The sequence below is a fragment of the Pararoseomonas sp. SCSIO 73927 genome (assembly GCF_037040815.1).
In the GTDB taxonomy this organism is placed as follows: domain Bacteria; phylum Pseudomonadota; class Alphaproteobacteria; order Acetobacterales; family Acetobacteraceae; genus Roseomonas.
The window spans coordinates 271,027-328,304 of the sequence record NZ_CP146232.1 but is presented as its reverse complement, the minus strand read 5'-3'; the positions used below and the strand labels follow the sequence as shown (position 1 = coordinate 328,304).

General features: G+C 72.0%; 48 protein-coding genes and 2 tRNA genes (2 of these 50 only partly in view). 21 read left to right on the top strand and 29 right to left on the bottom strand.

All coding sequences use genetic code 11. The features are described 5' to 3' along the window. From tssC to tssA, 3 genes are all read right to left on the bottom strand, one after another. Window positions 1-1,205, bottom strand: partial view of a type VI secretion system contractile sheath large subunit gene (tssC, locus tag VQH23_RS01725; RefSeq protein ID WP_338663887.1) — the 5' portion only. The gene continues 286 nt to the left of window position 1, outside the view; only the first 1,205 of its 1,491 coding nucleotides appear in the window; its start codon is at window positions 1,203-1,205; the stop codon falls past the left edge of the window. 3 nt (window positions 1,206-1,208) lie between these two features. Next, on the bottom strand, window positions 1,209-1,718 hold the full coding sequence (gene tssB, locus VQH23_RS01720) for a type VI secretion system contractile sheath small subunit (protein ID WP_338663886.1): 510 nt from the start codon (window positions 1,716-1,718) through the stop codon (window positions 1,209-1,211). A gap of 176 nt (window positions 1,719-1,894) precedes the next feature. Then, entirely contained in the window at window positions 1,895-3,022 is a 1,128-nt protein-coding gene (gene tssA, locus VQH23_RS01715; protein WP_338663885.1) for a type VI secretion system protein TssA, read from the bottom strand. A 77-nt stretch (window positions 3,023-3,099) separates the two neighbouring features. On the opposite strand from tssA, the gene tssH reads away from it, so the two are divergent. The 6 genes from tssH to VQH23_RS01685 all read left to right on the top strand — a co-directional run bounded on the left by tssH (window position 3,100) and on the right by VQH23_RS01685 (window position 14,667). Next, entirely contained in the window at window positions 3,100-5,739 is a 2,640-nt protein-coding gene (gene tssH, locus VQH23_RS01710; RefSeq protein WP_338663884.1) for a type VI secretion system ATPase TssH, read from the top strand. A 48-nt stretch (window positions 5,740-5,787) separates the two neighbouring features. Continuing rightward, the gene (locus tag VQH23_RS01705; RefSeq protein ID WP_338663883.1) at window positions 5,788-6,264 is read left to right on the top strand and encodes a type VI secretion system tube protein Hcp; all 477 of its coding nucleotides are present in this window, start codon (window positions 5,788-5,790) and stop codon (window positions 6,262-6,264) included. 272 nt (window positions 6,265-6,536) lie between these two features. Next, window positions 6,537-8,570 carry a type VI secretion system tip protein TssI/VgrG gene (locus VQH23_RS01700; protein ID WP_338663882.1) on the top strand — a complete coding sequence of 678 codons (2,034 nt, stop codon included), beginning with the start codon at window positions 6,537-6,539 and terminating at the stop codon, window positions 8,568-8,570. An 11-nt stretch (window positions 8,571-8,581) separates the two neighbouring features. Then, window positions 8,582-10,102: a hypothetical protein gene (locus VQH23_RS01695; RefSeq protein WP_338663881.1), complete on the top strand. Its 1,521-nt coding sequence runs from the start codon at window positions 8,582-8,584 to the stop codon at window positions 10,100-10,102. After that, window positions 10,099-14,127, top strand: coding sequence for an RHS repeat-associated core domain-containing protein (locus VQH23_RS01690; protein WP_338663880.1), 4,029 nt, complete (start codon window positions 10,099-10,101; stop codon window positions 14,125-14,127). Before VQH23_RS01695 ends, VQH23_RS01690 begins: the two co-directional genes overlap by 4 nt. A gap of 18 nt (window positions 14,128-14,145) precedes the next feature. After that, window positions 14,146-14,667, top strand: coding sequence for a hypothetical protein (locus tag VQH23_RS01685; protein WP_338663879.1), 522 nt, complete (start codon window positions 14,146-14,148; stop codon window positions 14,665-14,667). A 43-nt stretch (window positions 14,668-14,710) separates the two neighbouring features. Here the strand turns inward: VQH23_RS01685 and VQH23_RS01680 are convergent, their stop codons facing one another. Then, window positions 14,711-15,601: a LysR substrate-binding domain-containing protein gene (locus VQH23_RS01680; protein WP_338663878.1), complete on the bottom strand. Its 891-nt coding sequence runs from the start codon at window positions 15,599-15,601 to the stop codon at window positions 14,711-14,713. Between the two features lie 133 nt (window positions 15,602-15,734). On the opposite strand from VQH23_RS01680, the gene VQH23_RS01675 reads away from it, so the two are divergent. Both VQH23_RS01675 and VQH23_RS01670 read left to right on the top strand, forming a co-directional pair. Next, window positions 15,735-16,919, top strand: coding sequence for an acyl-CoA dehydrogenase family protein (locus VQH23_RS01675; protein ID WP_338663877.1), 1,185 nt, complete (start codon window positions 15,735-15,737; stop codon window positions 16,917-16,919). A 3-nt stretch (window positions 16,920-16,922) separates the two neighbouring features. Next, window positions 16,923-18,995: an acetate--CoA ligase family protein gene (locus VQH23_RS01670; protein WP_338663876.1), complete on the top strand. Its 2,073-nt coding sequence runs from the start codon at window positions 16,923-16,925 to the stop codon at window positions 18,993-18,995. Between the two features lie 33 nt (window positions 18,996-19,028). Here VQH23_RS01670 and VQH23_RS01665 read toward each other — a convergent pair whose 3' ends face one another. The 10 genes from VQH23_RS01665 to dcd all read right to left on the bottom strand — a co-directional run bounded on the left by VQH23_RS01665 (window position 19,029) and on the right by dcd (window position 27,121). Next, window positions 19,029-20,402, bottom strand: coding sequence for an MmgE/PrpD family protein (locus VQH23_RS01665; protein ID WP_338663875.1), 1,374 nt, complete (start codon window positions 20,400-20,402; stop codon window positions 19,029-19,031). Window positions 20,403-20,645: 243 nt separating this feature from the next. Beyond that, a tRNA-Phe gene (locus VQH23_RS01660) sits at window positions 20,646-20,721 on the bottom strand. 79 nt (window positions 20,722-20,800) lie between these two features. Next, complete coding sequence (gene yacG, locus VQH23_RS01655; RefSeq protein ID WP_338663874.1) at window positions 20,801-20,971, bottom strand: DNA gyrase inhibitor YacG; 171 nt, start codon at window positions 20,969-20,971, stop codon at window positions 20,801-20,803. Next, entirely contained in the window at window positions 20,961-22,091 is a 1,131-nt protein-coding gene (locus VQH23_RS01650) for a ribonuclease E/G (RefSeq protein ID WP_338663873.1), read from the bottom strand. The genes yacG and VQH23_RS01650 overlap by 11 nt, the downstream gene beginning before the upstream one ends. A gap of 15 nt (window positions 22,092-22,106) precedes the next feature. Then, window positions 22,107-22,736, bottom strand: a complete 630-nt coding sequence (locus VQH23_RS01645) for a nucleoside triphosphate pyrophosphatase (RefSeq protein WP_338663872.1) — start codon at window positions 22,734-22,736, stop codon at window positions 22,107-22,109. 11 nt (window positions 22,737-22,747) lie between these two features. Further along, window positions 22,748-22,966, bottom strand: a complete 219-nt coding sequence (gene infA, locus VQH23_RS01640) for a translation initiation factor IF-1 (protein WP_007003972.1) — start codon at window positions 22,964-22,966, stop codon at window positions 22,748-22,750. Between the two features lie 265 nt (window positions 22,967-23,231). Next, a complete protein-coding gene (gene hisD / locus VQH23_RS01635; protein ID WP_338663871.1) occupies window positions 23,232-24,524 on the bottom strand; it encodes a histidinol dehydrogenase in 1,293 nt (430 codons plus the stop codon). Beyond that, entirely contained in the window at window positions 24,521-25,231 is a 711-nt protein-coding gene (gene hisG / locus VQH23_RS01630; protein WP_338663870.1) for an ATP phosphoribosyltransferase, read from the bottom strand. Before hisG ends, hisD begins: the two co-directional genes overlap by 4 nt. A 49-nt stretch (window positions 25,232-25,280) precedes the next feature. Further along, window positions 25,281-26,555: a UDP-N-acetylglucosamine 1-carboxyvinyltransferase gene (gene murA, locus VQH23_RS01625; protein ID WP_338663869.1), complete on the bottom strand. Its 1,275-nt coding sequence runs from the start codon at window positions 26,553-26,555 to the stop codon at window positions 25,281-25,283. A gap of 11 nt (window positions 26,556-26,566) precedes the next feature. After that, window positions 26,567-27,121: a dCTP deaminase gene (gene dcd / locus VQH23_RS01620; protein ID WP_338663868.1), complete on the bottom strand. Its 555-nt coding sequence runs from the start codon at window positions 27,119-27,121 to the stop codon at window positions 26,567-26,569. A gap of 405 nt (window positions 27,122-27,526) precedes the next feature. Here dcd and VQH23_RS01615 point away from each other — a divergent pair. Together VQH23_RS01615 and VQH23_RS01610 are read left to right on the top strand one after the other, a co-directional pair. Then, window positions 27,527-27,601 (top strand) — tRNA-Thr (locus VQH23_RS01615). A 645-nt stretch (window positions 27,602-28,246) separates the two neighbouring features. After that, complete coding sequence (locus VQH23_RS01610) at window positions 28,247-28,426, top strand: hypothetical protein (RefSeq protein WP_338663867.1); 180 nt, start codon at window positions 28,247-28,249, stop codon at window positions 28,424-28,426. A gap of 316 nt (window positions 28,427-28,742) precedes the next feature. On the opposite strand, the gene VQH23_RS01605 is transcribed toward VQH23_RS01610, so the two are convergent. Next, the gene (locus VQH23_RS01605) at window positions 28,743-28,892 is read right to left on the bottom strand and encodes a hypothetical protein (protein WP_338663866.1); all 150 of its coding nucleotides are present in this window, start codon (window positions 28,890-28,892) and stop codon (window positions 28,743-28,745) included. A 356-nt stretch (window positions 28,893-29,248) separates the two neighbouring features. On the opposite strand from VQH23_RS01605, the gene VQH23_RS01600 reads away from it, so the two are divergent. The 3 genes from VQH23_RS01600 (at window position 29,249) to VQH23_RS01590 (ending at window position 34,384) form a co-directional block, all read left to right on the top strand. Then, window positions 29,249-29,488 (top strand): hypothetical protein, encoded by a 240-nt coding sequence (locus VQH23_RS01600; protein WP_338663865.1) that lies wholly within the window; start codon window positions 29,249-29,251, stop codon window positions 29,486-29,488. Window positions 29,489-29,621: 133 nt separating this feature from the next. Next, window positions 29,622-31,190, top strand: coding sequence for a DNA polymerase Y family protein (locus tag VQH23_RS01595; RefSeq protein ID WP_338663864.1), 1,569 nt, complete (start codon window positions 29,622-29,624; stop codon window positions 31,188-31,190). Further along, complete coding sequence (locus tag VQH23_RS01590) at window positions 31,187-34,384, top strand: error-prone DNA polymerase (RefSeq protein WP_338663863.1); 3,198 nt, start codon at window positions 31,187-31,189, stop codon at window positions 34,382-34,384. The genes VQH23_RS01595 and VQH23_RS01590 overlap by 4 nt, the downstream gene beginning before the upstream one ends. Here the strand turns inward: VQH23_RS01590 and VQH23_RS01585 are convergent. From VQH23_RS01585 to VQH23_RS01560, 6 genes are all read right to left on the bottom strand, one after another. Continuing rightward, entirely contained in the window at window positions 34,381-36,006 is a 1,626-nt protein-coding gene (locus VQH23_RS01585) for a Na/Pi symporter (RefSeq protein WP_338663862.1), read from the bottom strand. The genes VQH23_RS01590 and VQH23_RS01585 overlap by 4 nt on opposite strands. A gap of 147 nt (window positions 36,007-36,153) precedes the next feature. After that, window positions 36,154-36,528, bottom strand: coding sequence for a hypothetical protein (locus VQH23_RS01580; protein ID WP_338663861.1), 375 nt, complete (start codon window positions 36,526-36,528; stop codon window positions 36,154-36,156). Between the two features lie 148 nt (window positions 36,529-36,676). Continuing rightward, entirely contained in the window at window positions 36,677-36,904 is a 228-nt protein-coding gene (locus tag VQH23_RS01575) for a hypothetical protein (protein WP_338663860.1), read from the bottom strand. Between the two features lie 10 nt (window positions 36,905-36,914). Next, window positions 36,915-38,069 (bottom strand): hypothetical protein, encoded by a 1,155-nt coding sequence (locus VQH23_RS01570; RefSeq protein WP_338663859.1) that lies wholly within the window; start codon window positions 38,067-38,069, stop codon window positions 36,915-36,917. Then, window positions 38,069-40,477, bottom strand: coding sequence for a glycosyl hydrolase family 28-related protein (locus tag VQH23_RS01565; protein ID WP_338663858.1), 2,409 nt, complete (start codon window positions 40,475-40,477; stop codon window positions 38,069-38,071). The genes VQH23_RS01570 and VQH23_RS01565 overlap by 1 nt, the downstream gene beginning before the upstream one ends. Before the next feature lie 97 nt (window positions 40,478-40,574). Further along, a complete protein-coding gene (locus VQH23_RS01560; RefSeq protein ID WP_338663857.1) occupies window positions 40,575-41,228 on the bottom strand; it encodes a hypothetical protein in 654 nt (217 codons plus the stop codon). Between the two features lie 227 nt (window positions 41,229-41,455). Here VQH23_RS01560 and VQH23_RS01555 point away from each other — a divergent pair, with 227 nt between their 5' ends. The 7 genes from VQH23_RS01555 (at window position 41,456) to VQH23_RS01525 (ending at window position 48,859) form a co-directional block, all read left to right on the top strand. Further along, window positions 41,456-42,556 carry an extracellular solute-binding protein gene (locus VQH23_RS01555; protein ID WP_338663856.1) on the top strand — a complete coding sequence of 367 codons (1,101 nt, stop codon included), beginning with the start codon at window positions 41,456-41,458 and terminating at the stop codon, window positions 42,554-42,556. Further along, window positions 42,553-43,602, top strand: coding sequence for an ABC transporter ATP-binding protein (locus VQH23_RS01550; RefSeq protein ID WP_338663855.1), 1,050 nt, complete (start codon window positions 42,553-42,555; stop codon window positions 43,600-43,602). Before VQH23_RS01555 ends, VQH23_RS01550 begins: the two co-directional genes overlap by 4 nt. Continuing rightward, entirely contained in the window at window positions 43,599-44,435 is an 837-nt protein-coding gene (locus tag VQH23_RS01545) for an ABC transporter permease (protein ID WP_338663854.1), read from the top strand. Before VQH23_RS01550 ends, VQH23_RS01545 begins: the two co-directional genes overlap by 4 nt. Further along, on the top strand, window positions 44,432-45,220 hold the full coding sequence (locus VQH23_RS01540) for an ABC transporter permease subunit (protein ID WP_338663853.1): 789 nt from the start codon (window positions 44,432-44,434) through the stop codon (window positions 45,218-45,220). Before VQH23_RS01545 ends, VQH23_RS01540 begins: the two co-directional genes overlap by 4 nt. An 80-nt stretch (window positions 45,221-45,300) precedes the next feature. After that, complete coding sequence (locus VQH23_RS01535) at window positions 45,301-46,503, top strand: pyridoxal phosphate-dependent aminotransferase (RefSeq protein WP_338663852.1); 1,203 nt, start codon at window positions 45,301-45,303, stop codon at window positions 46,501-46,503. 152 nt (window positions 46,504-46,655) lie between these two features. Beyond that, window positions 46,656-47,861, top strand: coding sequence for a pyridoxal phosphate-dependent aminotransferase (locus tag VQH23_RS01530; RefSeq protein WP_338663851.1), 1,206 nt, complete (start codon window positions 46,656-46,658; stop codon window positions 47,859-47,861). Beyond that, a complete protein-coding gene (locus VQH23_RS01525) occupies window positions 47,858-48,859 on the top strand; it encodes a GNAT family N-acetyltransferase (protein WP_338663850.1) in 1,002 nt (333 codons plus the stop codon). The genes VQH23_RS01530 and VQH23_RS01525 overlap by 4 nt, the downstream gene beginning before the upstream one ends. A 38-nt stretch (window positions 48,860-48,897) precedes the next feature. Here the strand turns inward: VQH23_RS01525 and VQH23_RS01520 are convergent, their stop codons facing one another. Genes VQH23_RS01520 through VQH23_RS01490 form a run of 7 tightly spaced genes read right to left on the bottom strand, consistent with a single transcriptional unit; the run spans window position 48,898 to window position 54,991 of the window. Then, a complete protein-coding gene (locus tag VQH23_RS01520; RefSeq protein ID WP_338663849.1) occupies window positions 48,898-49,278 on the bottom strand; it encodes a VOC family protein in 381 nt (126 codons plus the stop codon). A gap of 10 nt (window positions 49,279-49,288) precedes the next feature. Then, on the bottom strand, window positions 49,289-49,417 hold the full coding sequence (locus VQH23_RS01515) for a hypothetical protein (RefSeq protein WP_338663848.1): 129 nt from the start codon (window positions 49,415-49,417) through the stop codon (window positions 49,289-49,291). Then, window positions 49,417-50,484, bottom strand: a complete 1,068-nt coding sequence (locus VQH23_RS01510; protein ID WP_338663847.1) for an ABC transporter ATP-binding protein — start codon at window positions 50,482-50,484, stop codon at window positions 49,417-49,419. The genes VQH23_RS01515 and VQH23_RS01510 overlap by 1 nt, the downstream gene beginning before the upstream one ends. Next, a complete protein-coding gene (locus tag VQH23_RS01505; RefSeq protein ID WP_338663846.1) occupies window positions 50,481-51,488 on the bottom strand; it encodes an ABC transporter ATP-binding protein in 1,008 nt (335 codons plus the stop codon). The genes VQH23_RS01510 and VQH23_RS01505 overlap by 4 nt, the downstream gene beginning before the upstream one ends. 2 nt (window positions 51,489-51,490) lie before the next feature. Continuing rightward, window positions 51,491-52,414, bottom strand: coding sequence for an ABC transporter permease (locus tag VQH23_RS01500; RefSeq protein WP_338663845.1), 924 nt, complete (start codon window positions 52,412-52,414; stop codon window positions 51,491-51,493). Then, a complete protein-coding gene (locus VQH23_RS01495; RefSeq protein ID WP_338663844.1) occupies window positions 52,414-53,385 on the bottom strand; it encodes an ABC transporter permease in 972 nt (323 codons plus the stop codon). The genes VQH23_RS01500 and VQH23_RS01495 overlap by 1 nt, the downstream gene beginning before the upstream one ends. Window positions 53,386-53,407: 22 nt before the next feature. Further along, window positions 53,408-54,991: an ABC transporter substrate-binding protein gene (locus tag VQH23_RS01490; protein WP_338663843.1), complete on the bottom strand. Its 1,584-nt coding sequence runs from the start codon at window positions 54,989-54,991 to the stop codon at window positions 53,408-53,410. 108 nt (window positions 54,992-55,099) lie between these two features. Between VQH23_RS01490 and VQH23_RS01485 the strand changes: the two genes are divergently transcribed. Further along, on the top strand, window positions 55,100-56,716 hold the full coding sequence (locus VQH23_RS01485) for an ABC transporter substrate-binding protein (RefSeq protein WP_338663842.1): 1,617 nt from the start codon (window positions 55,100-55,102) through the stop codon (window positions 56,714-56,716). Between the two features lie 274 nt (window positions 56,717-56,990). Here the strand turns inward: VQH23_RS01485 and VQH23_RS01480 are convergent, their stop codons facing one another. Continuing rightward, window positions 56,991-57,278 carry the 3' portion of an Lrp/AsnC family transcriptional regulator gene (locus VQH23_RS01480; protein WP_338663841.1) on the bottom strand. The gene runs 177 nt beyond the window's last position, so only the last 288 of its 465 coding nucleotides appear in the window; its start codon lies beyond the right edge, outside the window; it ends in the stop codon at window positions 56,991-56,993.

Sequence of the window (57,278 nt, the reverse complement as noted above, 5' to 3'; positions counted from 1 at the left end):
GCGAAGCGGCTGGTGGCCATCATGTAGGGCAGGCGGGCGGAGATGGCCGCGTTCGCCGTCGCGTCCGGCCTGTCGTACTTCTTCGGCTTCTGGGCGGACTGCGCCCCGAAGAACACTGCGTAATCCGTGTTCTTGTAGTGGCAGAGCGGCAGGAAGCCGAGATTCGACAGCTCGAACTCGCGGCGGTCGGTGATGCCGATCTCCGTCGGGCACTTCGTGTCCGCGTCGCCGTCGTCCGAGGTGAAGACGTGGGCGGGCAGGTTCTGCACCTTGCCCCCGCCCTCCGCGCCGCGAATGGCGGTGCAGAAGCCGTACTGGGCGAAGGCATCCGTCAGCCGCGCGCCCATGACGTAGGCGGCGTTGGACCAGCAGTAGTCGTTGTGGCCCATGGCGCGGGCGGTGCCCGCCTCGTCCGTCGGGGCCTCCTCGTAGTTGAACTCCTCGATCGGCTTCGTCGCGGCGCCGTAGGGCAGGCGCGCGATGACGCGGGGCATGACGAGGTTGACGAAGCGGGAGTCCTCGCTCTCGCGGAAGGAGCGCCACTTGGCGTATTCCGGTCCCTCGAAGATCTTGGCCAGGTCGCGCGGCTTGGAGAGCTCGGTCCAGTCCTTGAAGCCGAACATCCCGGAGCCGACGCCGGAGATGAAGGGCGCGAAGGCGCCGGCGGCGACGTTGGACATCAGCCGCAGCGTCTCGACATCATCCGGGTGGGAGGTCCACTCGTAGTCGCCGATGAGGGCGCCGTAGGGCTCGCCGCCCGGCGTGCCGAATTCGTTCTCGTAGATCTTCTTGAAGAGCTGGCTCTGGTCGAATTCCACCGCCTTCGTCAGGTCGCGGGTCAGGTCGCGCTTGCTGGCGTTCAGCACCCGCAGCTTCAGCCCCGTCCCCGTCTCGGAGTTCTGCACGAGGTAGTGCAGCCCGCGCCAGGAGCCCTCCAGCTTCAGGAACTTCGGGTCGTGCATCACCGCGTTCAGCTGGGCGGAGAGCTTGCGGTCGATCGCCGCGATCGCCTGGTCGAAGGTGCGGGTGAGGTTCTTGTCAAAGGTGATCGTGCCGGAGAGCGCCTGCTCGACCATGGTCTTCACCAGGTCCTGGGCGCGGTCGGGCTCGGTCTGACGCGTGTTCACCAGGATCTGGTCGAGGAGGCCGGTGCCCTCCTCGGTGGTGACGGAGGCGCCGGAGGGGGAGGACGAGGTCTCGGACATGGATCAGCCCTCCTTCTTCTCGAGGCCGAGCTCGCCCGAGAGCGACTTCAGCTCGTCGTCCGAGCGCAGCACCTTCTCCAGCAGGGTCTCCAGCTCCTCGGAGCGGTCCACCTTGCTCATCAGGTCGCGCAGCTTGGACCGCGTCTCCATCAGCGCGGCCAGCGCCGGGACCTGGGCGGCCACGCGGGCCGGCTCGAAATCCTCGATGCTGTTGAACTTCAGGTTCACGGCCATCTGCGTGCCGTCGCCCGCCAGGGTGTTGTCCACCTTCAGGTTCAGGCCCGGGTTCATCGTCGCCATGACGTCGTTGAAGTTGTCGCGGTCGATCTGCGTGAACTTGCGCTCGCTCATCGGCTTCAGCGGCGCCGTCGGGTCGCCGGAGAAGTCGCCCATCACGCCCACGACGAAGGGAAGCTCGCGCACGATCTGCGCGTCCCCGGTCTCCACCTCGTAGGTGATATGGACGCGCGGCTTGCGGACGCGGTTCAGCTTGTCGTGGATGCTTCCGCTCATGGGAAGGGTTCCCTCAGGCATGGCCGCGTGGTCGCGGCGGGTGGGATGCTCGCGCGGAACGCCGAGGGTGTGACGAACCCGAGTCGGACGCCTTGGCTCCCCGGCGGAAGGCTATTGGCTGTCCGGGCGCAACGTCAACCTCATTGCGGAGCCGGCAGGACGGGGGGCGCCATGCCTTACTCCTCCGGCGCCGGCGGGCGGATGCCGAGCGCGGTGATGAGCGCGTCGCGCGTCGTCTGGTCCGGCAGCACCTCGGCGAGCAGCTCCGGCCAAGTCATCCGCGCGCGGCGCACGGCGTCGTCGAGCGTGTAGGAGAGGGGGGAGTGCGGTTCCGTCTTGCGAAACCAGGCCGCGATCTCGCCGAGCTGGCGCAGCGCCTGCTCCCGCCCGGCGATCGCCACCGCCGCCGCGCCGGCGGCACTGACGCCGGGGGAGGAGCCCTCGGGCGCACCTGCCGCCGCCGGCACGAAGCCGGGGCCGGCGGAGGCCGCCTCCGCCGCGCCATCCGCCGGGCCGAACCGATCGCAAATCTCAAGTATTTGATTCAGCAGGTCGCGGACCCGGCTGGTGGAGGGGCTGTCGGCGCCGGCCCGCGCGTCCAGCGCGTTGCCCATCGCGGTCCAGCTCTCCGTGGCGTCCGCCACCTCGGCGCGCAGGGCGGACCAGTGCGCGGGCCCGACGAGGCGCGCCTCCCTCTCCACCTCCTCGAAGGGCAGCACGCCGGCCTCGATCCGGGCGGCGCGGCGCTCGGAATCGGCGATGCCGGCGAGCTCGATCGTCGCCACGTAGCGCCACAGGCCGAAGGCGGACCCGTCCGGCCGATGGTACAGCACGGTCTTGCGCAGCGGTTGCATGAGGGTGCCGTCTACCCCCTGGCCCGCCAGCCCGGCGAGCGGCGCGACGCGGGTCTCGATTCCGTCCTCGTCCGGCATGGGGAAGAGGTCGTCCCAGTACCGCTCGACGAGCCCGGTGATCACCGCCGCGCCGGTGGCGAGCCCGCGCAACCCGCCCGTCCGCACCATGGCCTCCGTCATCCAGGCCGCGACCTCGAGGTCCTTCGCGCCGGTGGTCAGGGCACGCAGCGAAAGCCCCTGCACCGTGCGCCACTGCGGCGCCGTCACCTCGTCCGCCTCCGCGGACTCGGCCTGCCGCTCGGCGTCGCGCGCCTCGGCGCGCGCGTCGCGGAGCTGGAAGTACACGGAGCTCGGCGAGTAATCCTCCCGCAGGTCCGTTCCGGCAGGCGCATCGTCGCTCACCGGGGCCAGCACCGCGTCGAGGTCGAGGTCGTCGATCAGCTGCGCCAAGCCGGGGCTCCGTGGGATGCTTTACGCGGCCGTTGTAGCACCGTAAGGTTCGCCCCGGAACGCCGGGACATGACGCATTGGCCTCGATCGACCTCAAGCCGCTGATCGGCCGGCTGAACGAGACATGCCGCCGCGCCCTGGAAGGGGCCGCGGGCATGACCTTGTCCCGTAGCCACTACAATGTCGAGATCGAGCACGTCCTCCTCGGCCTCGTGGACCGGGCCGACACGGATATTGCCGCGATCCTCCGCCACTGGGAGATCGAGGTCTCCCGGCTCCTCGCCGACCTGAACCGCTCCCTCGACCGCATGAAGACGGGCAATGCCCGCGCGCCCTCGCTCTCGCCCGAGATCGTGGAGATGGTGAAGCAGGGCTGGCTGCTCGCATCGGTTGAGCAGGGTGCGAGCCGCGTCCGTTCCGGTCATCTCCTCTGGGCGCTGCTCGCGGATGAATCGCTCTCCCGCCGCGCGCGGGAGGCCTCCGGGCAGTTCGCGCGCATCCAGCCGGACCTTCTGAAGCGCGACTACGCCGCCGTCTGCGCCAGCACGGCGGAGGCCGCCCAGGCCACGGGCGGGGCCGCGGGGTCCGAGGCCGCGGCGGGCGGGAGCGACGCGCCGCGCCCCGGCGGCTCCGCCGCGCTCGACCAGTTCACCATCGACCTCACCGCCCAGGCGAAGGCGGGGAAGATCGACCCCATTCTCGGGCGCGACTTCGAAATCCGGCAGATGGTCGATATCCTGACCCGCCGGCGGCAGAACAACCCGATCCTCACCGGCGAGGCCGGCGTGGGCAAGACGGCGGTCGTCGAGGGGCTGGCCCTCCGGATCGCGGCCGGCGACGTGCCGCCCGCCCTGCGCGACGTGACGCTGCGCACGCTCGACCTCGGGCTGCTGCAGGCCGGCGCGGGGGTGAAGGGCGAGTTCGAGAACCGCCTGAAGTCCGTGATCGAGGAGACGAAGGCGAGCGCCAAGCCCATCATCCTCTTCATCGACGAGGCGCACACGCTGATCGGCGCGGGCGGCGCCGCGGGGCAGAACGACGCAGCGAACCTGCTGAAGCCGGCGCTGGCGCGCGGCGAGCTGCGGACGATCGCGGCCACCACCTGGGCCGAGTACAAGAAGTACTTCGAGAAGGACGCGGCGCTGACCCGGCGCTTCCAGACCGTGAAGGTCGAGGAGCCGACCGAGGCGGTGGCGGTGAGCATGATCCGCGGCCTCGTCGGCACGCTGGAGAAACACCACGGCATCCGCATCTTCGACGAGGCGGTGAGCGCGGCGGTGAAGCTCTCCGCCCGCTACATCCCGGCGCGGCAGCTGCCGGACAAGGCGGTGAGCCTCATCGACACGGCCTGCGCGCGGGTGGCGATGAGCCAGAACGCCGTCCCCGCTTCCGTGGAGGACCGCCGCCGGCGGATCGAGCTCATCGACACGGAGCTGGCGATCGTCGCGCGGGAGATGTCCTCCGGCCACGACCACGCGGCGCGCGAGGCCGAGCTGAAGGCCGAGCAGGACGCCGTGACGGCGGAGCTGGCGGATCTGGAGACCCGCTGGGACGAGGAGAAGCGCCTCGTCGCCTCCGCCTCCGAGATCCGGGCACGGATCGAGGCGGCGCCGGCCGGCACCGATACCGGGGCGGACCGCGCCGCGCTGGCCGAGGCGAACGCGCAGGTGCGGGCCCTGCAGGGCGAGAAGCCCCTGATCTTCCCCGCCGTGGACGCGCAGGCGGTGGCCGAGATCGTGGAGAGCTGGACCGGCATCCCCGCCGGCCGCATGCAGTCCGACGAGATCCGCACCGTGCTGAACATGCGCGAGGCGATGGAGCGCCGCGTGGTCGGCCAGAGCCACGCGCTGGAGGCGGTGTCCGAGGCGATCCGCACCAGCCGCGCGGGGCTGACGGACCCGCGCAAGCCGATCGGCGTCTTCCTGATGGTCGGCACCTCGGGCGTCGGCAAGACCGAGACCGCGCTGACCCTGGCCGACCTGCTCTACGGCGGCGAGCAGAACATGACGGTCATCAACATGACCGAGTTCAAGGAAGAGCATAAGGTCAGCCTCCTCATGGGCAGCCCGCCCGGCTACGTGGGCTACGGCGAGGGCGGGATCCTGACCGAGGCGGTGCGCCGCCGCCCCTACAGCGTCGTTCTCTTGGACGAGATGGAGAAGGCCCATCCGGGCGTCCAGGACGTGTTCTTCCAGGTCTTCGACAAGGGGAACATGAAGGACGGCGAGGGCCGGGACATCGACTTCAAGAACACCGTCATCATCATGACGAGCAACGCCGGCACGGACCTGATCGCGAAGCTCTTCGCCGATCCCGAGACGGCGCCGGACGCCGCCGGCCTGGCGGAGGCGCTGCGCCCGGAGCTGGCGAAGTTCTTCAAGCCGGCCTTCCTCGGGCGCGTGACGATCGTGCCCTACTTTCCGCTGCCGGACGCCATCATCCGCCAGATCGTGGCGATGCAGCTGGGCCGGATCCGCCGGCGGGTGCATGACAGCTACCGCGCGAGCTTCGAGTGGGATCCCGCGCTGGTGGAGACGATCGCGGCGCGCTGCACGGAGAGCTCCTCCGGCGCGCGCAACGTGGAGAACATCTTGTCCCGTACCCTCCTGCCGGAGCTGTCAGCCGAGGTGCTGACGCGGCTGGCGGAGGGCAAGCAGGTCGGCGCGGTTCATGTTGGGCTGAAGCCGGACGGGAGCTTCGCTTACGCGGTGAGCTGAAGTCCCGAAGGCGCGAGGGCTCGCGCAGAACAAGGAAAGGAGTGCAGCGTGGCTATCTACATGAAGTTCGGTAACGTCAACGGCCAGGTGACGACCGAGGGTTTCAAGCAGTGGATTGAGCTGAGCTCGATGCAGCTCGGCGTTGGCCGCGGGGTCAGCAGCGGGGCCGGCGGCCAGACGCGCGAGGCCTCCAACCCCTCCATCAGCGAGGTCAGCGTCACCAAGATGTTCGACGCCTCCTCGGCCGGCCTGTTCGAGGACGGCGTCGCCGGGTCCTTCGACACGAAGGTGCAGATCAAGTTCACCACCACGACGAAGACCAAGGTCGACACCTACCTGACCTACGACCTCACGGATTGCGGCGTGTCCGGCTACAGCATCTCCTCCGGCGGCGACAACCCGACGGAAAGCATCTCGCTCAACTTCACGAAGATCATGATCTCGCCCTCCCCGCTCGACATCAAGGGCGTGCCGCAGTCCGGGTCCAAGGTGACCTACGACCTTATCAAGATGACCAAGAGCTGATCGCACGAGGACATCTTGCGGCCCCGGCCCCTCGCGGCCGGGGCGGATGGTGCCTGCCCCGCCGCAACGGTGCCGCGGTGGGGCGGCCGCCCTGCCGGAAGCCGGTTTGGGCGAGGGAATGGGCCGGGGCTGGCGGCGAAATCGGGTCGTGACAGGCCGCGGCGGGCCTGCTTGATTGGGACGGCCTGGATCTTGGCTGCCCTATCGCTGCGGAACGCGACGGCAGAGGGTGCGTGAAGCGGTCCGGACCGGCTTCGATTGGGGATGCGGACATGTCGCAGGCGAGCGCTGGACGCTACTCTGACGTCAGCCAGAACGGGCGGCTCATCACGATCGAGACGCCGCTCGGCGAGGACAAGTTCGTCCTCACCTCGATCAGCGGCGAGGAGGCCATCTCGGAGCTGTTCCGCTTCGACCTGGAGCTGCTCTCCTCCGACCACGCCATCTCGCCCGAGGACATCGTCGGCCACGACGTCACGCTCTGGATCCGGCGCGAGGACGGGGAGAGGCGGCCGGTGCGCGGCATCGTCTCCCGTTTCTCCGCCGGGGGCATGAACATCCGGGGCATGCGCCTCTACCGGGCCCGCATCGTCCCCTGGCTGTGGCTGCTGACCCAGACCTCGGATTGCCGGATCTTCCAGGACCTGAACGTGCCGGACATCGTCCGGCGGGTCCTCTCCGACCACGGCTTCTCGGATTACGAGATGAACGTCAACGCCGCGGACTATCCCAAGCTCGAGTTCTGCGTGCAGTACCGCGAGAGCACCTTCGACTTCCTCTCCCGGCTGATGGAGGAGGTGGGGATCTTCTACTTCTTCCGCCACGAGGCGGGGCGGCACGTCATGGTCGTGGCCGACGTCAACACGGCGTTCCGCCCCCTGCCGGAGGCCGAGGTGGATTTTTCCGAGGACGGGCGCGCGGGGCAGATCTCCGCCTGGGACCACTTCTACGCGCTGCACCCCGGGAAATGGGCGCAGAACGACTTCAACTTCCTCTCCCCCGCCACGGACCTGAAGGCGGAGGAGCCCTCCACCACCAAGGTCGCGCATGCCCGGGAGCTCGAGCGCTACGACTATCCCGGGCGCTACTCGGACCTGTCCTACGGCCGGATGCTGACCCGGCGCCGCGTGGAGGCGGAGGAGGCGGGCTACCACACGGCCTTCGGGGCCGGGAAATGCGCGAGCTTCGCCCCGGGCGGGCGCTTCAAGATCGGGGCGAACTTCACCGCGGGCGAGACGAGCCAGGCCTTCGTGGTCCGCCGCATCCGGCACGAGGCGCGGGAGGGCAGCTACTTCGCCGGCGACAGCGCGACGACGAGCTACAACAACACCTTCGAGGCCTTCCTGGCGAGCGCCACCTTCCGCCCGCCCCGCGCGACGCGGCGGCCGGTGGTGCAGGGGCCGCAGACCGCCACCGTGGTCGGCCCGCCGGGCGAGGAGATCCACACGGACGAGCACGGCCGCGTGCGCGTGCGCTTCCACTGGGACCGTTACGCGAAGGGCGACGACCGGGACAGCTGCTGGGTGCGCGTCTCCCAGAACTCGGCGGGCAAGGGCTGGGGCGGCATGTTCATGCCCCATGTCGGGCACGAGGTGGTCGTCTCCTTCCTGGAGGGGGACCCGGACCGCCCGCTGATCACCGGCCGCGTCTACAACGGCAAGAACGGCAACTCCGTCGGCATGCCCGCGAACAAGACGCAGAGCGCCATCCGCGACCACTCTGGCAACGAGATGGTGCTGGAGGGCAAGAAGGGCTCCGAGGACATCCGCATCCACGCCGTGAAGGACATGCACACGCTCGTCGACAACAACGCCGACCTGCACGTGAAGGTGAAGCTGACGGAGAAAGTGGATGGCGGCCAGGAGGTGACGGTCTCGCAGGGCTACAAGGAGACGATCACCGAGGGCGCGACGAGCACGATCACGGGCGGTCTCAAGAGCACCGTGAACGGCCCGTGGGAGGACACAATCAACGGCAAGCTGACGGAGAAGATCACGGGCGGCGAGGACCGCACCGTGTCCAGCGGCCGCAAGCTCACCGTCGATGGCGGGCTGACGGAGACCGTGACGGGCAAGCACGAGACGACCGTGACCGGCGAGATCAAGCAGAGCGCCAGCGCGACCACGGACATCCACTCCACCGGCGCGGCGACCTTCACCTCGGATGCCAGCATCAAGCTCGCGGTCGCCGGGTCGGTCATCGAGATCACGCCCTCTGCCATCACCATCAGCTCCGGCCCGTCCACGGTGAAGCTGGACGCCTCCGGGGTGTCGGTGAGCGGGGTGAAGATCTCGCTGAACGGCTGAGGGGCAGCGCCATGGCCCTCAACCCGGTGGAGCGGCGCCTTCTCGACCTCCGAGCGCTGTGGGAAGGGTTCACCGGCAACCCGGCAAGCCGCCTGCTGGTCTGGGAGGCGCCGGGCGCCGCGCTCCGCCTCGTCGAATGCTTCTTCGAGGCCCAGAAGCACGAGGCGGAGTACACCACCCGCGATCTCTGCATCGTCCTCAAGGCGCCCTTCGAGCACTCCATCGGCTACTCCCGCGCGCTGAAGGCCGCGCTGGCCGGGATCTATGCCGCGAGCGCGGAGGAGCTGGCGAGGGAGGGCATCGGGGCGGACTGGGCCTTCGACCCCGCTGCCCTGCCGGACTCCGCCTGGGGCTTCGTCCAGGCCCTGCGCTCCTTCGGGGCGCGGCATCACCAGCATATCGGCCACCTCGCCGCCGTGCTGATGCCGGCCGAGGTCTCGGACGACGAAGCCTTCGCCGGCTGGCTCCGCCGCGCCCTGGCGGCGGAGATGCCGGAGCGGCTTCGCCTCGTCGTCACGGATCCGGTGGAGCAGCCGCGGTTGCGGGCGCTGGCCGGTGCGGATGCCCCGCGCATCCTGCACCTCTCGCCTGACATCGACATGATGGCCCTGGCGCAGGAGACCTTCGCGCAGGAGGTGACGGTCGGGCCCGCCGGCCTGTTCCGCAACCTGCTCATGGCCCTCGTCGCCCTGGTGGAGAAGGCGCCCGCCGCCGTGGTGCGCGCCAAGGCGGCCGACGCCTTCGACTTCGCCAGGCGCCAGGGCTGGGACGACCAGCAGGTCGCGGTCGCCGTGCTGGTCGCCGGCGCCCAGCTGAAGGAGGGCCGCTTCGACGAGGCAATCCGCACCTACCGCGTGGCCGACGAGGCCGCCGCGCGGGCGGTGGGAGCCGGCCATCCCGCCGGGCAGAAGCTGCTGATCCAGGCCCGGTTCGGCGAGGCGGGCGCGCAGCTCGCCGCCGCCCGCCCGGCCGAGGCCGCGCGCTGCTACGACGCGGCGGCGGAGATCGCGCTCCGCATTCCCGACCTTCTCCTGGCCGTGGAGGCGATGCGGATGGGCGCCTTCTGCCACGCGCGCCAGCAGGACGCGGCGGGGGCGCTGGAGCGGGGCCGCCGGGCGCTGGCCACGGGCGGGCGCCTGCGCGCCGAGGTGCGGGGAATGACGACCCTGCCGGTCGCGGCGAGCGACATGCTGCGGGTGATCGACGCGCCGCGGATGACGGCGCTGGAGGCGATCGGGGCCGAGGCGGCCGCGCGCGCCGACGCGGTGCTGGAAGCGGCGGAGGCCCGCGCCGCAGCGCTGGAGCGGACGGTCGGGCCGGAGCCCTTCGATACCGTCGAGAGGGAGATCGAGGCCGGCCGCGCCGCCTCCCGCGTCGAGGCGGAGGCACGGCTCAAGGCCCTGGTGGCGGGCGGGACGGAGCCGTTCCGCCAGGCTTTCGCCGCGGGGCGGGCGCTGCTCGGCCCGGCCTGGCCGCTCGGAGCGGCTCTCGGGGCGTCCCCTGGGGCCTCCCCTGGGGAAGGCACGCCATGATCCCCGTCGCGAAGCACGGCGACCCGCAGATCGGGGTGGACATCCACCTCTGCGTGGTGCCGCCCTCGCCCTCCCCGGTGCCGCTGCCGACGCCGCACACCTCCATCGTCTTCGACCCGATGGACTACGTGCCCTTCTTCGGGGCGACCGTGACGGTCTGCGGCATGAAGCGCGCCGTCGCCGGCACGGCAGGGCAGGCCATCCATATCCCGCCTGGCTTTCCCTTCGCGCCGAAGCTGCCGGACAAGGACGACGAGATCTTCATGGGCAGCGCCACCGTGGTGGCGGACGGCGATCCCCTGTCCTTCCTCGGCGTGCCCGTGCTCGCCTGCCAGGTCGCGGGCATGCCCAGCCCGCCGCGCCCGAAGCGCAAGGGCGGGCCGCGGGTGATGACGCTGCCTACGGTCACCAACCTGGCGATTCCAACGAACGTCTTCGTCGGAGGCCCGCCGACCATCTCGCTCATGGGGATGCTCTTCAAGCTGGGCTTCGCCGGGCTGGGCAAGCTCGGCAAGACGAAGTTCGCGCAGGGGCTGGCGGAGCGGTTCCGGGACTGGCGCAAGGCGAAGTTCGGCCACCTCAACCCCGGCTTCCTGAAGTGCAGCATCCTGCGCGCCGAGCCGGTGAACATCGTGACCGGCGCCGTGACGGTGGAGCAGCTGGACTTCGAGCTGCCCGGCCTCATCCCCATCCGCTGGACCCGGCGCTACGCCTCCGACAACCCGCGCCGGGGCGTGCTTGGCCATGGCTGGGAGTGCCCGGCCGATGCGCGGCTGGAGCACGACCGGGAGAGCGGCGTCACCCTGTTCCGCCACCCCGAGGGCGGCATCGCCGTCTTCCCTTCCCTGCCCGCCGCCGAGGGCGAGGAGGCGGCGGTGCTGGAGCTGATGGACGGCGCGGAGCTCTCCGATCACGGGGCGGAGTTCCGCGTCCGCACGAAGGAGGACCGGGTCTACGGCTTCCCCAAGACCCTCCGGCGCGACGCGGCGGACGGGGAGCGGGAGTACCCGCTGGGGTGGATCGGGGACCTCTGCGGTAATTCCCTGATCTACGAGCGTTCGGCAGCCGGCCGGCTGGTGGCGATCCGTGAGAGCGCCGGGCGCGTGATCCGGGTGGAGGGCGAGGAGGGCGGTCCCGTCGAGCGGGTGGCGCTGGAGGTGCCGGAGAGCGGGTTCCGGCACGTCTACGCCGCTTACGAGCAGGACGCGGCGGGCGACCTCGTGGCCGTGCGCGACGCGCTGGGGAGCCCCTACCGTTTCGCCTACGAGGCGCACCGCATGCTCCGGCACACCGACCGGAACGGGCTCTCCTTCCACTACGAGTACGACAGCTCGGGCCGGGAGCCGCGCGTGGTGCGGAGCTGGGGCGATGGCGGGCTCTACGCCTACAGCTTCGCCTACCTGGACGCGGTGAACGAGAGGCGGATCACGGATTCCCTCGGGCACGTCTCGCTCGTCACGCTGGACGGGCGCGGGCTGCCGATCCGCGAGCTCGACGCGCTCGGGGGCGTGACGATCTACGAGTACGACGAGGCCGGGCGCACCACGGCGGTGGTGGACCAGGACGGGCACCGGACGGAGTACGCTTTCGACGAGAGGGGCAACCTGACGAAGCTGACGCGGGCGGACGGCACCGCCGTCAACGCGGCGTACCAGTCCCTCGGCAAGCTCGTCTCCATCTCCGAGCCGGGCGGCGCCACCTGGGCTCAGACATGGGACCATCAGGGGCGCGTCGCCACGCGGCGGTCGCCGATGGGGCGCGTGGAGGAGTTCCGTCACGACTCCCGTGGCCTGCTCGTTGGAGCGGGGGTGCCGGCAGGGCCGCAGCGCCGCCTCGCGCATGACAGCTTCGGCAACCTCGTCCTGGCTGTCGATGAGAGCGGTGCGACCTGGCACCACAAGTACGATCCCCTCGGAAACCTGGTCGAGAGCGTGGACCCGATCGGGCGCCGCACCCTGCTCAGCCGGGACCGGAAAGGGCAGCTCAAGGGCATGCGCTTCGCCTCGGGGCACGCGATTCGCTACGCACATGACCCGGAGGGCAATGTCACATCAAGCGTCGACCAGCTCGGCGCGACGACTCACATCGAGTACTTCGGGCAGGGAGAGATCGCCCTCGAGGTCCGGGCGGATGGCAGCCGGATCCATTACCTCTACGACACGGAGGAGCGGCTCGTTGCCGTCGTCAACGCCCACGGCCGGAAGCAGACGCTCGAGCGCGATGCGCTCGGCCGCGTGGTGAGGGAGACGGACTACTGGGGCGGGACGACAGTCTACACCTACAGCGCCGCCGGCCGCCCCCTCGAGACGGTGAATCCGGATGGTCGCTGGCTGAAGTACGAGCTGGACGGCGTCGGGCGGCTTCTCCGGAGGACGCAGCAGGATCCCGATGGCGGCGGCCGCCTCTTTGAGGAGATGTTCGAGTACGACGCGAGCGACAGGATTGTCGCGTGCGAAAACCCCCACATTCGCATCGAGCGGAACTACGACCTCGAGGGGCGCTTGCTGGAGGAGCGCCAGGGCGAGGCGCTGACGGTCGGCTACGCCTGGAACGAGGCCGGGAACCGGGCGACGCGCCGGATCACCCGCGGTGGCAAGTCCGCCCGCGTCGATCGCGAGCTGGAATACGCCTACGACGCCGCTGGACGCGTGACCGGCCTCAGCGCCCGCTCCCAGCCGCCGATCCGGATCGAGCGTGATCCTGCCGGGCGGATCACGCGGGAGTGGATGGAGGGGCTGACCCAGAGCAGCACCTACAGCCCGGACGACCGCCTCCTACAACGTCGCTCCCAGGCCAAGGAAGGAAGCCTGACGGTCCGGTACCGCTACGACGAAGTCGGTAATCTGCTGGAGCGAGATGAGGGCCGGGGCCTCGTGGATCGCTTCACCTACAACGCCGTCGAGCAGGTGACCGGCCATACCGGCCGCCACGGTGGCTCCGCCGTGATCTGGAACGACCCGGCGGAAGGAAGACTGAGGACGGAGATCCGGCTCTCGGCCACGCCAGAGGAGGGGGGCGGAACGCAACCCTGGACGCGCACCGGCAGCTACGAGGGAACGGATTACCGGTTCGGGGTGGCCGGCACCCTCGTGAGCCGCGCGACCGGGGATGACCGCATCGCGTTCCGGTGGGACGCCGATCACCGCCTGACGGAGAGCTGCCGCGCCGGCCTCGCGACCCGGTACCAGTACGATCCACTGGGCCGCCGAATCGCGAAGATCACCGGCGGCCGCACCACCCGGTTCGCCTGGGACGGGGATGTCCTGGCCGCCGAGTGGACGGAGGGTGAGGGCAGCGGAGATCTCACGGAATGGATCCAGCAGCCGGGTGACCCTGAGCCGGTGGCGATGCTGCCCGGCGATGACGGGAGCGCTCGGCTCCGTCTTTTCCAGACCGACCCCAACGGCGCGCCCATCCGGCTCCTCGATATGGAAGGGAGGGTCGAGTGGTCGGCCCGTTACGGTCCGCTCGGCTTTGCGGATCAGCAGGGCAGCCTCCTCAATCCCATCCGCCTGCAAGGGCAGTACGAGGACGAAGAGACCGGGCTGCACTACAACCGGAACCGCTACTTCGATCCGCATATAGGCGCCTTCATCTCCCAGGACCCGATTGGCCTGCTGGGCGGGGAGAACCGGTACCGCTACGCGCCGAACATCTGGAGCTACATTGATCCGCTCGGCCTTCGGTGCGACCCCAAGAAGGCGACGCACATCACCTACGTCGGCGTCGACGCTCTCACGGGAAAACCCTACATCGGGTATGCCTCCATGCCAGGGAAGCAGATCGGCGAAGATGTGCTGAACTATCGGTACAGTTCCGGCTTCGACCGCTTCGCGGAGCCACCGACCGTCGTGTTCGAAGGCTTCGGGCAGAAGGCCAAGGAGACGGCGAGAGGGCTCGAGCAAAGGTTCTTCGAGCAGGCCGGAGGGCTTGGCTCGACCGCGAACAGGCAGAATCCGGTCGGTGCTCGTAACGCAAACAGGACCAAGTATCTCAACGCGGCCGATAAGTGGCTGTCGGGATAACAGCTACAAGAGGCTCGGATGGCAGACCTTCCCTGGATCAAGGATACGCTCGTCAGCCTGAAGCTGAGGGACGACTTGTTTTCTGTCGCCCAGTTCATGGACAGCCCGGTCCTGTGCTGCTTTCGCAAGAGCCGCCAGCAACCGCAGTGGGAGGGCCTCGAGCTGTCCCGCGAGGACGTGCTCTTCCAAGTCTTCGTCGGTTCCGTGGTGTTGGAGAAGCTCGTCCATGCCGTCATCCCGCCCTCGGTGGCGAAACCCGTGCCCGGGCTGGAGACACAGCGCCGCTGGATCAAGCCGAAGCTGCACTTCGGCGGCAGCTATCCCTTCAAGGGCGGCGATCTGGTCGAGGTCGATTTCGTGAACAAGATCGGGTCCGCGAGCGCTCCGGTGATCAAGGCGAACCTGCAGCCCTCTGATCCGCTGGTTGGAGAGCACGAGTTCTCCAGCGTCTGGGGCGCCGACCACCTGCGGGACCGGCTATCCCACGTCTTCGACACCGGGGCGGATCTCGACCCGCTCAAGGCAAAGATTTTTCCCTGAGGCCCTTCGGGTCCCTACACGGCGCTGCGTGCTAGGGGCGGGCTCAGCCCGCCACCCCCGCCTCCTCGCCAAGCCAATCAAGGAAGGCCTGCGCCTTCCGGTCCGGCGGCCGGTCCGCCGGCCACACGGCGTGGTAGGCCAGGGCCCGCCGCACCGGCAGGCCGAAGAGCGGGACCAGCAGGCCCGCCCGCACGTCCTGCTCCAGCAGCGCCATCTGCCCGATCGCCACGCCCAGCCCCTCCGCCGCCGCCTGATAGGTCAGGACGGAGCTGGTGAACTCCATCCCCTCCCGCAGCAGCTCCGGGCGCCCGATCCCGGCCAGCCAGTCCCGCCAGTCGGTGCGCCGGTAGCGGGAGACGAGCATGCGGTGCCCCGGCAGGTCGCCGGGCCCGCGCAGCGGCGGCCCGCCCTCCAGCAGGCGGGGGCTGCACACGGGCTGCAGCACGTCCGGCAGCAGCGGCCGCGCCTCCAGGCCGGGCCAGCGCCCGTCGCCGAGCTGGATGGCCAGGTCCACCGGGTCGCGCCGGAAATCGGTCGGCGCGACGGCATGGCTCAGCCGCACGGCGATCCCGGGATGGGCCGCCTCGAAGCGGTGCAGGCGGGGAAGGAGCCACTTCGCCGCGAAGGTGCTGTAGACCCGCAGGCGCAGCGGCGCCCCCCGCGCCTCCCGCCGCACCCGCTCCGCCGCCGCCGCGATCTGCTCGAAGGCGGGCCCCAGCTCCTCCTGCAGGACCCGCCCCTCGGGCGTCAGCGCGGAGCCGTGCCGCTCACGCTGGAAGAGCCGCACGCCGAGATAGCCCTCCAGCACAGCCACTTGGCGGCTCACGGCGGCCTGGGAGACGCCGAGCACCTCCGCCGCCCGGGTGAAGCTGCCCAGCCGGGCGGCCACGGTGAAGGCGTGCAGCGGATTGAAGGGCGGCACCGTCGCGGCCATCCGGGCCTCCCTCATCCCTCGCCACAGGCATAACAAAGCATCATGCCACCATAAAGAGCGGTCCGCTCCCGGGCGCCGCGTTTCCCGGGCAGCATGCGCAGCGACGAACGGCACCCCGGGCGGAGAGGCGCGCATGGATTTCAACCTGACCGAGGACCAGCGCATCTTCGCCGCCTCCGTGCGCCGCTTCGCCGAGGAGAACCTCGCGGCCGGCGCCCTGAAGCGCGCGCACACGCCGGGCTTTCCTTACGACGTGGCGGAGATGATGGCGGGCCAGGGCCTGCTCGGCATCACCATCCCCGAGCGGGATGGCGGGCAGGGCGGCACGCTGATGGACGCCGTGCTGGCGATCGAGGGGGTGGCGGCGGTCTGCCCCCGCAGCGCGGACGTGGTCCAGGCCGGCAATTTCGGCCCGATCCGCACCTTCGCCGAGTACGCGACGCCGGAGCAGAAGGCGCGATGGCTGCCCGACCTGCTGGCCGGGCGGAACGCCATCTCCTTGGGAATGAGTGAGCCGGAGGCGGGGTCTGCCGCGACGGAGCTGCGGACGACGGCGCGCCTCGACGGCGACCACTACGTCGTCAACGGCTCCAAGGTCTTCGGCACCCACAGCGCGGAGGCCTCGCTCTATCTCATCTACCTGCGCTTCGGGCCGGGGATCGATGGCATCGGGTCGGTCCTGATCGAGCGCGGCACGCCGGGCTTCACCGTCGGCCAGCCCTCGCTCTTCCTGAACGGCGAGGAGTGGAGCGCGCTCTACTTCGAGGAGTGCCGCGTGCCGAAGGAGAACCTTCTCCTCGGCCCCGGTGGCTTCAAAAAGCAGATCGCTGCCTTCAACGCGGAGCGGGTGGGCAACACGGCGCGCTCCCTCGCCGTCGGCCGCTACGCCTTCGAGCGCGCGAAGGAGCACGCCGAGACGCGCCGCCAGTTCGGCCGCACCCTGTCCGAGTTCCAGGGCATCCAGTGGAAATTCGCGGAGATGGCGCTGAGGCTGGAGGCGGCGCAGCTCCTGCTCTACCGCGCGGCGGTGAACGCGGATCGCGGCCTGCCCTCGCCCTACGAGACGACCCTCGCCAAGCTCGCCTGCAACGAGGCGGGGTTTCACGCGGCGAACGAGGCCATCCAGATCATGGGCGGCACCGGCTTCTCCGAGGAATCGCTCGTGGAGTACTGCATGCGGCGCTGCCGCGGCTGGATGATCGCGGGCGGCTCGATCGAGATGATGAAGAACCGGCTGGCCGAGGAGGTCTTCGGCCGCCGCTTCTCCCAGCGCCCGCCGAAGCCTGCCAATCCGGACGAGCCGCGGGCGGCGGAATAGGCCGTGCGCGCCGCCCCCGCCGCCCTGCTCTCGCCGCGCAGCATCGCCGTCGTCGGCGCCTCGGACGACGTGACGAAGACCGCCTCCCGCCCGCTCCGCTTCCTGCGCGCGGGCGGCTTCGGCGGCGCGGTCTATCCCGTCGCCCGGCGCGGGACTGTGATGGGCGAGCGGGCCTTCCCCACCCTCTCGGCCCTGCCCGAGTGCCCCGACCACGCCTTTGTCCTGCTGCCGACCGAGGGCGCCATGGCGGCGGTCGCGGAGTGCGCCCGCCTGGGCATCCCCGCCGTGACGGTGCTGGCCGGCGGCTTCTCGGAAGCCGGACCGGAGGGCGCGGCGCGGGAGGAGGCGCTGCGAGAGAGCCTGCGCGGCACGGGCACGCGCCTGCTCGGGCCCAACAGCATCGGCCTGGTGAACCTGCACCACCGCATGGTGCTGACCGCCAACGCCGCCTTCGCGGAGCCCGACCTGCCGGTCGGCGGCGCCTTCGTCGCGTCCCAGAGCGGCAGCATGATCGGCGCCATCCTCTCCCGCGGGCGGGGGCGCGGGCTCGGCTTCGCGGGGCTCGTCTCCGTGGGGGCGGAAGTCGATCTCGACCTCGGCTCCATTCTCGCGGCCACGCTCGACGACCCGAAGGTCACCTCCTACCTCCTCTTCCTCGAGACGCTCCGGGGCGCGGGCGCCCTGCGGGACTTCGCGCGGGGCGCGGCGGGGCGCGGCAAGCCCGTGGTCGCCTACAAGCTCGGCCGCAGCGCGGAGGCGGCGGAGCTCGCCGTCTCCCACACGGGTGCCCTCGCCGGTGAGGACGACGTGGCGGACGCCTTCCTGCGGGATTGCGGGATCGCGCGCGTCGATACGCTGGAAGGCCTGCTGGAAGCCCCCGCCCTCCTGCGCCGCATCCCCATCCGCGGGCCGGGCGCGCGCCGCCCCGTGGTGGGCGTGGTGACGACCACGGGCGGCGGCGCGGCCATGGTGGTGGACGGGCTGGGCGTGCGCGGAATCTCGGTGGAGGCGCCGGGCGAGGCCACGCGCGCGCGGCTGACGGCGGCCGGCATCGACCCCGGCCATGGCCGCATCCTCGACCTCACGCTGGCCGGGGTGCGGCCGGAGGTGATGGGGCCGGCGCTGGACGCGCTGCTCGCCGCGCCGGAATACGACCTGGTCGTGGCCGTCGCCGGCTCCTCCTCGCGCTTCCAGCCGGAACTGGCGGTGCAGCCGGTGGTGGAGGCCGCGAAGGACCGGGCGCACCTCGCCTCCTTCTGCGTGCCGGAGGCGCCGCAGGCCCTTGCCATGCTGGCCGAGGCCGGCGTGCCCGCCTTCCGCACGCCGGAGGCCTGCGCCGACGCGATCGCCGCCGCCTTCGCCCGGCGCCAGCCCCGGCCGGCGGTCCCCGCGCCCGCTCGGACGGGTGGCGAGGGGCGGATGCTGGACGAGGCCGAGGCCTACGAGATCCTGGCCGGACTCGGCGTGCCGCACGCGCCCTGCGTGGCGCTGCCGGCCGACGGGGCGGGGCGGGAAGAGCTGCCCTTCCCTTATCCCGTCGCGGTGAAGGTCCTGCACCCCGACATCCTCCACAAGTCGGACATCGGCGGCGTCGTGCTAGGCGTCGGGTCCGACGACGCGCTGGCGGAGGCGGCCGCCCGGATCGTGCGGAGCGTCGCCGCGCACCGCCCGGCGCTCGGTGCGGACCGGGTGCTGGTGCAGGCGATGACGCGGCCGCTCGGCGAGGTGCTGCTGGGCTATCGCCGCGACCCGCAGGTGGGGCCGGTGGTCCTCCTCGCCGCCGGCGGCGTGCTGACGGAGATCCTCCGCGACCGCAGCGTGCGCCTGGCGCCGGTGGACCATGAGGGCGCGCGGGAGATGATCGCGGAGGTGCGGGCCTTGCGCGCGCTGGAAGGGTATCGCGGCCGGCCGCGCGGCGACATGCGGGCGCTGGCCGACGCCATCGTCGCCCTCTCCGGCCTCGCCGGGCGCGGCGACGTCGCGGAGTGCGAGATCAACCCGCTGATGGTGCTGGAGGAAGGGCGCGGCGTCCTCGCCGTGGACGCCGTGATCCGCCTGGGCGGGGACGGGTTCTGAACCGGGCCCGGCAGCGCGCGCCGCGCCGGGGCCTCAGCCCGCCCGACGCTCGGGCAGGCCGCCCGTCGCCAGCGGAACCGGCCCTGGAAGCGCATCGCCCTGCAGCAACGCCCGCTCCAGCCGCGCCGCCGCCGCGTCCCCGATGGCCGGGCCGGCGAGCTCGCGGAACTTCGCGGTCAGCTCCGCATCGCTGAGCGGCGCGTCCGGGTCGCCCTTTCGGGTCGGCTGATAGCGTTCCAGCACCGTGCCGTCCCGCAAGGTGACCGCGACGCGCGCGCTCCGCCGCCGGGGATAGGCGTCCGCCATGTCCGGATCGATCGCCACGGTCACCTTCGCCATGTCGGCCCGGATCGCCGGGTCTGCCATACTCTCCGGCGCGAAGGCCGCCAGCCGCACGCCGCCGAGGTGCAGCAGGGCGGAGACGCAGTACTGCACGGAGAAGCGCGCATCGGCCACCGTGCGCGGGTCCGGCCGGTCGCACAGGGTCTTGGTCTGGGTGTAGCCGGCCACGCGCACGGCAGCGACGTCGCCGGGGCCGAAGCCGTGCTCGTCCCGCAGGGCCTGCACGGCGTCCAGCGCCGGGAAGATGTGGCCGCAGCAGCCATGGTTCTTGAAGGTGATGCGGGTGATGGCCGGCGGCCCGCCCAGCCCCTCCAGCGCCGCCTCCCAGCGGCCGGTGCTCTCGCTGGTGGCGGCGGCGAAGCCGGTGGGGGCGTGCAGCACCTCCAGCGTGCCGGTCATCCCGCGGGCGGCCGCCATGGCGGCCAGGGCGCCGGCCTCGGCCGCGTGTCCGGCGTGGAGCGGCTTGCTCATCCCCTCGCCCTGGATCGCCCCCTGCAGGCCGGCGGCCATGGTGGCGGCGGTGGCCAGGGCGTGCGCCGTCCGCTCCTCGTCCAGGCCGAGCAGGACCGAGACGGCGGCGGCGGCCCCGAAGGTCCCGACCGTGGCCGTGGTGTGCCAGTACCGGTAGTGGCTGGGCTGCACGGCCATGCCGATCCGGCAACCGACCTCGTAGCCCGCGATGATCGCCCGCAGCAGCTCCGCCATGGAGGCGCGGTGCACCTGCGCCGCCGCCAGCGCCGCCGGGATAGTGGGGCAGGCCGGGTGGTAGCCGGCGTCGCGGTAGATGTCGTCGAACTCCACCAGGTGGCCGGCGGTGCCGTTCACCAGGGCCGCGTGGCGCAGCGGCACCATCGTGCCGTCCACGTAGCTCACCGCGCGGCCGGCGGCGCCTTCCGCTGCGAGCGCCTCGGCCAGCAGCGTCGCGGGTGGCTGGGTGCAGCCGGGCAGGAGGGAGGCGAACCAGTCGAGCAGGGCGCGGCGGGCATGCGCCTCCACCCCGGCCTCGATCGGGCGGCCGCGCCAGCCGGCCGCGTGGCCGGCCAGCCGCAGGAGCGGGTTTTCCATGGCGTTCTTCTCCCCGGTCTTCCGCAGTCCTGCGACAGAGGCTCCGGCAGGTCAAACGCGGTCATCGGAGTATGAGACACCGGGACGGCCGGCGCTCGGCACCGGACCGGCGCGGCTTCGCGCCACTGTCGGGCGGCGCAGGGTGGAGTGCTTGTCCAGCCACGAGCGCGCCCGGCCACGAGCATGCCCCGCCACGGAGGGCCGACAGGTGGCTCAGTGAGCGGCGGATCGACCGGAGGTGAATGGTGCCCAGAGCCGGAATCGAACCAGCGACACTGCGATTTTCAGTCGCATGCTCTACCAACTGAGCTATCTGGGCCCAGACAAGGCGGCTTGCGCCGCCGGTCGAGGAGGCGCGGAATAGACGATGAGTCCGCCCCTGTCCAGGGCATTCCCGCTCATTCCGCGTCGCGATCTTCCGGCGTCTCCGGCTCGCCCGGCACGGCATAGGTCCCCCCCAGCCAGCGCCCGAGATCCACGGCCCGGCAGCGCGGGGAGCAGAAAGGGCGCGTCGCGGGCTGGGAGGGGCGGCCGCAGATCGGGCAAGCGGGGGATGGGTTAGCCGGCACCGGGTCGCACCTCCTCGATCGCCTCCTCACCCGGCATCAGCGCCGGGTCGGGGTGAAGGGAGATGGGGTGGGCCGCTGCGGAGGCGAAGGCCTCCAGCGCGCCGGGCTCACCCCGCAACGCCTGGACCACGCGGGGGTGGGCCCGCAGGCCCAGGGCAGCGCCGGGGCGCGCGGCCGCCTCCCGCGCCGCGCGCCGCAGCGCGGCCAGGCCGAGAGTGAGCGGCGCCCGCGGGAAGCCCAGCACCTCGTGCAGGGGCGGGTGGACCCGTGTGCGGACCATCTCCATCAGCCCCAGCCCCGTCAGCCCCACCACGCGCAGCAGCGGGTCCGCGCCCGCGGCGGTTTTCAGGGCCGGCAGCAGCGCGGCGCGGGACTTCGCGGTCCCGCCCGCCAGGTCCAGCAGGATGGGTCCGGCCAGGTGGCGAAGGCGGATCTGCCGGGCAGCTTCCGCCAGGGCGGCGGCGTTCACCGCGCGGTGGGCGCCGGAATCGCGGCCCGCGGCGGCGCCGGTGTCCACGTCCAGCGCCGTCAGCGCCGGGGTGGGGTGGATCAGCAGCCGCCCGCCGCCGGGCAGCGGCACCTCGGGCGAGGCGAGGCGGTCGAACTCCGCCTCCACCGCCTCGTCGAAGGCCGGGCGGGACTGCGGCCGCACCCGCGCGGGCTCCAGCACGCCGCGCAGGCGGGCGGCCTCGGAGGGGGTGTCGCAGATCAGAGGGGCCGCCGGATGCGCGGCGGCCAGCCGCAGCGCGGCATCCGGCCCACGCCGCAGCAGGCGCAGCGGGCCGCTACGGGGCAGGTCCGCGGGAAGCCCGGTGGCGGAGAGCCGCGGCCCCTTGCCGCCCTGCGGGGCGCGGGTGACGCGCAGGGGAAGGATGTCGCCCTCCGAAACCCGTTCGCCGCCCCCGGCGTCGGGCAGGAAGCCGCTCTCCCCGCCCTCCAGCGCCACGAAGACGCCGGAGAGGGCGGGCACGCGGGCGGTGACGCGGCAGAGATGCAGGTCGCCCACCCCGTCCGGATGGGCCGGGCGCTCGGTGAAGGCCGCCTCCAGCCGCCCGTCCCGCCACAGCGCCACCCGGCGCTCTCCGGGGGAGGTGGCGACGAGGATGCCGGGCTCAGCCATGCGGGAGCGCAGCCATCAGGGGCGCAGCCATCCCACGCCGCGCAGCAGCTGGGCGGTCTCGAAGAGCGGCAGGCCAACCACGTTGGAATGGCTGCCGGACAGGAAGCGCACGAAAACTTCCGCCCGCTGGTGGATGGCGTAGCCGCCCGCCTTGCCCTCCCACTCGCCGGAGGCGACGTAGCCCTCCATCTGCGCGTCCGTCAGGCGCTGGAAGGCGAGGGTGGTCTCCACCAGCCGCGTCCGCACCACGCCATCGGGGGTGACGAGCGCGACGCCCGTGGTCACGCGGTGGCGGCGGCCGGAGAGGAACTCGAGGAAGCGCCGGGCCTCCGCGGCATCCTCCGGCTTGCCGAGGATACGGCGCCCCACCCCCACCACCGTGTCGGCGGCCAGCACCAGCGCGCCAGGGCTGCGGGCCGCCACGGCCTCCGCCTTCGCGCGGGAGAGGCGGCCGGCGAGGCCGCGCGGCAGCTCGGCCTTGCGGGGTGTCTCGTCGATGTCGGCCGGGTCCACGCGGTCGGGCACGATGCCCAGCCGCGCCAGAAGGTCCAGGCGGCGCGGGCTGGCGCTCGCGAGGACGAGGGGCGGGCGCGGGGCATCGCCCGCCGGCGCCAGGGCGGCTTCCGGCAGAGGATCCGAAGGCACTGGGAAAGGCCTTACTTAAAGCGGAAGGTGATCCGGCCCTTCGTCAGGTCGTAGGGCGTCATCTCCACGTTCACGCGGTCCCCGGCCAGCACGCGGATGCGGTTCTTGCGCATCTTCCCGCTGGTGTGGGCCAGAACCATATGCTCGTTGTCCAGCTTCACGCGGAACATGGCGTTGGGCAGCAGCTCCACCACCTGGCCGCTGAACTCGATCATGTCTTCCTTCGACATGCGTATCCTTTTTCGTCGCGGGGCATGGGGGCGGGGGCGCCGCAGCCCCGCGATGGGTTGGGGCGGCGCCGGATCATCGGGCGGCGCGGCTGCGCGTCCGGCCCGGCACGCGAACAGGCGCGGACCCGCATCCGGGCCGCGCAATGTGTGGGCTGAGCGTGCGGAACATGATGCCCCGCGCCGCCAGGGTCAAGGAAAGGGACCATCTCCCGTTGGAATGAGGGCCCCACGATGCGCGGGAGCCTCACCCGAGGAAGCGCCGGGGTCAGAGCCCGATGCGCTCCGCGATGCTGCGGGCATGCGCGTCCAGCCCCTCCGCCCGGGCCAGCGCGACGGCGGCGGGGCCGGTGGCGCGCAGCCCCTGCTCCTCGGCCGCGATCCAGGTGGTGCGCTTGAGAAAGTCGAAGACCGAGAGGCCGGAGGCGAAGCGCGCCGTGCGCCCGGTGGGCAGAACGTGGTTCGGCCCGGCCACGTAGTCGCCCAGCGCCTCCGGGCACCAGGGCCCGAGGAAGGCGGCACCGGCGTGGCGGATGCGGGCGAAGAGGGCGGCGGGCTCCGCCGTCATGATCTGGAGATGCTCCGGCGCCAGCCGGTCCACCAGCGCCGCGCCCTCGGCCCAGTCCCGCACCAGGACCACCGCGCCGTGGCGGCGCCAGGATTCGCCGGCGATCGCGGCGCGGGGCAGCGTGGCCAGCGCCGCCTCCACCGCGCCGGGCACGGCATCGGCGAGTTCGAGGCTGTCCGTGATCAGGATGGACTGCGCCGCCTCGTCGTGCTCGGCCTGCGCCATCAGGTCCATGGCCACCCGCGCGGGGTCCTGGGCGCCGTCGGCCAGCACCACGACCTCGGAAGGGCCGGCGATGGAGTCGATGCCGACCCGGCCGAAGACCTGCCGCTTGGCCTCCGCGACATAGGCGTTGCCGGGGCCCGTGATCTTGTCCACGGGCGCGATGCTGGCTGTGCCCCAGGCCAGCGCCGCCACGGCCTGGGCGCCACCGATACGCCACACCTCCGTCACCCCCGCGCGGGCGCAGGCGGCGAGGACCAGCGGGTTGATCTCCCCGTCCGGCGTCGGCACGGCCACGGCCACGCGCGGCACCCCCGCCACGCGGGCGGGAATGGCGTTCATCAGCACGGAGGAGGGGTAGGCCGCCTTGCCGCCGGGCACGTAGAGCCCCGCCGCGTCCACGGCGCCCCAGCGCATGCCCAGCGTCAGCCCGGCCGGGTCCGGCACGGTCACGTCCGCCGGCATCTGGGCGCGGTGGAAGGTCTCGATCCGGGTGGCGGCCGTGTTCAGCGCGGCCATCAGGCCGGGTTCGATGGAGGCGGTCGCGGTCGCGATCTCCGCCGCCGTCACCCGCAGGGCGGCCGCGTCCTTCGGTGCCCAGCGGTCGAAGCGGGCGGTCAGCTCCAGCAGGGCGGCGTCGCCCTCGGCGCGCACGCGGGCGATGATCTCCGCCACGACCCCGTCCACCCGGGCGGTGGTGTCGCGGGCGGTGTCCAGCAGCGCGTCGAAATCGGCGGGGAAGCCGGGATCGCGCGTGTCGAGTCTCTTCATGATGCGGTCAGGGCTTCCCGGAAGCGCGCCAGCCAGGCGCCGATCCGCTCCGGCTCCGTCTTCAGCGCCGTGCGGTTGACGATGAGGCGGGAGGTGACCCCGGCGATCACCTCGCGCTCGACCAGCCCGTTGGCCTTCAGGGTGGAGCCGGTCTGCACGAGGTCCACGATGAGGCGGGCGAGGCCGAGGGAGGGAGCCAGCTCCATCGCCCCGTTCAGGTGCACCACCTCTGCCTGCACGCCGCGGGCGGCGAAGTGGCGGCGGGCGATGCCGGGATACTTGGTCGCCACCGTCACGCGGGACCAGCGATCCGCCTCATCCATGAACGGGTCGTCGGCCGGGCCGGCGACGCTCACGCGGCAGCGGCCGATGCCGAGGTCCAGCGGGGCGTAGATCTCTGGGTAGTCGAACTCCATCAGCACGTCGGCGCCGCAGACGCCGATTTGCGCCCCGCCATGGGCGACGAAGGTCGCCACGTCGAAGGGCCGCACGCGCACCACGTCCAGCCCGGGATGGTTGGTGGGGAAGCGGAGGTGGCGGCTGTCCTCGTCGTGGAAGTCGCCACCGGGGACCAGCCCGGCGCGGGCGAGGAGGGGCTGCACCTCCTTGAGGATGCGGCCCTTGGGGAGCGCCAGGATCAGGTCGGTGGTCCCGGCAGCGCGGGGGCGGAGGCCGGGAAGGGAGGGGGAGGTGATCGGCAGGTCCATGGGGGAAGTTAGCACCGCTCGCGCGGCGGCCTAATGAAGGATTCTTGAGTTATCCGGGAATGCGCTCGATGTCCGCGCCCACCGCGGCCAGCTTCGCCTCCAGCCGCTCATAGCCCCGGTCCAGGTGATAGACGCGGTTGACGATCGTCTCGCCCCCCGCGGCTAGCCCGGCCAGGATGAGGGAGACGGAGGCGCGCAGGTCGGTCGCCATCACGGGCGCGCCGGAGAGGCGGGAGACACCGCGGACGATGGCGGAGCGGCCCTGAACGTTGATGCGGGCGCCCATGCGGTTCATCTCCGGCACGTGCATGAAGCGGTTCTCGAAGATCGTCTCCGTGATCATGGAGGCGCCCTCCGAGACCGCCATCACGGCCATGAACTGGGCCTGCATGTCGGTCGCGAAGCCGGGGAAGGGTTCCGTCATCACGTCTACGCCCCGCAGGCCGGAGGTGCGGCGGACCATCACGCCGCCGGCCGAGCCGTTAGGCGGCACCTCCTCCAGCTCCACCCCGGCCTCCCGCAGCACGCGGGCGACGGAGCCGAGATGCTCCATCCGCGCGCCCTGCAGCAGCACCTCGCCCCCCGTGACGCCGACGGCGCAGGCGAAGGAGCCGGCCTCGATCCGGTCGGGCACGATGGCGTGGGTGGCGCCGTGCAGGGTCTTCACGCCCTCCACCCGCAGCCGGTCCGTGCCGATGCCCTCGATCTTCGCGCCCATGGCGACGAGGCAGTGGGCGAGGTCGTCGATCTCCGGCTCGCGGGCCGCGTTCACCAGCTCCGTCATGCCGTCGGCCAGGGTGGCCGCCATCAGCAGGTTCTCGGTGGCGCCGACGGAGACCTGGGGGAAGTAGATCTTGGCGCCCTTCAGGCCGCCGGGGGCGCGGGCGGTCATGTAGCCGGCATCCAGCTCGATGCCCGCGCCCATCTGCTCCAGCCCCTTGAGGTGGAGGTCCACCGGGCGCGTGCCGATGGCGCAGCCGCCGGGCAGCGAGACCTTCGCCTCCCCGTAGCGGGCCACGAGCGGGCCGAGGACGAGGACGGAGGCCCGCATCTTCCGCACGAGGTCGTAGGGGGCGACGAGGTTGGTGGCCGCCCCTGCGAGCGTCATGGTGCGGGCCTTGGTGTCGTGCTCCGCCTTCAGCCCGTGCTGCTCCAGCAGCCCGGCCATGGTGCGGGTGTCGTCCAGCGCCGGCGCGTTGGTGAGCACCAGGGGGCCATCGGTGAGGAGGGCGGCGGCCATCAGCGGCAGGGCGGCGTTCTTGGCGCCACCGACGGGGATGGTGCCCTTGAGCGGCCGGCCGCCGCGAAGACGGATGCGGTCCATGGTCTTTCCCCTTACAGCCGTGGCAGAGCCACGCCGCGCTGGCGCATGTATTTCCCGGCCCGGTCCGCATAGGACACGTCCGGCGCCCCCTCTCCCTTCAGGAAGAGGAACTGGCAGATCCCCTCATTCGCGTAGATCCGGGCGGGCAGGGGGGTGGTGTTGCTGATCTCGATCGTCACCTGCCCCTCCCACTCCGGCTCCAGCGGGGTGACGTTCACGATCAGGCCGCAGCGGGCGTAGGTGGACTTCCCGAGGCAGATCACCAGCACGTCCCTGGGGATCCGGAAGTACTCCACCGTGTGGGTCAGCACGAAGGAGTTGGGGGGGACGATGCAGGTCTCCCCCGTGCGGGTGACGAAGCCCGCATCCGAGAACTCCTTCGGATCGACGATCGCGTTGTCCACGTTGGTGAAGATCTTGAACTCGGCGGCGGCCCGGGCATCGTAGCCGTAGGAGGAGAGGCCGTAGGAGATCACGCCCTGGCGGCGCTGGGCCTCCACGAAGGGCTCGATCATGCCGTGCTCCGCCGCCATGCGGCGGATCCAGTGGTCGGGCATGATGGGCATGGCGGGGTCCTTGGGCCACCGCCGATCGGGGCGGGCGGGGATCGGGCAGGGGTGGCGGGCGGGATAGCCCCTGGGCCGCGGGGCGGCAACCGGGGGCTACTCTCCCTCCGGAGGCGGGGCCCGGGGTGGGGAGGGCGGCTGCGCCCTCTCGCGCGACTGGGCCTTGCGGCGCTTCAGGTTCTCCCGCAACGCGGCTGCCAGTCGGCGCTCGCGCTCCGACGGCTCGGGGCGGGGCGGGGGAGCATGCGGCTCGGGCGGGTCGGCGCTCTCGTTCTGATCCATGGGCGGGAGCCAATCGGCCTGGGCCTTGCGGCGTCAAGGCCGGGCCGGCACGTCAAGGGTTGCACGGGGCGGACGCAGCGGCTAGGTAGCGCCTCGCCCGCGGGCCCCGGCCCGGTCCGGCACGCTGCCGTAGCTCAGTGGTAGAGCACTCCCTTGGTAAGGGAGAGGTCGAGAGTTCAATCCTCTCTGGCAGCACCATCCTAAGTATCTGCTTCGGTAGAGCTTTTCACCAAAGCAGCAGCTTGTGCGCCCCCTGCTACAAGGGGATGGCACAATGCGGTGCTTCTGCCAGCCCGCGCGAAGCCCGGTCCCTAGACCTTGAACCTGGAACGCCCGACGGATGTTGCACCCGAACCGCGGGGCATTCCTTGCCAACGCGGGCTGAAGCGGAGGCCTGGGCGGAGAGCTTGTCGGAAGCCTCTCCCAGAAGACGTGCCGTGAGAGGGCAGAAACAGGAGTAGGCGCGCCGGCCGGCCCTCCGGCGCGCGTTGCGCAAGGGAGCCTCTCGGCAACCACCGTGCCGGGCCGCAGTTGGAACGGCTTCAGTTCCGGAGGGTACCGACTTGCCGATTGCGCGCATCGCGAAGGCGCTTTTCCAGGGCGCAATCAGGCGCCAGAAGTACCGGGCCCTGGGGGCAGTCGGCCTGCGGGGCTGGAAGCTGGATCTTTTCCGTGCCGTGCGGGGCATGATGAACAGCCGCGGGCGTGGCCCCGGGCCTGATCGGTTGCGAGGCCGGCGGGACACCTTCTGAGTGTCGCCAAACCGGCGTTACCGCAGAGAAGCACGGAACAAGCACACTGACCCGCCCTCTGACCTTTTCCCTGGCCCTTCTCGCCGGCTCCATGGCGGCCTGCACCGCGCCACCTCCGGACACCGCCGGGAAGTACCCTGACGAGCTCTACGCGGACGATGTCCGGGCCTCGGTGGACGCGATCGCGGCGGGCATGGAGAGGGCGCGGCGCGATCTGGCGCGCCGGGCACTCATGCGGATGATCAGGGAGAGGGAACGGGATCCGGGATAGGCGGCGCTTGATCGTGAGGTGGTGCCGGCCTGTCCCGTCCGGCGCGCGGCTTCTCGGCAGCCTCTGGGGTGTTCTGGCCTGGAGGGGCGCAGCCGGCCGCACTGGCCATGGTGCGTCCGCAGCGCCGGGTCAGGTCCATCCCTACCCAGCCGCGCTCGCCCGTTGGAACCCGATCACGGCCTCTTCGGGCACGCGTGCCCCTGGCCGGGCGGGGCGGACCAGATCGCCGGCGGGCCGCTTCTCCCGGGGTTGATGATCCGGGAGAGAGCGGTCCGCCATCGGCGGGCGAGCGGTCGGGCCGGGGCTGCGCCCGGGATCAGTTGCCGTCCGGGAAGGGCGCCCCCCAGGAAAGGGAGGAGGTCGGCGCGGCCGGCCCACGGTCCTGTTCGGCGTGAAGCAGCGCCAGAAGCTCCGTCAGCACGTCGTCGACTTGGCCCAGGCTGTAGGCTCTGGCATGATCAGCCAACTCACTAATTGCGGACAGTACGCCATCCCCGGGCCGCCTCGGTCCCAGGGGCACCGTTGGCCGGATCGGGATGGAGGAACTCCTCTCGCTCATGTCAGCTTCCATGATCTACGTCAGGGCAGCGGCCGTGATCCGCAGCCAGAGGAAAGGATAAGTCGGTCCGCTCCGGAAAGGGAGAGGAAACAGGACAGAACTCGCGGTTCCGAAGCAGCACCGGCCGCAGGTTTTTACATCCGGGTCTCACCATGTTGTGGTGGAGCCCGCGGAAGTCCTGCTAGGTTGCTGCTGCGTTGCAACCAGGACACGCATTGCGTGAGAGGAGAGCGCGCTTGGAACCATTGTCGTCCCTTCAGCCCTTGGAAGCTTCCGAGGATGCGCTGGAGAATGCCGTAACCGAGGCGTTGGACCGGATCCTCTCCCGCATGCCGGCAGAGCTTCGTGCGGACGCGCTCCGCTCCCTCCGGACGGAGCTGGAGCGCTGCCTGGCCGAGGCCCCGATCAGCGGTGCCCCGATGGACGCCATTCGCATGCGCGCCCGCTTCTCGGCCGCCATGGCCGCTTTCGGCTCAGACCGGATTACCCCTAACCAACGCTGACCGACCAAGCCGCGCGGGAGCCGTAAGGCCGCTCTTGCCAGCTTGGGCGTTGGCGAGAACATTTGGGGAACATGATCCCCGATTCGGTGTTCCCCGCCCTGAGCCGGTGCCTTGCCTCCCCCAGGAAGTGCGGATGAGGCGCCGCGCCTGCCAGCCCCCGCGAATCCGACTGGCCGTGCCCGCCGGAGAGGCTGCTCCCGAGGTGGACGAGGCGCAGGGCCCGCAGCCCGGGCCCCGCATCCTGGCGCTGCACCTGCCCGACCTGTCCACGGAGGTGCTGCGGGCTCCCGGCCCGCTTCTCGCTTGGCGTATGGAGGGCAACCGCAGGCTGGTGGTCGCGGCGGACCCGGCGGCGCGGGCGCTGGGCGTGCTGCCCGGCCAGGCGCTGGGGGATGCCCAGGCCCTGGCGCCGACCGTGGCCGCCCATCCCGAGGCGCCGGATGCCGCGGCGGCGCGCCTCCTGGAACTGGCTCTCTGGGCCCTGCGAATCGCCCCGCTGGTCGCGCCGGACCCGCCGGACGGGGTCCTGGTGAACATCGCCGGCATCGAGGCCCTGAGCGGCGGCGAGGCGCGGACGATGCGCCGGGCGGTGGCGGGCCTGGCCCGGCTGGGCCACACCGCCCGGGCCGCCGTGGCGGGCACGGCCGCGGCCGCCATGGCCCTGGCCCGCGGCGGGCAGGAAGTGGCTGTTCCCGCGGGCCTGGAGGCGGCGGCCCTGGCCGACCTGCCGCTTCACCACCTGCGGCTGGAGGTGGGAACGATCGTCGGGCTGCGGCGCCTGGGCCTGCACCGGATCGGCGACGTGCTGGCCCAGCCCCGCGCGCCCCTGGCCCGCCGGTTCGGGGCGGACCTCTCCCTGGCCCTGGCCCGCGCCACCGGCGCCGCGGCGGAGCCCTTCCGCAGCATCCGCCCCCCGCCGGAACGCCAGGTCGCCCTGGAGTTCGAGGAGCCCCTCATCACCCGCGCGGCCATCGACCACGCCGTGGAGCACCTGCTGGTCCGGCTCTGCGCGGGGCTGGCGGAGGAGGGGCGGGGACTGCGCCGCCTGGTCCTGCGTGCCCATCGCGCCGATGGCGGCGTGCAGGAGCAGGCGATCGGCACGGGAACCGCCAGCCGTGACCCGGCCCATCTCCTCCGCCTCCTCGCGCCGAGACTTGAGCGGCTGGAACCGGGCTTCGGATTCGACGGCATCGCCCTGATGGCGGAGGCAACGGAACCCCTGGCCGCTGCCCAGTCCGGTCTGCAGGGGGCCGGCCTGGATGGTGGGGACGCGGAGGCCGCCCTGGCCGCGCTGCTGGACCGCGTGGCCCAGCGCCTGCCCGCCTGGCGCCTGCGCCCGCGTGAGAGCCATTGGCCGGAGCGGGCGGTGGAGCGGGTGAACCCCCTGGCCGCCGTGGCCCCGCCGCAGAACTGGTCCGCCCGCCCGCGCCCCCTGCGCCTGCTGCGGCGGCCGGAGAGGCTGGAGGCGGTGGCCGTGCTGCCGGACGACCCGCCCTTCCGGATCCGCTGGCGCGGGGAATGGGTGGCCGTGCGCGCGGCGGAGGGGCCGGAGCGGCTGGAGGCGGAGTGGTGGCGGGACCGGCCGGACCGCCCCGTGCGGGACTACTATCAGCTGGAGGTGCCGGACGGCCGCCGCCTCTGGGTCTGCCGCGCCGGCGGGCCGGGCTCGGCGCGCTGGTTCCTGCACGGCCTGCTGCCGTGAGCGGCTTCGCCGAGCTCGGCGCCACGTCCAACTTCACCTTCCTGGAGGGCGCATCGCACCCCTGGGAGATGGCGGCTGCGGCGAAGGTGCTGGGGCACGCGGCGATCGGGATCGCGGACCGCAACTCCTTCGCCGGGCTGGTGCGCGGCTTCGCGGCGGCGCGGGAGGCCGGGATTCGCTTCGTGCCGGGCTGCCGCGTGGCGCTGGAGGACGGGGCGGAATACCTCGTCTGGCCCACGGACGCCGCCGCTTATGCCCGGCTCGCCTCGATTCTCTCCGCCGCCCGGATGCCTGCGGATGACGGCCGGCCGACGCGGGAGGCGCTGATCGCGGCCGCCGAGGGACAGGTGATGGCCGCCATCCCGCCCGACGAGCCGGAGGAGGCCTTCGCGCACCGCCTGCGTCGCGATGCGGAGGCGATGCGCCTCCGCCTCGCCCTGCCGCTCTTCCTCGCCGCGCACCACCGCTTCGCGGGTGACGACCGGAAGCGGCTGCGGCGGCTCTCCGCCATGGCGGGTTCGGCGCGCGCCGCGCTGCTGGCGGCGGGCGGGGCGCGGATGCACGTCGCCTCGCGCCGCCGCCTGGCGGATGTGCTGGCCGCCATCCGCCTCGGCACCACGGTGGACGCGCTGGGCCTGCACGCCCATCCCAACGCCGAAGCGCACCTGAAGCCCGAGGCGGAGATGCGCCGCCTGTTCGAGGGATTCGAGGAGGCCGTGGACGCGACGCTGCGCGTGGTGGCGGCCTGCCGCTTCGACCTGAAGCGCGACCTCACCTACGAATACCCCGAGGAGATCGTCGAGCCCGGCCTGACGGCGCAGGAAACGCTGGAGCGCCGCGTGGCGGAGGCGGCGCGGGTGCGCTGGCCGGATGGCACGCCGCCGAAGGTGGCGGCGCAGATCGCGGAGGAGATGGCGCTGATCGGGCGCCGCGGCTACGCGCCCTACTTCCTGACGGTGCACGAGATCGTCCGCTTCGCGGACTCGAAGGGCATTCTCTGCCAGGGGCGCGGGTCGGCGGCGAATTCGGCGGTATGCTACGCGCTCGGCATCACCTCGGTGGACCCCGACAAGCACCGCCTCCTCTTCGCGCGCTTCCTGAGCGACGCGCGCGGCGAGCCGCCGGACATCGACATCGATTTCGAGCACGAGCGGCGCGAGGAGGTGATCCAGCACATCTACGAGCGCTACGGCCGCGACCGCGCCGCGATCACCGCCACCCTCACCCGCTACCGCACCCGCAGCGCCGTGCGGGAGGTGGGCAAGGCCATGGGGCTGTCCGAGGACGTCACCGGCCGCCTCGCCAAGGCCTCCTGGCACGACGGCATGGACGGGCTGCGCGACGTGGCACGGGAGGCCGGGCTGGACCCGGCGGCCGATCCGCGCCTCGGCATGGCGCTGGACCTGGCAGAGGAGCTGCACGGATTTCCTCGCCACCTGGCAACCCATGTCGGCGGCTTCGTCATCGCGCGCGGGAAGTTGACGGAGCTGGCGATCGTGCGAAAGGCGGCGATGGACAATCGCCACACCGTGGAGTGGGACAAGGACGACATCGCCGTCCTCGAGATGCTGAAGGTGGATGTGCTGGGGCTGGGGATGCTCTCCTGCCTCAAGCGTGCCTTTGATCTCTTGGAGGGGTGCACGGGGGAGCGCCTCCAGCTGCACACGGTGCCGCCCGAGGACGCGGCCACCTACGCGATGCTCTCGCGCGGGGATTCCATCGGCGTGTTCCAGGTGGAGAGCCGCGCGCAGATGAACATGCTGCCGCGCATGCGGCCGAAGCGGTACTACGACCTCGTCATCGAGGTGGCCATCGTGCGCCCCGGCCCGATCCAGGGCGACATGGTGCATCCCTACCTCCGCCGGCGCGAAGGGAAGGAGAAGCCGGACTACGCGAAGCCCGAGCTGAAGGCGGTGCTGGAGAAGACCCTCGGCGTGCCACTGTTTCAGGAGCAGGCGATGGAGATGGCGATCGTCGCCGCGGGCTTCACGCCCTCCCGCGCGGACGAGTTGCGCCGCTCCATGGCCTCCTTCAAGCACGACGGCAAGCTGGACACCTTCCGGGGGGAGTTCGAGGGCGGCATGGTCGCGCGCGGCTACGAGCCGGATTTCGCGCGCCGCTGCTTCGAGCAGATCCGCGGCTTCGGCGGCTACGGCTTCCCCGAGAGCCACGCGGCCTCCTTCGCGCAGCTCGTCTACGTCTCGGCGTGGATCAAGTGCCACCACCCCGCCGTTTTCGCGGCCGCGCTGCTGAACAGCCAGCCCATGGGCTTCTACGCCCCCCCGCAGATCGTGCGGGACGCGCGGGAGCACGGCGTGACGGTGCGCCCGCCCGACGTCGCCGCCAGCGACTGGGATTGCACGCTGGAGAGGGAAGGGGAGGGATGGGCGCTGCGCCTCGGCCTCCGCCTGGTCTCCGGCCTGTCGAGGGACGACGCAAAGAAGGCCATCGCCCTGCGCCGGCGCGCGACACCGGCCGCCCTGGCCGCCGCCGGGCTGCACCGCCCGGCGCTGGAGGCGCTGGCGGGGGCGGACGCCTTCCGCGGCCTCGGCCTGGACCGCCGCCGCGCGCTGTGGGAGGCGGCGGCCGTGGAGCGCGCGCCACCGCCGCCTCTCCCGCTCTTCGCCGCGGCGGAGGCCGCGCCGCGCCTGCCCGCCGAGACGGGCGGGGAGGAGACGGTGCTGGACATCGGCGCCACCGGCCTGACGCTGCGCGCCCACCCTCTCGCCCTGCTGCGCCCGGCGCTGGAGAGCCTGCGCCTGCGCGACAGCCGGGCCGTGGCCGCGGGGCGCCAGGGGCAGTCCATCCGCGTCGCCGGGCTGGTGCTGGTGCGCCAGCGCCCGGGCAGCGCCAAGGGCGTGGTCTTCTTCACGCTGGAGGACGAGTTCGGCACGGTGAACCTGGTCCTGCAGACGGACGTCATCGCCGCCCACCGCGCCGCCGTGGTCGCCGCGCGGCTGCTGCTGGTGGAGGGCCGGGTGGAGCGCCACGACGACGCCGCGGTGCCCATCGTCCACGTCCTCGGCCGCCGGCTGCAGGACCGCTCCGACCTGCTCGACGGGCTGCACCGGCTGGGCGCCGCGCGCATCCCCATGGCCCGCGCGGACGAGGTGACGCGCGGCATCGATCACCGCCCCACTGGGCGCGCCGGCGGGCGGGATCCCGTCTTTCCCTCCAGCCGGGACTGGCGCTAGGCCGCTTCCTCTGCCCCGGCCGGAACCGCCCAGCCCCCGCGCGCCGGCGGCAGCAGCAGGGCGCCGCGCCGGATCAGCCACACCGCGCGCTCGAACAGCGCGGTGACGCGGAAGAGAAGGTCCACCCCCTCCGGCGGCAGGTCCGCCCCGGCGCGGGCGATGCGGCGCCGCAGCCCGTCCATCATGGCCGATCGGTCCGCCGCCAGCTCCGCCAGCGTCCCCGCATCGGTGGGATCGCCGGAGAGGGCGGCCTCGTGCAGCTCCGTCAGCAGCAGGTGCAGCGCCTCCGCCAGCGGCGCGGCCAGGGCCTGCACGGGGTCGCCCGCCTCGCGGCGGGACGCCGCCTCCAGTGCCACGGCCAGCCCGTCCGCCGCCTCGCGCAGCGGGGCCAGCACGCCGTTCAGGTTCTGCAGCGCCACGGCGCGGCCCAGCTCCTGGCGCGGGCAGCGCGCCAGCGCCTCCTCCAGGAAGGCCGCAATCCGCCGCTCCACCGCGTCGCCCGCCGCCGACACCGTGGCGCGGTCCGCCCCGCCGCGCCCCTCCTCCCGCACGCCGTCCAGCAGCCAGGGCAGGCGGCCGAAGAGCCGCGCCTGCTCCTGCCCGGCGAGGTCCAGCGCCGTCGGCACGTCGTCCAGCGCCTGGTCGTAGAGGAATTTCGGCTGGGAGAGCGTCTCCTCCGGCGTGGTGGGGGAGAGGCGCTCGAGCAGCTTCGGCAGGTAGGGGGTGATAAGCGGCAGCAGCAGCGCCGGCACGAGCTGCAGCGCGACGAAGAGGAGTCCCAGCCGGTGCGGCAGGTCGGTGCCAGCGAATGGCAAGGGGAGCCCAGGCTGGAACTGCCAGACGATGAAGGGAATGGCGAGGAGCGTCGCCCCGGCCGCCTTGAACAGTGCCTGGAAGGTCGCCAGCCGCCGCGCCGCCCCGCGCAGCCCGCCAGCCAGCAGCAGGACCGAGAGGCCGGAGCCGAGCGAGGCGCCGCACACGGCCATCCCGGCCTGGGCGCCGTCCAGCAGCCCGACCTCCGCGAGCGCGATGGCGAGGATGGTGACGGTGGAGGAGGATTGCGCGACGAGGGCGACGATTGTGCCGAGCAGGAAGGGCGGCAGCAGCGCGTGGCCGGCCAGCTCCATCGCCTCGCGCAGCGCCCCCGCCTCGCGCAGCGGGGCGGCGCCCGATTTCAGGATGGCTAGGCCGAGGAAGAGGAGGCCGAGCTGGAAGGCCGCCTCCAGCGCCGCCTTCCAGCGCCCGCCGCCGTGGCGCCCGAGGGTGATGGCGCAGCCCGCGACGCCGATGAGCCACAGCGCCGCCAGCCGCAGGTCCAGCGAGGCCGCCAGCACCAGCACCACCGTGCCCAGATTGCACCAGGCCACCACGGGCAGGGCGCGCGCCAGCGGCAGCAGCCCCGCCTGCACCATGGAGGCGGCGACGAAGGTGACGGCGTTGGAGGATTGCGTCAGCGCGCCCAGCGCCGCGCCGGTCAGGGCCGCGCTCAGCCCGCCCCGGGTCGCGCGCGCGACGGCCGTGCGGAGCCGCCGCCCGGCCATTCCCTGCAGGGCGGAGCCGAGCCCGCGCACCCCGGCGAGGAAGAGGCCGAGGCCGCCGAGAAGGGTGGCGATCAGATCCAAGAGGTCGTCTTCAACCCTGGCACGGACGGCAACGGGACGGCATGGCAGGGCCGCATCATCGGGCCTCGCCCGCCATGCGGAAGGCCCGGCCGGGCCGTGTCATCAAAACGTCAAGGGTGGGGAGGGCACGGCCCTCCCCCGGACCCGTCAGCTCGGGTTCACGACGAGGCCGCCCGCCGCGACCGTCACCGTGCCCGCCCCCGTCATCGCGACGGCGGCGTTGAGCGGCGAGACGAGCAGCGGGTTGCCGCCGGAGGCCGCGTCGTAGAGCCCCACATGGCCCAGCGTGCCCGCGGCGGCGGAGAAGACGAAGCGCAGCGCCTCCGCGTTGCTCTGGGCGCCAGTGCCGGTGAAGGTCACGCGCTGGCGGGCGTAGCCGCCCCCCACGGGCTCCCCCGTCAGCCCCGCCGCCGCCGTGCCGCCGGTTCCCAGGGCGGCGTAGACGGTGGTGGGCAGGCCCGGTGCGCGGGCGCAGACCGCGCGGGCCAGGAGGTTGCGGGCGTAGTCGGTCAGGTCGGACATCGGGGGTCTCCGCGGTGGAAGGTGGGGCCCGCCCGGCCAGGGCGGCCGGCGGGCGGAAGCGGGGCGCGGCACCGCGCCGGCCCCGTGCCTGGGATCACGACTGGGATCACGCCTGGGGCCGCGCCCGGCAGGGGCACGGCCCCGGCTGTCAGGCGATCACGCCGAGAATGGCGGCCGAGAGCTCGTCGCCGGTCCTCGCCAGGCCATTGGGCAGGCCATCCGGCAGGTGCAACGCCGCGCAATCCCGCCGGAGGACGTAGGCGATGCCGTCCAGCTCGCGCGGGCCGACCTGCACGGCCGCCGGGGGCAGCCCCGCCAGCGCGGCCTCCATCCTCTCCGCCGGCCCGTGCCAGCGCAGGTCCACGTACTCGGTCATGCCGGTCTCCCTAGTTGGAGGTGAGCGCCTGAAGCTGCGCGTCGGGAAGGCGCACGGGGTAGAGCGTGAGCGGGCCGACCTCGCCGAACATGGGCTCCGCGAGGTTGGCGCCCGCGTAGCCCATGAGCAGCCGGCTCAGGCCGGCAGGCCCCGCCGCGACCGAGACCGGGGCGCCTCCCGCCACGGCCGCCGACGCCCCGCTGCCGTCCCAGGTCAGGGCGGCCCTGAACGGCACGCCCGCGCTGACGGGGCCGGCATCGGCGGCAGGCCCCGCGACGCCCCCCGCAACGCTCGCGATCCGGACCGCCGAAGCGGCGCTGCTCCTGGACAGGATGAGGCGGTTGGCCGCGGTGCCGTCGTCCAGCAGCAGCAGGCCCTGGGAGAGCGGGGCGAAGGCCGGCAGCAGGAAGGTTCCCACCAGCGTCCCCGCTTGCGCCTGAGCGGAGGAGAGGGGGTAGCTCGCCAGGTCAGGCGCGCGCGTGGCCGCAGCCCCGGTCGTCGGGACGTAGCTGGAGGCGAAGGCCCCCTGCTCGAGCTGCACGCCCCACACCTCCACGGACCCGACGCCACCCGCCCCCCGGTTGGCGACGGCAACGTTGCCCGCCTGCGCGGACGGGACCGCGAAGGTGAAGCTGTAGCGCCGCCACTCCGGCGTCGTCGCGAGGTCGGGGCTGTAGGCATCGCCCATGTCCGGCGTGTAGGCCTTGAAGCGGAACGGCCTGCCCCCGGCCTCCCTCGCCCAGACCGAGGCCGTGTAGGTCCCGGAGGCGAGGCCGAGCGATTGCGACATCTGGGACCGGCTGAGGGAACCGAAGGCGATCGTCGCCCCGCTGCCCGTCCCGTCCGGCGCGGCCAGGGCGGTCGCGGACTTGGCCGCGCCGTTGCTCACGGCCCAGGACGCCTGGGCAAGGTCCTGGGACCACAGGAGAAGGTTCTGCCGCTGCCCCTCCACCAGCAGGCGGCGCGCCGTGCCGTGGAAGCGCGGCATGTCGGCGGCCACCGCCTGCAGCGTGGCCCCGTCCGCCCCCAGCGCGCGGCCGGAGGAGGCGCGGGAGAAGGCGACGCCCGGGCCGAGGGCGCCGCCGCCGATGAGCGTGTCGGCGGAAACCACCCCCAGCGGTCCGCCCGCGTCGTAGGCGTGGGCAACCGGGGAGTTCGCGATCATCAGGCGGCTCCTCCCCCCGTCAGCTGGCAGAACCTCGTCGCCCCGCCATCCGGCGAGTAGACCAGCAGGCTCGCCACGGCGCCCGCGCGGACCTTCGTGTAGCCGTCCGGGTTGACGATCCCGGCGGAGAAGCCGCCGATCGCGATCGCGAGGTTCGCGCCCGTCCGGTTCACCACCATGCAGGCGAAGCCGTTCCCCGTGCCCGCCCAGTCCAGCGAGAGCGTGGCGCCGGGATTCGCGATCACCATGCGCGCGTTGTACCCGGCGAAGTGCAGCACGGTGGCGGAGGCGGTGACCACGATCGGCATGGGGCGGGCGACGTAGCTGTTGTCCACGTAGTTCCGCGTCGCCGCCTGCATCGGCGCGGCCGGGTCGGCCGCCAGCGTCAGCGTGCCCCCCAGCGTCACCGCGCCGGAGGAGGCGATGCGCATCCGCTCCGTGACCGCGCCGCCGGCGCGAGTCTCGAAGACCAGGGCGCCGGCCTCCGCCCCCGCCGCCACGCTCTCGGCCACCGTCGCCACGCGCCCGAAGGTCACCTCGGCCGCGGCGCTGTTCAGGCCGGTGCCCTCCAGCGAGAAGACGCGGTCGTTCGCCGCCGGGCTGGCCGAGAGGCGACGCAGCCGCAGCGTCAGCGGCTGCGTCATGCCGGCATTGCCGAGGATATAGCTCGGGTTCGGGTTCAGCGCCGCGTCGCCCTGCAGGTACAGGTCCGTCCCGGCCACGCTGATCGCCGCCGCCGCCGCGTCGCTGCTGCCGTGCAGCCGCAGCATGGCGCCGGAGGAGCCGCCCCGCCGGTGCACCGCCACCACGCCGTCCGCCCGGGCGGAGAGGCGGGTCTCGATGGCGCCGGAGGCGGAGATGGCCGCCAGCTCGGACTGCCCGCCGATGCTGCGCGCCACGCCCACCGCGTTGCTCATGCGGGTGCCGGAGATCTGCACCTTCTGCATCGCCGCCACGCTCTGCCCCGCGACGGTCGCGTTCTTCATGTCGCAGCCCAGGATCTGCAGGCTGTCCGCGCCGTCGTAGAGATAGGCGGAGCCGTAGAGGTCGCAGCCCATCAGGACCAGGGCGCCGTCGATCACCTCCACGGAGTTGCCGGTGCCGGCCGGCAGCATCACGCCCGCGACGACGTTCTGGTCCGCCGACTGGGAGTTGACGACGAGCGGCCGCCCCTTGCTGGACCAGAACCCGCCATACCACTTGTTGCGGTAGCACACCCCCGTCATCTGCACGCCGATCGTGCCGGGATCGGTGTTCACGCCGTCCACGCCGCAGTTCACGAACTGCGCGGAATGCGTCGCGTCGTCCAGGTGCCAGCCGATGTCGTGCCCGTACTCGAAGCAGTTCACGAAGTTCGGCATGTCGGCGGTAGTGATCCAGAAGGCCTTGCCGCGCCGGTGGTTGACCGTGGGGTTGACGGTGCCGCCGCCCGCATAGGCGCCGGCGAAGGCGCTGCCCGCCAGGTCCAGCGTGGTGGCGTTCGGCACGGCCGCCACGGTGAAGCGCCCGTTCGCCCCCGCCACGCCGCCGACCCCGCTGACGAACACCACGTCCCCCGCCCGCAGCTCGTGCGCCGCGCCCGTGGTCAGCCGCACGAGGCCGGCGCCGTTGTTCGCGCAGCCCGTGACCGCCCAGGTGGTGGCGGCGAAGGTCCGGCCCGTTGTGGCCAGCGGGTGCCAGTTGATGCGCTCGTTCTGGCCGATATCGAAGGACCGGCCGAGGTAGAGGCCGTTGGTGCAGTCCCCCACCACGTCGCGGATGCGCGTGCGGCTGGCGCCGTTGCTGTACACGCCCCAGGTGAAGCCGATGATCAGCAGGTTGCGGACGGAGGCGTCGGTCGCGTTGGTCGTGCTGCTGCCCGTGCTGCCGTCGCCGATGCTCACGGCCGTGCCGGCGAAGGCGGCCGCGCAGTCCAGCGCCTCCCGCACGGAGGAGGGGGGGACGAAGCCCTTGCGGATGACCGCCACCTGTTCCAGCGCCGAGTTGCGCCGCAGGCGGATGGTGCGCGCGGGGTTCAGGATGATGGAGTAGGGCACGGCGCTGTAGTCGTTGTTGATGCGCCACCCACCCGGGTCGCAGCCGCCCTGCAGCGTGACATTGGGCGGGATGACCAGCTCCGCGCTGTCGATGAGGTAGCGGCGCGGGCCGAGCAGGACGACGCCGCCCCCGGCGCCGGCCGCCGCGTTCAGTGCCGCCTGGAAGGGGGCCGTGTCGTCCGTGGTGCCATTGCCCGCGGCGCCGTAGTCGCGCACGTGCAGCGGCCGGTCGGCCATCACGGTGGAGCGGAACTGGGCGAAGGTGGCGCGCCGCGTCTCCGCCGCGCCCCCCACGCCCTGCACCACGGGGGTGATGTCGGTGTCGGCGAAGGAGGTGGCGGCGGGAAGGTCGCTGATCTTGCTGTCGGGCATGGGCTGGCGGCTCCGAAAGGGGACGGCGTCAGGTTCGGGGCGGGAGGGGGGGCGAGGGGGCGGCCTCGCGCTTCCGCGGAGGCGCGCCCGGCCGGCCCTACATGACGAGACGCGTGCCGGCCTCGGCCATCAGCAGGCCGAACCCGCTCTCGACGAGCAGCGCGAAGGCGGCAAGCACCACGAAGGAGGGCGAGGTCTGCGCCACCAGGGCATCCGCCGCGTCCTCCACCTTCACCCGGTAACCGTTGCCCGGCACCGGCGCCTCGAAGGTCGCGCTGGCGCTGCCGGAGGTGACGGCAGCGGTGCTGGGCCCGAGCACCACGGCCCCGCTCGCGTTCAAGACGCTGAACCGTACCAGGTTCGTCGCGCCGGAGGCGGTGGCGCGCACCGTGAAGGTCTCGCCCTCGTTCACCCCGCTCGGCACCGGGCCGAGCGAGACGCAGCGCGCCACCGCCGCCGCCGCCAGGTCCGCCCCGAGCCGCATCGCGCCCGCACCGGTGAGCCGTAGCGGGGAGGAGCTGGCATCCACCACCAGCCCGTTGCCGACCTCCGCGTTGGTGCGGACGGGCAGGAGGGCGGTGGCGTCGGCCGCCTCCAGCACCACCATGTGCCCGGCCAGCAGCCGCGTCCGGGCCGCCGCGAAGTAGCCGGCCGAGAGAACCGTCGCCCGGGTGTCGGTCGTCCTGTACAGCCAGAGGGTGAAGCTGTCGGCCGCGACAAGCGGAATCAGGTTGCTGGCGATGTAGGGCATGCTGGCATGGCTCCTGCGGGGCGCGGACACGAGAAGCCCCGCGCCGGCGGGGGCCGGGCGGGGCTGGGGAGGACGCGACGGGGATCGGGGCGGGCACGGATGTCCCGTTGACGAGAGGGGGATTACAGGACAGAGAGCCTCAAGTCAAGAAATATCTTCCTATGTCTCGCCAAAGGAGAATAGATGCCCAACTTGCGCGCCGCGCCTCAGGCCATACCCTGCCGACCATGAACCGCCTGCGCCGCCTGCTGCCCGCCCTGCTCCTCGCGCCCTTTCTGGCCCCCTTCCTGGCGGGCGGCGCTGCCGCGCAGCAGCCCGTGCTGAACGTCTACAACTGGACCGACTACATCGACCCGAAGGCGATCGAGGGCTTCCAGCGCGAGACGGGCATCCGCGTGCGCTACGACGTCTTCGACAGCCTGGAGACGCTGGAGGGCAAGCTCTCCGCCGGCCGCTCCGGCTACGACGTGGTGGTGCCCACGGGCGAGCCGAGCTTCGCCCGCCTGGTCCGCGCCGGCGCCCTGCGGCCGCTGGACCGCGCGGCCATCCCCAACCTCGCCGGCCAGGACCCCGCGCTGCTCGCCCAGGTCGCCACCAGCGATCCCGGGAACCGGCACGGCGCCATCTACCTCTGGGGCACGGTCGGCCTCGGCCTCCGCGCGGACCGCATCCGGGCGCTGGCCCCGGACGCCCCGCTGGACAGCCTGGACCTGATCCTGAGGCCGGAGAACGCCGCCCGCATCGCCCGCTGCGGCATCGCCATCATGGACAGCGGCATCGACGTGATCCCCACGATCCTCCGCTGGCTCGGCCGCGACCCCAACACCGCCGATGCCGCCGATGCCCGCGCGGCGGAGCAGGCGCTGCTCGCCATCCGCCCGCATGTCCGCGCCATCATCTCCTCCGCCGCCATCACGGACGCGCTGACGCAGGGCGAGTACTGCGCCGTCCTCACCTATTCCGGCGACGTGGTGCAGGCCCAGGCCCGCGCGCCGGGCGGCGGCATCACCTACGTACCGCCGCAAGGTGGCGCGCAGCTCTGGTTCGATATGCTCGCCATTCCCGCGGACGCGCCGAATCCGGAGGCCGCGCAGAGGTTCATCGACTACATGCTCAGGCCAGAGGTGATCGCCGGCGTGACGAACCAGGTCCACTACCCCAACGCCGTCCCCGCCTCCCGCCCGCACCTGCGGCCGGAGGTCGCCGCCGATCCCAACGTCTATCCCCCGCCCGAGATGATCGCCCGCAGCTTCACCGTCTCCACCCCCGGCCCGGTGGCGGAGCGCGCCCGCTCCCGCTCCTGGTCGCGCTTCAAGGCCGGGCGTTGACCGCGCGCCTCTCGCTGCGCGGCATCACCCGCCGCTTCGGTCCCGTCGCGGCGCTGGACGGCATCGCGCTCGACGTTCCGCCGGGCGAGTTCCTTGCCCTTCTGGGCGGCAGCGGCTCCGGCAAGTCCACCCTACTGCGCGTCATCGCAGGTTTCGAGACGCCGGATACCGGCACCGCGCATCTGGACGGCACCGACCTCCTCGGCGTCCCCCCGCACCGCCGCCCCGTGAACATGATGTTCCAGTCCTACGCCCTGTTCCCGCATATGAGCGTGGCCGCCAACATCGCCTACGGCCTGAAGCGGGAGGGCCTGCCGCGCGCCGAGACCGCCGCCCGCGTCGCGCAGGCCATCGCCATGCTGCGCCTGGAGGGCATGGAATCCCGCAAGCCCCACGCCCTCTCCGGCGGCCAGCGCCAGCGCGTCGCCCTGGCCCGCGCCCTGGTGAAGCGCCCCCGCCTCCTCCTGCTGGACGAGCCCCTGGGCGCGTTGGACGCCAACCTGCGGGAGCGCACCGGCTTCGAGCTCCGCGCCATCCAGCGGGAGAGCGGCGCCGCCTTCATCATGGTCACCCACGACCAGGCCGAGGCCCTGGCCCTGGCCGACCGCGTGGCGGTGATGGACCACGGCCGCATCGTCCAGGCCGGCCCCCCGCGTGAGGTCTATGACCGCCCCGCCACCCGCTTCGTCGCCACCTTTCTCGGCGCCGCCAACGTGCTGGACGGCACCCGCACCGCCGACGGCGCCCTGGACTGCCCCGGCGCCACCTGCACCCTCCGCGCCGAGGCACCCCTGCCGGAAGGCGTCACCGCCGTCGCCCTCCGCCCCGAGCGCATCCGCCTCGCGACCGAGCCCGGCGAGAACACCACGGCCGGCACGGTGGAGGAATCCGCCTTCCGCGGGGAGAGCAGCCTCCTCCTGGTCAGGCTCGCGGGCGGCGCCACCCTCCGCGTCTCCCACGCCGAGGAGGACGGCGCACCGCCCCCGCGCGGCGCCAGCGTGCGCCTGGCCTGGGACCGTGACGACGTGGTTCCCCTCCTGCCATGAGAGCGCTCCTCCGCCTCGTCCCCGGCCTCTGGCTCGCCCTCCTCGTGGCCACGCCCCTGGCCCTGGTGGTCGTCCTCGCGGTGTCCTGGCAGTCCAACGGCGTCCCGCCCTACGACCCGCCCTGGGCCGGGCAGGGAACCAACCCCGACAACTTCCGCCTGCTGCTGGAGGACCCCTACTACCGCGCCTCCCTGGCCCAGTCCCTCGTCGTCGCCGCCCTCACCGCCGCCCTCTGCCTCCTCCTGGCCGCCCCCATGGGCATCGCCATCGCCCGTGCCGGACGCTGGCGGAACGCGCTGCTGGCGGCGGTGCTGCTGCCCTTCTGGACCGGCTTCCTCATCCGCATCGGTGCCTGGATCGGGCTGCTGCGGGACGAGGGCTGGATCAACGCCGTCCTTCGCGCCCTCGGCCTGACAGAAGATCCGATCCCGCTCCTCTACACGGATGGCGCCATGCTGCTGGGCATGGTCCACGCCTACCTGCCCTTCGCCGTCCTCCCGATCTTCGCCGCCGCCACCCGCCTGGATCCGGTGCTGGAGGAAGCGGCCGCCGACCTCGGCGCCACGCCCGGCCGCGCCTTCGTCACCGTCACTCTGCCGCAGCTCTTCCCGGCGCTGGCCGCCGCCTTCCTCCTCGTCCTCATCCCCGCCGCGGGCGAGTACGTCATCCCCGAGCTCCTCGGCCCGCCCAGCGCCACCCTCGTCGGCCGCGTCCTCTTCCAGGAGTTCTTCCAGAACCGCGACTGGCCCGTCGCCGCGGCGCTGGCGCTCGCCCTCCTGGCCCTGCTGACCGGCCCCATCCTCCTCTACCAGCGCCTGGGCCGCGCCCCATGACACCCCGTCTCGTCCGCGTCCTCCTCTGGGCCGGCCTCGCCTTCCTCTGGCTGCCCGTGGCGCTGCTGGTGGCCTACGCCTTCTCCGCCAGCCCCGTGCCCTTCCGATGGGGCGGCTTCTCCCTCCGCTGGTTCGCGGCGCTCGCCGCCGACGACCGCCTGCTGGAGGCCGCCTGGCTCTCCCTCCGCGTCGCCGCCGGCGCCGCCACCCTCGCCGTGCTGCTCGGCGGCTCCACCGGCTGGGTCCTCGCCCGCCACGGCCCCTTCGCCGGCCGCGCGCTTCTCGGCACCCTCGCCGGCGCGCCGCTCGTCCTGCCCGAGGTCGTGACGGGCCTCTCCCTCCTCCTCCTCTTCGTCGCGCTGGAGGGCGCGACCGGCTGGCCCGCCGGCCGCGGCGCGGGAACCGTCCTCCTGGCCCACGCCACCCTCGGAACCGCCTACGTCGCCGTGGTCATCCAGTCCCGCCTTGCCAACCGCGACCGCGACCTGGAGGAGGCCGCCCAGGACCTCGGCGCCACCCCCTTCGCCGCCTTCGCCACCGTCACCCTGCCGCTCATGGCGCCGAGCCTCGCCGCGGGATGGCTCCTCGCCTTCACCCTCTCGCTGGACGACGTGGTGCTGGCCTCCTTCACCTCCGGCCCCTCGGGCACCACCCTGCCGGTCGCCCTCTTCTCCATGCTCCGCCTGGGCATGACGCCGGAGGTGAACGCGCTGGCCACCCTGCTCCTGGTCGCGGCCGCCCTCACGCTGGGCCTAGTCGGCCTCCTGTTGCGCGGGCGGGACTGATTTGTGTCATTCGCCGGTTCCGCCCGGCACCCATCGCGGTTAGCTTCCGCCCCCGCCGAGAACCGGGAAGTCCATCCAGCATGTCCCTCATCGCCGAGCGCCTGAACAAGGTCTCCCCCTCCCAGACCATCGCCATCTCCACCAAGGCGCGCGAGATGAAGGCGGCCGGGCGGGACATCATCAGCCTTTCCGCCGGCGAGCCGGACTTCCCCACCCCCCGCAACATCAAGGACGCCGCGATCCGCGCGATCGACGAGGGGCAGACCCTCTACACCGACGTCGCCGGCACCCCCGCGCTCCGCAAGGCGGCCGCCGCCAAGTTCGCCCGCGACAACGGCCTCGACTACAAGCCGGAGGAGATCATCGTCTCCACCGGCGGCAAGCAGGTGATCTTCAACGCGATGGTGGCCACGCTCGACAAGGGCGACGAGGTCATCATCCCCGCCCCCTGCTGGGTCTCCTACCCCGACATCGTGTCCCTCGCCGACGGCACGCCCGTCATCGTCGGCGCCGGCCCGAACCAGGGCTTCAAGATCACGGCCGAGCAGCTTGAGGCCGCCATCACCCCCAAGACCAAGTGGGTGATGCTGAACAACCCCTGCAATCCCACGGGCGCCGCCTACACGGCCGAGGAGCTGCGCGCCCTCACCGACGTGCTGCTGCGCCACCCGAACATCTGGATCTTCACGGACGACATCTACGAGAAGCTCGTCTACGGTGACTTCAAGTTCGCCACCGTCGTCGAGGTGGAGCCGCGCCTGCGCGACCGCACCCTGACGATGAACGGCTGCTCCAAGGCCTACGCCATGACGGGCTGGCGCATCGGCTTCGCCGGCGCCCCCGTGGCGCTGACGAAGGCGATGGACAAGCTGCAGAGCCAGTCCACCTCCAACACCTCCTCCATCTCCCAGGCCGCCGCCGTCGAGGCGCTGAACGGCCCGCAGGAAGAGGTGGAGACGATGCGCCAGGCCTTCGAGCGCCGCCGCGACCTCGTCGTCGCCATGCTGAACGAGGCGCCGGGCATCCACTGCAACGTCCCGGAAGGCGCCTTCTACGTCTTCCCCTCCGTCCAGGGCTGCCTCGGCAAGACCACCAAGGCTGGCAAGAAGCTGGAGACGGACGAGGATTTCGTCCTCGCCCTGCTGGAGGAGGAGGGCGTGGCGACCGTCCACGGCTCCGCCTTCCTCTTCCCGGGCTACATGCGCATCTCCTACGCGGCCTCCGACGAGTCCCTGAAGGAGGCCTGCGCGCGCATCCAGCGCTTCTGCGGTGGGCTGAGCTGAGCCGCCCCGGGACAGGCCCGGCCTGAGAACAGGGGGCGGCGCCGGCCAGGCGTCGCCCCTTCCTTTTGAGCCTTGCCGCGCGGGGTTGGCGCGGAGCCCCCCGGGGCCTAGTTTTCGCCCCTCTCTCCCGACTGCCACCGCTGGAACCCGGAATGCCCGCCCTCGCCAAGCGTATCCAGGAGATCCAGGTCTCCGGCTCCACCCGTATGTCCGTCCGCGCCCGGGAACTTCGCGAGGCCGGCCACAAGGTCATCAGCCTCAGCGTCGGCGAGCCGGACTTCGCCACCCCGCCCCACGCCATCGAGGCCGCCCATGCGGCGGCGCTGGCCGGCAGGACGAAGTACCCCCCGAACGACGGCTGGCCCGAGCTGAAGGCCGCCATCGCCCGCAAGTTCAGTCGCGAGAACGGCCTGGACTACGCGCCGGACGAGATCATCGCGGCCAACGGCGGCAAGCAGGTCATCCTCGACGCCCTCCTCGCCACGGTGGACACCGGCGACGAGGTGGTGATCCCCACCCCCTTCTGGTCCGCCTATTCCGACATCGGCCGCCTCTGCGGCGGCACCCCTGTTCTCGTGCCCTGCCCGCAGAACAACGGCTTTAAGCTGCGCCCCGAGGACCTGGAGGCCGCCATCACCCCGAGGACGAAGTGGGTGACGCTGAACTTCCCGAACAACCCCTCCGGCGCCGCGCTCACCCGCGCCGAGGTGGCCGCGCTGGCCGAGGTGCTGATGCGCCACCCCCATGTCTGGGTGCTGTCCGACGAGATGTACGAGCACATCATCTACGAGGACACCGGCGGCCACCACTCCATCGCCGCCGTTGAGCCCGCCCTGCGCGACCGCACCCTGACCGTCTCCGGCGCCTCCAAGACCTACGCCATGACAGGCTGGCGCGTCGGCTTCGGCGGCGGCCCCCGCGCGCTGATCAAGGCGATGACGAACATGCAGAGCCAGACGACGAACGGCATCGCCACCGTCGCCCAGGCCGCGACCATCGCCGCGCTGGACGGCCCGCAGGAGGGGGTGGAGGAGCGCCGCGCCCTCTACAGCGCCCGCCGCGACCTCGTCGTCTCCATGCTGAACGAGGCACCGGGCCTGCAGTGCCACAAGCCGGAAGGCGCCTTCTACGTCTATCCCGGCGTCGCCGGCCTCCTCGGCAAGACCACCGCCGGCGGCCGCCGCCTGGAGACGGATGAGGACGTGGCCATGGCCCTGCTGGAGGAGAACCACGTCGCCACCGTCTCCGGCACCGCCTACCAGATGAGCCCCTACATCCGCCTCTCCTACGCGACGGACACGGAGACGCTGCGCGAGGCCTGTACCCGCATCCAGGCCTTCTGCAGGGGCCTGCATTGAGCATCACCCTCCGCCCGGGTCGCGACGAGGACGCGGAAGGCTTCATCCGCCTGATTGGTGATGCCTGGGCGGAGTACCCGAACTGCGTGCTGGACGTGGACGCGGAGGTTCCCGAGCTCCGCGCCCTCGCCACTCATTTCGAGAAGGTCGGCGGCGCCCTCTGGGCCGCCGAGGACGAGGCCGGCGACCTCGTCGGCATGGTCGCCACCCGCCCGCTCCGCGACGACGACGAGGCCTGGGAGATCGGCCGCATGTACGTCGCGAAGGCCGGCCGCGGCACCGGCCTCGCGCATCAGCTCCTGGACGGCGCCGAGCGCCACGCCGTCGCGCACGGCGCCCAGCGCATGATCCTCTGGACCGACACGCGCTTCGAGGCCGCGCACCGCTTCTACGAGAAGCGCGGCTACGTCCGCGCCGGCTCCATCCGCATCCTCGACGACATCTCCAAATCCCTCGAGTTCCGCTACGCCAAGCCCGCGACGGGCGTGGTGGTGGAGGTGCTGGACGCCGCCGCCGCCGCCAGCGCGGAACGCCGCCTGGCCGGGATCATGGTCGCCTGCGTCGCCGCCGGCGCCTCGGTCAACTACCTGCCGCCCCTCTCGCCGGAGTTGGCGCGCGGCTTCTGGCGGGGCGTCTCCGCCGATGTCGCCACCGGCGGCAAGGTCCTTCTCGCCGCCTGGTGCGACGGCCAGATCGCCGGCACTGTCCACCTCGCCCTGGCGCAGCAGCCCAACGCCCCGCACCGGGCCGAGGTCTCGAAGCTCCTGGTGGACCCTGCCTTCCGCCGCCGCGGCATCGGCCGCGCCCTCATGCAGCGTGCGGAGCAGACCGCCCGCAGCATCGGCCGCAAGCTCCTGGTGCTGGACACGGAAGCGGACAGTGACGGGGAGCGCCTCTACCGCGCCCTCGGCTGGCAGCCCGCCGGCACCATCCCCGGCTACTCGAGGGCCGGGGACGGACGCCTGCTCGGCACGGTGATCTTCTGGAAGACGCCCTGAGGAAAGAAGCCCGAGGAAAGAAGCCTTGGGGGAGCGGCTCAGCTCCGCTCCAGCAGCTCCACCCGCACGCTCTCCGGCCCCTCGATGAAGGCGATCCGCGTGGTCGGGTTCGGGTTGTTCGGCTCCATCACGATCCGCACGCCCTTGCCGCGCAGCTCCTCCACGATGGCGTCGATCCCCTTCACCGCCAGCGCCAGGTGCTCGATCCCCAGGAAGGGTGCGGGCGGCACCCCCGGCGTGGAGGCCGGGACGCGGTCGATGAACAGGTTCAGCCCGCCCAAGTCCAGCACCACCCGCAGGCTGCCCGGCCCTTCCTGGCGGCGCACATGAACCGCTTCCAGATTGTCCGTGAACCAGGCCCCGGTCGCGTCCGGATCGGGGCTGCGCAGGTGCACGTGGTCGAAGGCGAAGCGGCTCATGGACAGGTCCTCAACGAGAGACGTTGACCCCGCCACTACCACCCACATAGGCCCCGCGCGAGCCCGCCCGGGACCCTTCCAGCCGCTCCCCGCAGGCCGCCAGCCCCAGCAGGGCCAGGAACACCGCCGCGAAGCGCATCAGACCGGCATCCCGCCGTGGTTCGGCAGGTCGTTCAGGTGGCACCGGCTCTTGTGCCCCGGCGCCACCTCCTTCAGGGCGGGGATCTCCACCCGGCACCGGTCGAAGGCGTGCGGGCAGCGCGGGTGGAAGTGGCACCCCGCCGGCGGGTTGAGCGGGGAGGGGATCTCCCCCTTCACCGTCGCGAAGGCCTTCTTCCGCGCCTCGATCCGCGGCACCGCCGAGAGCAGGGACTGCGTGTAGGGATGGTTCGCGCGGGCGAAGACGGTCTCCGTCGCCGCCTCCTCCACCACGCGCCCCAGGTACATGATCACCACCCGGTCGCTCAGGTGCTCCACCACGCCCAGGTCGTGGGAGATGAAGAGGTAGGTGAGGTTCAGCTCCCGCCGCAGCTTCATGAACAGGTTCAGGATCTGCGCCTGGATGGAGACATCCAGCGCCGCCACGGATTCGTCGCAGACCAGGAACTCCGGCTGCACCGCAAGCGCCCGCGCAATTCCGATGCGCTGCCGCTGCCCGCCCGAGAACTGGTGCGGGTAGCGCGACTTGAAGGAGGGATCGAGCCCCGCCCGCCGCATCTGCTCATCGAGATAGGCCGGAAGCCCCGCGCGGTTGGTCAGGCCGTGGAACAGCGGCGCCTCGCCGATGATGTCCGCCACCTTCATGCGCGGGTTCAGCGAGGACATCGGGTCCTGGAAGATCATCTGCGCCTGCAGCGTCGCCGCCCGCGCCTCCTTCCCGTGCAGCCCCGCGCGGTCGCGCCCCTTCCACAGGATGGAGCCGTCCGAGGGCGGCAGAATCCCCGCCACCATGCGCCCCAGCGTGGACTTGCCGCAGCCGGATTCCCCGACCAGCCCCACCACCTCGCCGCGGCGGATGGTCAGGTCCACCTTGTCCACGGCGTGCACCACCTCGTCGCGGAGAGGCGCGCCGAGCTTCGCCATGATCTTGCCCGCGAAGTCCAGCCGCTTGGCGAAGCGGCGGGACACCCCCACCACCTCGATCATCTTGTCCGTGCCCGGCATCACGGAGGCCGGGGCAGGGGAAGAAGCCACGGTCGCGCTCATGCCGCCTCCGCATTCTCAAGATGGGGGCGGAAGCACCGCGCCTCGTGCGCGGGCAGGATCTCCGCCATCGGCGGCACCTGCCGGCATACATCCGCCGCCCGCGGGCAGCGGCCCTGGAAAGGGCAGCCCGGCGGCAGGCTCAGGAGCGATGGGGTGGTACCGGGAATCTGCCGCAGCGGCTCCCCCCGCCGGTTCCGGCTGGGGACCGAGCCCAGCAGCCCGTGCGTGTAGGGGTGCAGCGGATGGTCCAGCACGTCGGAGACGGCGCCGTACTCCGCGATCTCCCCCGCGTACATCACCGCGATGTCGTCGGCCAACCCCGCCACCACGGACAGGTCGTGCGTGATCCAGATGATGGAGGTCCCGGTCGTCGCCGCCAGCTTCTGCACCTCCGCCAGGATCTGCCCCTGGATCGTCACGTCCAGCGCCGTCGTCGGCTCGTCCGCCACGATCAGCTCCGGCCGGTGCAGCAGCGCGATGGCGATCGCCACGCGCTGCCGCATCCCGCCCGAGAACTGGTGCGGATACGCCTTCAGCCGCTCGTCGGGGGAGGGGATGCCGACCATTCCCAGCGTGTCCCGCGCCCGCTGCCGGGCGTCCTCCTTGCTGATCCGGGTATGCGCCTGCATCGTCTCGATCATCTGCGTGTCGATGCGCAGGACCGGGTTCAGCGTCATCATCGGATCTTGGAAGATCATGGCGATCCGGTTGCCCCGGAGCTGCCGCATCTCCTCCTCGGAGGCTTTCACCAGGTCCCGCCCGTCGAACAGGATCTCGCCCCCGGTGATCCGCCCGGGCTCGTCCACCAGCCGCATGATGGAGAAGCCCGTCACGGTCTTGCCGGAGCCGGACTCCCCCACCAGCCCCAGCACCTTGCCGCGGCCCACGTTGAAGGAGACGTCGTTGACGGCCGGCACCACGCCCGCGCGGGTGAAGAACCGGGTCTGCAGGTTCCGCACCTGCAGGGTGGGGCGCGCCGCGGAGGCGGGAATGCTGGGTTCCACGTTTACTTCTTCAGCCGTGGGTTGAGGACGTCGCGCAGGTGGTCGCCGACCAGGTTGATCGAGACGATGGTGATCAGCAGCGCAATGCCCGGGTAGAAGGAGATCCAGTACTTGCCGGAGAGCATGTACTCGTAGCCATTGGCGATCAGCAGCCCCAGGGACGGCTCCGTGATCGGTACGCCGAGGCCCAGGAAGGACAGCGTCGCCTCCAGCGCGATGGCGCGGGCGATCTGGATGGTCGCCACCACGATCAGCGGCGGCATGCAGTTCGGCAGCAGGTGGCGGAAGATGATCCTCCGCGTCGGCAGCGCCAGGCACTGCGCCGCCTCGATATACTCCCGCCGCCGCTCCACCAGCGCCGTGCCGCGCACGGTCCGGGCGTAATAGGCCCATTCCACCACGATCAGCGCGATGACGACGTTCATGATCCCCTTGCCCAGGAAGGCCAGGATCATCAGCGCGGAGAGGATGGTCGGGAACGACAGCTGGAGGTCTACCAGCCGCATGATCACCGTATCCGTCCGCCCGCCCGCATAGGCCGCGAGCATCCCGAGCGAGGCGCCGACGAACGCCGCCACGATCGCGGAGCCGGCCCCCACCACGAGGCTGATCCGAAGCCCGTACATGATGCCGGAGAGCATGTCGCGCCCCTGGTCATCCGTGCCGAGCCAGTAGGTCATGCCCGTGCCCTCGCTCACCGAGCCCGGCTCCAGCCGCCCGTCCATGATGTCGAGCTGCGCGAGGTCGTAGGGGTTCTGCGGCGCGATCCAGGGCGCGAGGATTGCCACCAGCACGATCGCCAGGAACACCACCAGCGCCCCGAGCGCCAGCTTGCTCTCCGCGAAGTCCAGGACGAAGCGCCGCAGCGGCGTCTCCACCCGGGGCGCTTTGGCAGGGGCGGTGCTGCCGGCCGTCGTCGCGCTCATCACTTGCTCTCCAGGCGCACGCGGGGATCAAGCACCGAGTAGAGCAGGTCCACCACCAGGTTGATGATGATGAACATCAGCACGATGCTCATGAGGTAGGCGACGATCACGGGACGGTCGAGCACGTTGATGCTGTCGATGATCAGCTTGCCCATGCCCGGCCATGCGAAGACGCTCTCCGTCACCACCGAGAATGCAATCGTCGAGCCAAGCTCCAGCCCCACCACCGTCACCACGGGGATCAGGATGTTCTTGAACACGTGCACGCCGATCACCCGGCTCGGGGAAAGCCCCTTCGCGCGGGCGAACTTCACGTAGTCCATCAGCATCGTCTCCCGCACGCCCGCGCGGGTCAGGCGGATGACAAGGCTGATTTTGAACAGCGCCAGGTTCAGCGCCGGCATCGCCATGTGCGCCAGCCCGTTCAGGGTCAGGAAGGACCAGCGCATCCCCAGGATCTCCACCGTCTCCCCGCGCCCGGTGCTGGGCAGCCAGCCCAGCTGCACGGCGAAGACCATGATGAGCATCAGCCCCACCCAGAAGGTCGGCAGGGAGAAGCCGAGGATAGACCCCGTCATGATCGCCTGCGCCCCGAAGCTCTTCGGCCGCAGCCCGGCATAGAGCCCCAGCGGCAGGCCGATGATCACGGCCATGATGGTGGCCCCGAAGGCCAACTCCAGCGTCGCCGGCGCCCGCTGCGCGATCAGCTTCAGCGCCGGCTCGTTGAACACGAAGGACCGCCCGAGATCCCCCTGCAGCGCCGCGCCAAGGAAGCTGAAATACTGCTGCCACAGCGGCTTATCGAGGCCGAGCGCCGCGATGGCCCGCGCCTTCTCCGCCTGGTCCGCGTCCGGGGAGATCAGGATCTCCACCGGATCGCCGATGGCATAGACACCCACGAAGACGATGACGGACATCGCCAGCATCACCAGCGCCGCCTGGATCAGCCGCCGCAGCAGGTAAACACTCATCTCTCGGTCCTCGCTCCGGCGCCTACTGGGCCGGGCTCACATCCTGCGCGCGCGTCAGCTCATCCGCCCGCGCCTCGTGCCGCAGGCCCCGCCGCATCGCCCAGATGTTCTTCTGGATGTGGATGGGAATGATGCCCACGTCGTCCATCGCCAGGGTCGTCGCCTCGCGCAGGATCGCCTCGCGCTTCGCGTCGTCCAGCGTCCGCAGCGCCTCGGCCAGCTTCTCGTCCATCGCGGGGTTGGAGTAGCGCCCGCGGTTGGACCCGCCCCAGCCCCGCTGCGGGTTCGCGGTCGCCAGCAGGGAGCGCAGCGGGCTCGTCGGCTCGCCGGAGGAGGTGCCCCAGCCCACCAGCATGGCGGAGAATTCCTGCCGCCCGGCCCGTGCCACGAAGGTCGCCCAGGGCTGCCCCTCCACGGACGTGCGGATGCCGATGCGCGTCCACATCTGCCCGATCGCCTGGATGATCCGGGCGTCGTTCATGTAGCGGTCGTTCGGCCCGTTCAGCTGGATGCGGAAGCCCTGGGGATACCCCGCCTCCGCCAGCAGCCGCCGCGCCGCGTCCGGGTCCGCCCGGCCCACCACCCGGTCCGGCAGCGCGCCATAGGCGGTGGGGGGCAGAAGCTGCGTGGTGGGCAGCGCGGCCCCCTCCATCACCCGCTCCACCACCGCCTGCCGATCCACCGCCATGGAGAGCGCCCGGCGCACCCGGGCATCGCGCAGCGGGTTCCGCCCCAGCGGCTTGCCGTCATTATCCGTGATGAAGGGCGCGTTCGTCTCGTGGCTGTGCCCCAGCGCCAGGAAGATCAGCCGCAGCCCATCCGCCTCGCTCAGCTGCACCCGGCTGTCGCCGCGCAGCTTGGCGATGTCGGAGGTCGGCACCTGGTCGATGAAGTCCACGTCGCCGGAGAGCAGCGCCGCCGTCCGCGCCGCGTCGTTCGTGATCATCCGGTAGTTCACGCGCTGCCAGTGCGGCCGCGGGCCGAAATAGCCCTCGTTGCGCTGGTACTCGATCCGGTCGCCGCTGCGGTAGCTCACCATCCGGAACGGCCCGGTCCCGATCGCCAGCCGGCCGGAGTTGAAATCCTCCGTCGCCGGGTTCGCGTGGGTCTCGCTGTCCAGCATCTGGATCTGCCCGAGATCCACCGGCAGCAGCGGGTAGGCGCCATTGGTGTGGAAGCGCACCGTCAGCGGGTCCACCACCTCCACCCGCGTGATGGCGCGGGTGTAGATCCCGTAGGAGGAGGGGCTGTTCGGCACCGTCGGGACGCGGGCGATGGTGAAGGCCACGTCCTCGGCCGTGAAGGCGTTCCCGTTGTGGAAGGTCACGTTGGGGCGGAGCTTGAACTCCCACACATCCTCCGCCACCGGCTTCCAGCTCTCCGCCAGCCGCGGCTGGACGCGCGCCTGGGCGTCGAAGGCCGTCAGGCTGTCGAACAGCATGTCCGCCACGGCGTAGTTCGGCGACAGCGCGTGGTAGTGCGGATCGATCGAGGTGACGGGCGCCCCCACCGCCAGGTTCAGCGTCTGGGCGGCCGCCGGAAGGGCGCCTGCGACCACGAATGCGGAAAGGGCGGCCCTTACGGCCGCCGATGCAAACTTCTTCATCCAGTCCCCCGGGTTTCCCGATGGCGCCTTCCCAAGGCTGTGTTCTAGCAGTCCCCCCATCCTGCCGCTAGTTTGCGCGCCAACGCATTAAATCCAGGAGAGCTGACCTTGTCCGAACCCGTCTCCCGCCGCCTCTTCATCACCGCGCCCGCCGCCATGGCCGCCATCTCCGGCGGCCTCGCCCCCCTGGCCGCCGAGGCGCAGACGGCCGCCGTGCCGGGCAACGGCACCCTAACCATCGGCATCGGCGGCGCCATCACCTCGGTCGATCCGCACTTCTACAACGCCTCGCCCAACAACGGCCTGGCCATGCACATCTTCGACCGGCTGGTGGAGCGCGACGCCCAGGCCCGCCTGCAGCCCGGCCTCGCCCTCTCCTGGACCCCCGTCTCCGACACGGTGTGGGAGTTCAAGCTCCGCCCCGGCGTGAAGTGGCACGACGGCCGCGACTTCACCGCCGAGGACGTGGCCTTCACGGTGGAGCGCACGCCGAACGTCCCCAACTCCCCCGGCGGCTTCGGCGGCTTCGTCCGCTCCATCAAGCGCGTGGAGATCGTGGACCCGCTGACGGTCCGCTTCCACACGGAAGGCCCGGCCCCGCTGGTCCCCACCGACCTCGCCGCCGTCGCCGTCATCGCCAAGCACGTGAACGGCACGGCCACGGAGGACTACAACAACGGCCGTGCCGCCATCGGCACCGGCCCCTACAAGCTCGCCTCCTACACCCCGGGCGACCGCACGGAGCTGGTCCGCAACGACGCCTGGTTCGGCCCGAAGCAGCCCTGGGCCCGCGTCTCCTACCGCTTCATGGGCAATGACAGCGGCCGCGTCGCCGCCCTGCTCTCGGGCGACGTGGACATGATCGACCAGGTCCCCACCTCCGACATCGCCAAGCTCCGCCGCGAGAGCCGTGTGAAGGTGGTGGAGACCCAGGGCCTGCGCGTCATCTACCTCTTCCCCGATTTCTCCCGGGAAGGCGCACCGAACTTCGCCACCGACCTCAACGGGCAGAAGCTGGCGACCAACCCCTTCCGCAACCTCAAGTTCCGCCAGGCCCTCTCCGCCGCCATCAACCGCGAGGCCCTCTGCCGCCAGGTGATGGAGGGCACCGCCCAGCCCACCGGCCAGTGGCTCGCCCCCGGCACCTACAGCCACAACCCCGAGGTGAAGCCGGACACCTACAGCCCCGACCGCGCCAAGGCCCTCCTCGCCGAGGCCGGCTTCCCCCAGGGGCTGAAGCTCACCCTGCACGGCCCGAACGACCGCTACCCCAACGACTCCCGCATCATCCAGGCCATCGGACAGATGTGGACCCGCATCGGCGTCCAGACCGCGGTGGAGGCCGCGCCCTGGGCCAGCTTCTCCGCCCGCAACGCCCGGCAGGAGTTCGACATCCGCCTGCTCGGCTGGGCCAGCACCACCGGCGAGGCCGCCTATACCCTCGTCAACATCCTCAGCACCTACAACCAGGCCTCCCGCCTCGGCGCCAACAATAACGGCCGCTACTCCAACCCGCGCCTGGACGAGGTGACCGCCCGCGCCACCTCCACCCTCGACGACGCGGCGCGCGAGAAGCTGCTGCAGGAAGGCGTGAAGATCGCCATGGACGACCTGGCCTTCATCCCGCTGATGCAGCTGGTGAACGTGTGGGCCGTGAAGCGCGGCCTCGACTACAACGCGCGCGCCGACGAGCGCAGCGTCGCCATGGAAGCCAAGCCGGCCTGATCCTGCGGTTCCGGTCTGTCCCGGGGAGAGGAAGAAGTAATTCTTCCTCTCCCCGGACCCCTCACCATCATCTTCTTCTAGGAGTTGGTCTCTCTCGGCTGATGGTGCGCCTCGGGTCGATGACCCGAGGCGACTGCAAGGGCAGAACGAAGCCCATCACGCGGAAACCCCATCTCAGGACGGCACGGCGGCAGCTAGAAGGGGTTCCAAGGGCCTCAGGTCCTTGGCGGGGGTTCCAGGGGGCAGCGCCCCCTGGCTCCGGACCCGTCAGGCCCTACTCCTCGTCCGCCTCCGCCACCGGCAGGATCATCGTCTCCTTGGCGGAGGCGAGCGCCACCACGGTTTCCGTGCGTTCCACCCCGGTCTGGCCGCGGATCTCCTCGGCCACGAAGCGCTCCAGTGCCGCAAGGTCCGGCAGGCGCAGCTTCAGCATGTAGTCCCACGGCCCGCTGACGGCGTGGCACTCCAGCACCGCATCCGCGCGGCGCATGGCCTTGCGGAAGGCGCCGTCGTCCCGCCCGGGGCGCAGCCCCACCATCACGAAGGCCAGCAGCGCGCAGCC

Bases quoted from the DNA above. Each gene is read 5' to 3' on its own strand.
- tssB (WP_338663886.1), bottom strand. From the start codon at position 1,718: ATGAGCGGAAGCATCCACGACAAGCTGAACCGCGTCCGCAAGCCGCGC.
- VQH23_RS01685 (WP_338663879.1), top strand. From the start codon at position 14,146: ATGGCAGACCTTCCCTGGATCAAGGATACGCTCGTCAGCCTGAAGCTG.
- VQH23_RS01490 (WP_338663843.1), bottom strand. From the start codon at position 54,991: ATGAAGAAGTTTGCATCGGCGGCCGTAAGGGCCGCCCTTTCCGCATTC.
- VQH23_RS01570 (WP_338663859.1), bottom strand. From the start codon at position 38,069: ATGATCGCGAACTCCCCGGTTGCCCACGCCTACGACGCGGGCGGACCG.
- VQH23_RS01700 (WP_338663882.1), top strand. From the start codon at position 6,537: ATGTCGCAGGCGAGCGCTGGACGCTACTCTGACGTCAGCCAGAACGGG.
- VQH23_RS01695 (WP_338663881.1), top strand. From the start codon at position 8,582: ATGGCCCTCAACCCGGTGGAGCGGCGCCTTCTCGACCTCCGAGCGCTG.
- VQH23_RS01580 (WP_338663861.1), bottom strand. From the start codon at position 36,528: ATGTCCGACCTGACCGACTACGCCCGCAACCTCCTGGCCCGCGCGGTC.
- VQH23_RS01495 (WP_338663844.1), bottom strand. From the start codon at position 53,385: ATGAGTGTTTACCTGCTGCGGCGGCTGATCCAGGCGGCGCTGGTGATG.
- VQH23_RS01515 (WP_338663848.1), bottom strand. From the start codon at position 49,417: ATGCGCTTCGCGGCGGTGTTCCTGGCCCTGCTGGGGCTGGCGGCCTGC.
- dcd (WP_338663868.1), bottom strand. From the start codon at position 27,121: ATGCCCATCATGCCCGACCACTGGATCCGCCGCATGGCGGCGGAGCAC.
- VQH23_RS01555 (WP_338663856.1), top strand. From the start codon at position 41,456: ATGAACCGCCTGCGCCGCCTGCTGCCCGCCCTGCTCCTCGCGCCCTTT.
- VQH23_RS01690 (WP_338663880.1), top strand. From the start codon at position 10,099: ATGATCCCCGTCGCGAAGCACGGCGACCCGCAGATCGGGGTGGACATC.
- VQH23_RS01510 (WP_338663847.1), bottom strand. From the start codon at position 50,484: ATGAGCGCGACCGTGGCTTCTTCCCCTGCCCCGGCCTCCGTGATGCCG.
- VQH23_RS01565 (WP_338663858.1), bottom strand. From the start codon at position 40,477: ATGCCCGACAGCAAGATCAGCGACCTTCCCGCCGCCACCTCCTTCGCC.
- VQH23_RS01545 (WP_338663854.1), top strand. From the start codon at position 43,599: ATGAGAGCGCTCCTCCGCCTCGTCCCCGGCCTCTGGCTCGCCCTCCTC.
- hisG (WP_338663870.1), bottom strand. From the start codon at position 25,231: ATGGACCTGCCGATCACCTCCCCCTCCCTTCCCGGCCTCCGCCCCCGC.
- infA (WP_007003972.1), bottom strand. From the start codon at position 22,966: ATGTCGAAGGAAGACATGATCGAGTTCAGCGGCCAGGTGGTGGAGCTG.
- VQH23_RS01610 (WP_338663867.1), top strand. From the start codon at position 28,247: ATGGCGGCCTGCACCGCGCCACCTCCGGACACCGCCGGGAAGTACCCT.
- hisD (WP_338663871.1), bottom strand. From the start codon at position 24,524: ATGAAGAGACTCGACACGCGCGATCCCGGCTTCCCCGCCGATTTCGAC.
- VQH23_RS01665 (WP_338663875.1), bottom strand. From the start codon at position 20,402: ATGGAAAACCCGCTCCTGCGGCTGGCCGGCCACGCGGCCGGCTGGCGC.
- VQH23_RS01540 (WP_338663853.1), top strand. From the start codon at position 44,432: ATGACACCCCGTCTCGTCCGCGTCCTCCTCTGGGCCGGCCTCGCCTTC.
- VQH23_RS01530 (WP_338663851.1), top strand. From the start codon at position 46,656: ATGCCCGCCCTCGCCAAGCGTATCCAGGAGATCCAGGTCTCCGGCTCC.
- murA (WP_338663869.1), bottom strand. From the start codon at position 26,555: ATGGACCGCATCCGTCTTCGCGGCGGCCGGCCGCTCAAGGGCACCATC.
- VQH23_RS01650 (WP_338663873.1), bottom strand. From the start codon at position 22,091: ATGGCTGAGCCCGGCATCCTCGTCGCCACCTCCCCCGGAGAGCGCCGG.
- VQH23_RS01680 (WP_338663878.1), bottom strand. From the start codon at position 15,601: ATGGCCGCGACGGTGCCGCCCTTCAATCCGCTGCACGCCTTCACCGTG.
- VQH23_RS01500 (WP_338663845.1), bottom strand. From the start codon at position 52,414: ATGAGCGCGACGACGGCCGGCAGCACCGCCCCTGCCAAAGCGCCCCGG.
- VQH23_RS01595 (WP_338663864.1), top strand. From the start codon at position 29,622: ATGAGGCGCCGCGCCTGCCAGCCCCCGCGAATCCGACTGGCCGTGCCC.
- VQH23_RS01675 (WP_338663877.1), top strand. From the start codon at position 15,735: ATGGATTTCAACCTGACCGAGGACCAGCGCATCTTCGCCGCCTCCGTG.
- VQH23_RS01575 (WP_338663860.1), bottom strand. From the start codon at position 36,904: ATGACCGAGTACGTGGACCTGCGCTGGCACGGGCCGGCGGAGAGGATG.
- VQH23_RS01535 (WP_338663852.1), top strand. From the start codon at position 45,301: ATGTCCCTCATCGCCGAGCGCCTGAACAAGGTCTCCCCCTCCCAGACC.
- VQH23_RS01520 (WP_338663849.1), bottom strand. From the start codon at position 49,278: ATGAGCCGCTTCGCCTTCGACCACGTGCACCTGCGCAGCCCCGATCCG.
- VQH23_RS01560 (WP_338663857.1), bottom strand. From the start codon at position 41,228: ATGCCCTACATCGCCAGCAACCTGATTCCGCTTGTCGCGGCCGACAGC.